37 protein-coding genes are annotated in these 44,772 nt (G+C 41.7%); 17 read left to right on the top strand and 20 right to left on the bottom strand.

The genetic code is table 11. From position 1 onward, the window contains the following. Nucleotides 1-4,606, bottom strand: a 4,606-nt coding sequence (locus tag IH598_09590) for a BspA family leucine-rich repeat surface protein (protein MBE0638760.1), incomplete at its 3' end; no start/stop codon positions are given. Between the two features lie 31 nt (nt 4,607-4,637). Continuing rightward, a complete protein-coding gene (locus IH598_09595) occupies nt 4,638-5,030 on the bottom strand; it encodes a hypothetical protein (protein ID MBE0638761.1) in 393 nt (130 codons plus the stop codon). A gap of 592 nt (nt 5,031-5,622) precedes the next feature. Here IH598_09595 and IH598_09600 point away from each other — a divergent pair. Then, nucleotides 5,623-6,216, top strand: coding sequence for a Uma2 family endonuclease (locus IH598_09600; GenBank protein MBE0638762.1), 594 nt, complete (start codon nt 5,623-5,625; stop codon nt 6,214-6,216). A 378-nt stretch (nt 6,217-6,594) separates the two neighbouring features. On the opposite strand, the gene IH598_09605 is transcribed toward IH598_09600, so the two are convergent. Beyond that, entirely contained in the window at nt 6,595-8,379 is a 1,785-nt protein-coding gene (locus IH598_09605) for an arginine--tRNA ligase (GenBank protein ID MBE0638763.1), read from the bottom strand. 292 nt (nt 8,380-8,671) lie between these two features. On the opposite strand from IH598_09605, the gene IH598_09610 reads away from it, so the two are divergent. From IH598_09610 to IH598_09620, 3 genes are all read left to right on the top strand, one after another. Then, nucleotides 8,672-10,012, top strand: coding sequence for a GTPase (locus IH598_09610; GenBank protein MBE0638764.1), 1,341 nt, complete (start codon nt 8,672-8,674; stop codon nt 10,010-10,012). 175 nt (nt 10,013-10,187) lie between these two features. After that, the gene (locus IH598_09615; GenBank protein MBE0638765.1) at nt 10,188-10,421 is read left to right on the top strand and encodes a hypothetical protein; all 234 of its coding nucleotides are present in this window, start codon (nt 10,188-10,190) and stop codon (nt 10,419-10,421) included. Nucleotides 10,422-10,425: 4 nt separating this feature from the next. Beyond that, entirely contained in the window at nt 10,426-10,635 is a 210-nt protein-coding gene (locus IH598_09620; GenBank protein MBE0638766.1) for a DUF2283 domain-containing protein, read from the top strand. A 96-nt stretch (nt 10,636-10,731) separates the two neighbouring features. Here IH598_09620 and IH598_09625 read toward each other — a convergent pair whose 3' ends face one another. Continuing rightward, nucleotides 10,732-10,944 (bottom strand): hypothetical protein, encoded by a 213-nt coding sequence (locus IH598_09625; protein ID MBE0638767.1) that lies wholly within the window; start codon nt 10,942-10,944, stop codon nt 10,732-10,734. Between the two features lie 436 nt (nt 10,945-11,380). Between IH598_09625 and IH598_09630 the strand changes: the two genes are divergently transcribed. Then, a complete protein-coding gene (locus tag IH598_09630) occupies nt 11,381-12,373 on the top strand; it encodes a dihydroorotate dehydrogenase-like protein (protein MBE0638768.1) in 993 nt (330 codons plus the stop codon). A gap of 4 nt (nt 12,374-12,377) precedes the next feature. Here the strand turns inward: IH598_09630 and IH598_09635 are convergent, their stop codons facing one another. Next, nucleotides 12,378-12,980, bottom strand: coding sequence for a hypothetical protein (locus IH598_09635; GenBank protein ID MBE0638769.1), 603 nt, complete (start codon nt 12,978-12,980; stop codon nt 12,378-12,380). A gap of 137 nt (nt 12,981-13,117) precedes the next feature. On the opposite strand from IH598_09635, the gene IH598_09640 reads away from it, so the two are divergent. The 3 genes from IH598_09640 to IH598_09650 are packed head-to-tail and all read left to right on the top strand — an operon-like array spanning nt 13,118 to nt 15,471. Next, nucleotides 13,118-14,041 (top strand): 4-hydroxy-3-methylbut-2-enyl diphosphate reductase, encoded by a 924-nt coding sequence (locus IH598_09640; GenBank protein MBE0638770.1) that lies wholly within the window; start codon nt 13,118-13,120, stop codon nt 14,039-14,041. Nucleotides 14,042-14,046: 5 nt separating this feature from the next. Continuing rightward, on the top strand, nt 14,047-15,162 hold the full coding sequence (locus tag IH598_09645) for a DNA replication/repair protein RecF (GenBank protein ID MBE0638771.1): 1,116 nt from the start codon (nt 14,047-14,049) through the stop codon (nt 15,160-15,162). Nucleotides 15,163-15,174: 12 nt separating this feature from the next. Beyond that, nucleotides 15,175-15,471: a DUF721 domain-containing protein gene (locus IH598_09650; protein ID MBE0638772.1), complete on the top strand. Its 297-nt coding sequence runs from the start codon at nt 15,175-15,177 to the stop codon at nt 15,469-15,471. 48 nt (nt 15,472-15,519) lie between these two features. On the opposite strand, the gene IH598_09655 is transcribed toward IH598_09650, so the two are convergent. The 5 genes from IH598_09655 to IH598_09675 all read right to left on the bottom strand — a co-directional run bounded on the left by IH598_09655 (nt 15,520) and on the right by IH598_09675 (nt 22,289). Next, nucleotides 15,520-16,623 carry a 3'-5' exoribonuclease gene (locus IH598_09655; GenBank protein MBE0638773.1) on the bottom strand — a complete coding sequence of 368 codons (1,104 nt, stop codon included), beginning with the start codon at nt 16,621-16,623 and terminating at the stop codon, nt 15,520-15,522. Beyond that, nucleotides 16,616-19,171, bottom strand: coding sequence for an NAD-dependent DNA ligase LigA (gene ligA / locus IH598_09660; protein ID MBE0638774.1), 2,556 nt, complete (start codon nt 19,169-19,171; stop codon nt 16,616-16,618). Before ligA ends, IH598_09655 begins: the two co-directional genes overlap by 8 nt. Nucleotides 19,172-19,399: 228 nt before the next feature. Beyond that, entirely contained in the window at nt 19,400-19,990 is a 591-nt protein-coding gene (locus tag IH598_09665; GenBank protein MBE0638775.1) for an HD domain-containing protein, read from the bottom strand. A gap of 111 nt (nt 19,991-20,101) precedes the next feature. Continuing rightward, on the bottom strand, nt 20,102-20,941 hold the full coding sequence (locus IH598_09670; protein MBE0638776.1) for a universal stress protein: 840 nt from the start codon (nt 20,939-20,941) through the stop codon (nt 20,102-20,104). A 106-nt stretch (nt 20,942-21,047) separates the two neighbouring features. Continuing rightward, the gene (locus IH598_09675; protein MBE0638777.1) at nt 21,048-22,289 is read right to left on the bottom strand and encodes a beta-lactamase family protein; all 1,242 of its coding nucleotides are present in this window, start codon (nt 22,287-22,289) and stop codon (nt 21,048-21,050) included. Nucleotides 22,290-22,405: 116 nt separating this feature from the next. Between IH598_09675 and IH598_09680 the strand changes: the two genes are divergently transcribed. Continuing rightward, entirely contained in the window at nt 22,406-23,098 is a 693-nt protein-coding gene (locus tag IH598_09680; GenBank protein ID MBE0638778.1) for a 4'-phosphopantetheinyl transferase superfamily protein, read from the top strand. A gap of 12 nt (nt 23,099-23,110) precedes the next feature. Here IH598_09680 and IH598_09685 read toward each other — a convergent pair whose 3' ends face one another. Then, on the bottom strand, nt 23,111-23,812 hold the full coding sequence (locus IH598_09685; GenBank protein ID MBE0638779.1) for a cytidylate kinase-like family protein: 702 nt from the start codon (nt 23,810-23,812) through the stop codon (nt 23,111-23,113). Nucleotides 23,813-23,948: 136 nt separating this feature from the next. Here IH598_09685 and IH598_09690 point away from each other — a divergent pair, with 136 nt between their 5' ends. The 3 genes from IH598_09690 to IH598_09700 all read left to right on the top strand — a co-directional run bounded on the left by IH598_09690 (nt 23,949) and on the right by IH598_09700 (nt 26,179). Then, nucleotides 23,949-24,563, top strand: coding sequence for a YigZ family protein (locus IH598_09690; GenBank protein ID MBE0638780.1), 615 nt, complete (start codon nt 23,949-23,951; stop codon nt 24,561-24,563). Between the two features lie 197 nt (nt 24,564-24,760). Beyond that, nucleotides 24,761-25,729 carry a methionyl-tRNA formyltransferase gene (locus tag IH598_09695; protein MBE0638781.1) on the top strand — a complete coding sequence of 323 codons (969 nt, stop codon included), beginning with the start codon at nt 24,761-24,763 and terminating at the stop codon, nt 25,727-25,729. A 180-nt stretch (nt 25,730-25,909) separates the two neighbouring features. After that, nucleotides 25,910-26,179: an HU family DNA-binding protein gene (locus IH598_09700; protein ID MBE0638782.1), complete on the top strand. Its 270-nt coding sequence runs from the start codon at nt 25,910-25,912 to the stop codon at nt 26,177-26,179. A gap of 31 nt (nt 26,180-26,210) precedes the next feature. On the opposite strand, the gene IH598_09705 is transcribed toward IH598_09700, so the two are convergent. From IH598_09705 to IH598_09720, 4 genes are all read right to left on the bottom strand, one after another. Next, nucleotides 26,211-26,828 carry a DNA-3-methyladenine glycosylase gene (locus IH598_09705; protein ID MBE0638783.1) on the bottom strand — a complete coding sequence of 206 codons (618 nt, stop codon included), beginning with the start codon at nt 26,826-26,828 and terminating at the stop codon, nt 26,211-26,213. Continuing rightward, nucleotides 26,828-27,565: a glycosyltransferase family 2 protein gene (locus IH598_09710; protein ID MBE0638784.1), complete on the bottom strand. Its 738-nt coding sequence runs from the start codon at nt 27,563-27,565 to the stop codon at nt 26,828-26,830. The genes IH598_09705 and IH598_09710 overlap by 1 nt, the downstream gene beginning before the upstream one ends. A gap of 75 nt (nt 27,566-27,640) precedes the next feature. Continuing rightward, the gene (locus IH598_09715; GenBank protein MBE0638785.1) at nt 27,641-29,545 is read right to left on the bottom strand and encodes a RecQ family ATP-dependent DNA helicase; all 1,905 of its coding nucleotides are present in this window, start codon (nt 29,543-29,545) and stop codon (nt 27,641-27,643) included. A 99-nt stretch (nt 29,546-29,644) separates the two neighbouring features. After that, entirely contained in the window at nt 29,645-32,710 is a 3,066-nt protein-coding gene (locus IH598_09720) for an agmatine deiminase family protein (GenBank protein MBE0638786.1), read from the bottom strand. A gap of 224 nt (nt 32,711-32,934) precedes the next feature. On the opposite strand from IH598_09720, the gene IH598_09725 reads away from it, so the two are divergent. The 5 genes from IH598_09725 (at nt 32,935) to IH598_09745 (ending at nt 39,792) form a co-directional block, all read left to right on the top strand. Beyond that, entirely contained in the window at nt 32,935-34,395 is a 1,461-nt protein-coding gene (locus IH598_09725) for an aminoacyl-histidine dipeptidase (GenBank protein MBE0638787.1), read from the top strand. Nucleotides 34,396-34,641: 246 nt separating this feature from the next. After that, nucleotides 34,642-35,127 (top strand): DUF5606 domain-containing protein, encoded by a 486-nt coding sequence (locus IH598_09730; protein MBE0638788.1) that lies wholly within the window; start codon nt 34,642-34,644, stop codon nt 35,125-35,127. Next, nucleotides 35,127-36,164 (top strand): quinone-dependent dihydroorotate dehydrogenase, encoded by a 1,038-nt coding sequence (locus IH598_09735; protein MBE0638789.1) that lies wholly within the window; start codon nt 35,127-35,129, stop codon nt 36,162-36,164. Before IH598_09730 ends, IH598_09735 begins: the two co-directional genes overlap by 1 nt. 244 nt (nt 36,165-36,408) lie before the next feature. Further along, nucleotides 36,409-37,563 carry a putative DNA binding domain-containing protein gene (locus IH598_09740; GenBank protein ID MBE0638790.1) on the top strand — a complete coding sequence of 385 codons (1,155 nt, stop codon included), beginning with the start codon at nt 36,409-36,411 and terminating at the stop codon, nt 37,561-37,563. Between the two features lie 72 nt (nt 37,564-37,635). Further along, complete coding sequence (locus tag IH598_09745; protein ID MBE0638791.1) at nt 37,636-39,792, top strand: ATP-dependent helicase; 2,157 nt, start codon at nt 37,636-37,638, stop codon at nt 39,790-39,792. Nucleotides 39,793-39,911: 119 nt separating this feature from the next. On the opposite strand, the gene IH598_09750 is transcribed toward IH598_09745, so the two are convergent. From IH598_09750 to IH598_09770, 5 genes are all read right to left on the bottom strand, one after another. Beyond that, a complete protein-coding gene (locus tag IH598_09750; protein MBE0638792.1) occupies nt 39,912-40,616 on the bottom strand; it encodes an SAM-dependent methyltransferase in 705 nt (234 codons plus the stop codon). An 85-nt stretch (nt 40,617-40,701) separates the two neighbouring features. Next, nucleotides 40,702-41,658 (bottom strand): pyridoxal-phosphate dependent enzyme, encoded by a 957-nt coding sequence (locus IH598_09755; protein MBE0638793.1) that lies wholly within the window; start codon nt 41,656-41,658, stop codon nt 40,702-40,704. A gap of 6 nt (nt 41,659-41,664) precedes the next feature. Further along, complete coding sequence (locus IH598_09760) at nt 41,665-42,120, bottom strand: low molecular weight phosphotyrosine protein phosphatase (protein ID MBE0638794.1); 456 nt, start codon at nt 42,118-42,120, stop codon at nt 41,665-41,667. Nucleotides 42,121-42,163: 43 nt separating this feature from the next. Next, complete coding sequence (gene dnaA, locus IH598_09765; GenBank protein MBE0638795.1) at nt 42,164-43,597, bottom strand: chromosomal replication initiator protein DnaA; 1,434 nt, start codon at nt 43,595-43,597, stop codon at nt 42,164-42,166. Nucleotides 43,598-44,064: 467 nt separating this feature from the next. Next, nucleotides 44,065-44,772 (bottom strand): gliding motility-associated C-terminal domain-containing protein (locus IH598_09770; protein MBE0638796.1); only part of this gene is annotated, 708 nt, incomplete at its 5' end.

Genomic DNA, 44,772 nt, shown 5'->3' on the forward strand with positions numbered 1-44,772 from the left:
TGCGGTGATTGTTTCTATCAGCAATGAAAATGTTACCGCTGCCATCCACAAAAACATCGTAGGGATAAGCAAGTTGATTGGCATTGGAGCCATATCCGTTGCCGCCGGCTACCGTGGTGCCGCTAATTGCTCCCGGCGCCCCTTTCTGGATGCGGTGATTTGCATAATCCGCAATGAAAATGTTCCCGCTGCCATCCACAAAAACGCCTGTAGGGTAAGCAAGTTGATTGGCATTGGAGCCCTCTCCGTTGCCGCCGGCTACCGTGGTGCCGCTTGTTGCTCCCGGCGCCCATTTCTGGATGCGGTGATTGTAATAATCAGCAATGAAAATGTTACCGGCGCCGTCAACATGAACACCATATGGATAATACAATTGATTGGCATTGGAGCCCGCTCCGTTGCCGCCGGCGACTGTGGAGCCTTCCGTTGCAGGCAGGTGAGCCGCACTGTGCACCAGCGTGCTGCCGTTGTAAAAATCAATAGATACGATATCGGGGTCACCAATCACGTCGAGTAAGGCAAAGCCCAGACATGGGGTATCTCCTGTGTTTTCGAGGACAGGAATAATGCAAATAATTGCCTGATCACTATTGGAACAACCATTGCCATCGGTTATGGTGTAGGTGAGTTCCTGTGTTCCTGCTGAGGGGTCGAAGATATATCCATCGGATGGATTGCCGCTGACGCCGGTACCCGTCCATTCACCTCCTATGGGCTCGCCGCCAAGTATGACAGGTTGTGCATTGCTGCTGACCGGCTCATAGGTGCCGGCATCCACCAGGGGCAGATCATAAACAACGATTTCGTTGGTGGCGACAGAGCAACCGGAGGAAGTTGTTACCACAGCAATGTACGTACCTCCCACAACAGGTGTATAGTTTGTAACCATCGTACCGTCCCATTTCTGGATGCGGTGATTATTAACATCAGCAATGAAAATGTTCCCGGTGCGATCAACATGAACACCCTGTGGATAACGCAATTGATTGGCATTGGAGCCCCCTCCGTTGCCGCCGGCTACCGTGGTGCCGCTTGTTGCTCCCGGCGCCCATTTCTGGATGCGGTGATTACTTTGATCCGCAATGAAAATGTTACCGGCGCCGTCAACATGAAAACCATATGGATAATTCAATTGATTGGCATTGGAGCCCGCTTCGTTGCCGCCGGCTACCGTGGCGCCGCTGGTTGCTCCCGGCTCCCATTTCTGGATGCGGTGATTGTCTCTATCAGCAATGAAAATGTTACCGGCGCCATCAACATGAACACCAAATGGATAATTCAATTGATTGGCATTGGAGCCCGGTCCGTTGCCGCCGGCAACCGTGGTGCCGCTGGTTGCTCCCGGCGCCCATTTCTGGATGCGGTGATTGTAATGATCAGCAATGAAAATATAACCGCTGCCATCCACAAAAACGCCTGTTGTATAATCAAGTTGATTGGCATTGGAGCCCGCTCCGTTGCCGCCGGCTACCGTGGTGCCGCTAATTGCTCCCGGCACCCATTTCTGAATGCGGTGATTGTAATGATCAGCAATGAAAATGTTCCCGCTGCCATCCACAAAAACGCCTGTAGGATAATAAAGTTGACTGGCATTGGAGCCCCCTCCGTTGCCGCCGGCGACTGTGGAGCCTTCCGTTGCAGGCAGGCGAACCGCACTGTGCACCAGCGTGCTGCCGTTGTAATAATCAATAGATACGATATCGGGGTCACCAATCACGTCGAGTAAGGCAAAGCCCAGACATGGGGCATCTCCTGTGTTTTCGAGGGTAGCTGTTGGCCCTGCCTCGCATGGTGAATCTCCGTTTATTGACCAGCCTTTGACACCTGTAAGGATGGTTCTTGCAGCATAAGCTGAGCAGTTATATTGTCTGCCGTCTGCTCCAAGGCTGAGACCATTGGGAGTTGATGGATTTGCATACCAGCCTGTGAGTGTAGCAGAATAAATGGAGCAATCCATGCCGCAATTATCCAGCATGTTTGTTAAATTTACAGTACTGTTGAATGTCCAGCTCCCGATGTTCTGGTTGAAAGCACTTGCACCAGAAAACATCGAATTCATAGTAGTGACGGCCGAAGTATTCCAGTTAGTGATATTTGCGGGTCCATTTAATACAGAACAACCACTAAACATACTACTCATACTTGAAACTGAACTCAAGACAGGAAGGTCAGTGGCTGTAATATTTAAATTTGAACAACCATAGAATGCGGTTTCCATACTTGTCCATTCAATCGTACCCCACTGATTCACATCGAGCAGTTTTTGTTTGTCGGTGCCATCATTCATATTAAACCTGTTAAAAGTACCTGCACCCGGTGTGACATTTACTTTGTATGTGCCGGCAGCAGGGAAAGTGATGGTGGTGATTCCATTTCCGGTCAGAGTCCCATTAATGGCCGGATTTGAAGCATCTTCCCAGTAGATGGAATAATTATCGCCAACTCCCGGGAAATCAACTTTATCAGGGTCAGAGCCGGGATTGTCGGTTTTCCAGGTGGTGATGAAATAAGTACTCTCTCCCATCCAGAACTCACTAAAAGAAGTAACTCCAGTGATTTGAGTAGTAGTGGCAGTTTTTGTTCCCATCGTCGGATTTGTCCATGTTCCGCCATCATTTTTACCAACGATGAAATTAGCTGTATTGGCACCCCCTGTAAGATCACCCGCAACGAAATTAAAGGTGGCATTGTAGTTGTCAAATACCGTACCCGCGTTGGTAATGGTCCATTTCCTGTTGAGGTAATTTATCTGGCTGATATTGGATACAACAGGCGGGGCAGAACCGGGCTTAACTGTCGAAGCCAGAATATCTCCTGCTGTTGTAACATTGTTAAAAGCTAAATTAACTGGAGCATATACGGTTGCATCCCCTATTTCAAATGTGTGAGTAGCTGTTCCTGTTGGTATATTTTTCTGCAGATTGCCATTTATCCAACCATTTGTGCGAACGACACTGCCTGTTGATGCGATTATTACCTTATTTGAACCGGTATTAACAAGTCCGCCGGAAAGGTTAATTTCAAGTGGCCTGGTAACGGTGATATCACTGGCCAGTACCACGTTTCCGGTAGTTTTAAACAGTCTTAAGTAATCGAAGGTGGTGGCGCCGGTAATGGTCTGGACACCGGTGCCGTTGAAGTAGACGGCGCGATCATTCGGGTTGAAGGTTCCCGAGCCATTACGCGTCCAGTTGCCCTTAACATGCAGGTCGCCCAAGTTGGCATTCGACAGTGAGAGCACACCGGTGGTATTGATCACTACGTTGCCAAGCACATTAAGCTTTTCTGTCATATCATAGGAATCATAATCCATATAAAGCCCGCCGTCAAGGGTAAGGTTGCCAGCCATTTGCCTTGCTGTACCGGTGCCCCCGTAACCGAGGTTGAGTGATGAGCCACTATTGATAGTTACATTATTTGGATACCCCGCTCCGCCGGTGGAAGTCCATTCGTCGCCCCGGTTATAAGTGGATCCGGTATTGTAAACCAGGGTAGATGAAGGCCCATAGGTTGGCGAACCGGTAAAATAACCTCCGGGATTTATTTGACAAATTCCGTTGATGGTTGTTGTACCATTGATATAATTGTCTCCGATAGCCAGTGAAGCCCCGGGGCTAACAGTTACTGAACCATAATTATAAAATGCCATACCGTTGGCCGTGGTTAATGAGCCTCCGGTATTGACGGTTGTGGTACGACCATTGTTTCTTTCAACAACAACATCAGCAATTACGGCATGTCCCGCTGATACGACGACATTGTCGTTAAGTGTTGGTACCATGCCGCCAACCCAGGTTGAGGAAGCGGACCAGTTGCCTGATGTGGCTGAAGTGACTGTACGATCTATAAGCGTCCATTGAAGTGTAAATGTTCCGGAACCGATGTAGGCATCGACAACGAAATAAACCGTTTGTGTTGAACCGGTGGTGTTTGTCCAGGGATTATGTTGTGTATCGGGATCATCGATGCAGTACAAGGTGGTGCTTCCCGGACAACTGCCGCCGTATCCCATGTAATGATAGGAATCATATTCGTTAGCGGATTGCCAGATATCGACGGTATAACCGTTTGGAACATTGATGTAAAAAATCCTGTCAGGATAACCTGTACGGCAAACACCAATGTCGTTTGCGTATCCTACTGTTGTGCTGCTGTAAGGGCTGGTAAGGGTTGCAAGATTTTGAGGATTGGTGCAATTTTCACCCGGTAAAAAACCCATATATGTACAGGTCGTTGTAACACAATTATTATACTCTAGCCCACAGGAGGAATTTGTATTCCAGTGGCAGTAATGTGTTCCGCCTGTCGTTGCTGTCCATTGCAGTGGACTATTTCCATAGGCAACTACCGGTCCATTGTAAGTTCCCCTCCTGATAGTAACAAATCCCCCGCCACTGATAGCACATTGATAGATTGTCCCTGAAACAACATTCGAAAGGGGGCTATATTCCGAACGGTAACTGCAAGTTGAAAATGTTACCGTACCGGAGGTTGGGGCCGTAGCTGAACCATACTGTGAAGTATTGGTGCATTGCCCCTGAGCCTGTTGGCTGATCCCGCTAACCAGGACAATCAACATTGTTAGAATAGTAAAGAATTTTTTCATACAATTAATGTTTAAATGAATAAATAAAAAATTAAGTTTTTATGACTGACATTTTAAATATGATCAAATCAGGACGGCAGTGATGTTTACAAATAAATACACCCAGAGCAGGGTTGTCGGTAGTATGAAATGCGCTGCCGGGATCGAGCAGGCCGGCATCAACGTTAGCGCCGGTGCCGCTGTGGCCGGCATCGTTCAGCCAGGCGTGCTGCCACTCACCGCTGCCCACACGGTATTTTACAAATACCCAGGCGGCTTCCCAGTTGTTGGGTTCGGAGGAGGTGCGCCAGGAGTTTTCCCATGTGAGGTCAAACTGCACCAGCGAGTAGTTGGAGGCATGGTTTACCCCCGCGGTAGTGTTCTGCCCGGTTACCAGTACGTTGGTAATTTTGATGTTGTTGGCGCTCAGGCCACCCAACAGCAACCCCAGAGAGATGAGGATTGTAAACTTTTTTCGTTTGATAGAATTAGAGTTTAATGATACATAACATTAACTAAAGTATTTATTTTCAGTGAACTATATTAACCATCCATCTTTCTGCCAACTTTTTGGCTCTCCACCGCCCGCCGTTCCCAATCGCCCATCTTCACCCCCGGTCCAACCCTCCCAAACCATCCAGCAACAAGGAGTAGAAAGGATTTTTTCATCGGGGGAAATGGTTTATGGATTTAATTTCATTTTTTCGGGTTGTTGATTTTTTGAGGTTGAGCAAATTTCAGCATAAATTCTATACGAGATCAGAATTAAAATGTTAAAATCGCAATTTATAGAAATTCTAAATAAAAATGGAGTGGTGGAGGAATGGAGGCATGGAGTGGTGGAGGGATGCTTGCCCGACTAGGACGTGTCTTGTCCTGAAATAAGTTTACACAAAAACTAAACACATTTCAGGATTATGAAGATAAAGGTAAAGCGTTTCACAGACGAATTCAAATTAAAGCCCCTAAATCTGAAGCGGCATGATTTTCCAAAGTATTTTTCAAAATCATTATCTTTGTCAAAATTAACATCAGAAATTATGGACACGCTGAATTTAGACCTCAACAAACGATACACCTACGCCGACTATCTTACCTGGATGGACGATGTGAGGAGGGAATTGCACGATGGTTTTATTAAACTGATGACCCCGGCGCCATCTTCGAAGCATCAGGAAATTTCGACAAATCTGGTTAGCATTTACTGGAATTTTTTACGAAAGAAACAGTGCAAAATTTACCATGCTCCTTCAGATGTCCGGTTTCCAAAGAATAGAAAAAGCCAAGACGATAAACAGGTTTACACCGTTCTTCAGCCCGATTTATATATTGTTTGTGATCTTTCCAAGATTGATACACGCGGTTGTCTGGGTGCTCCTGACCTGATAATAGAGATTATTTCGCCGAAAAACCCTAAACTTGATTTGAAGGATAAATTCGATATTTATCAGGAACACGGTGTTCGGGAATATTGGATTGTAAACCCGAACGATGAGAACGTGAGTGTGTTTTTTTTAGATGAAAAGGGGAAATTTCAGCTTGTGGGCATGTATGCCGAAGATGATAAAATCCCGGTGAATATCTTTAATGGCGATTTGAAAGTTGATTTAACGGAGGTTTTTATTCACTAGAAAAATAACCGCCTATCTGTTAAAAGTTAGACGAAAAAAAAGAGGCTGTCTCAAAAGTCTTTCTTTTGGATTTTCAACGCTTTTTGACCCTTGATCCCTAAAGGGAAAGCGTTGAAAATCAGGCTCCCGGAATTTATCCCGACAAAGTCGGGAGGGATGGGGTAATCCTGATTTTCAACATTTCAAGGATTAAGCAGACTTTTGAGTCAGCCTCTGCCCGTTCGGCTAAATCTCAACTATTAATGTTTCATGATTCAAATGCAGGAAAAGTCTCCAGGATAGTCCACACCTCGCTGGTTTTAAAAATCTGGTTGGTCTGATGGCATGCAGGGTGTCGAACCTTCTTGGTGTGAACTACAACCTTAAAAGTTTTACACCTTACATCCTCTCAGGCACCTCAATTCCAAGGAGGCTCATGGCCGATCTGATTACATTGCCAGTAAACCCTGACAACATCAAACGAAAAGCTACGAGTACTGGCTCGCTTTCCCGAAGGATGGGTGTTTCCTGATAATACTGATTAAACTCTTTTGCCAACTCATACACGTAGTTGGCAATGAGTGCCGGGCTATAATTCAGGCCGGCTTCATTCAACACTGCAGGGTAATCGTGCAGGACTTTCAGCAGTGATATTTCCTTTTGCAACAACTTTTCCGGAGGAGAAAACGCTGAATAGTTGATCCCCTTTTCGTCAGCTTTACGGAACAATGAGCGGATTCTGGCGTGTGTATATTGGATAAATGGCCCGGTATTTCCGTTGAAATCAATGGATTCTTCAGGGTTGAAGAGCATGTTTTTTTTTGGGTCAACTTTCAGGATAAAATATTTTAAAGCGCCTAATCCTATCATGCGATGGAGGTTTTCTTTTTCTAATTCCGAAAAATTATCAGTTTTACCCAGCTCTTCTGTTGTCGATTTTGCTGTCTGGTACATTTCTTCCAACAGGTCGTCGGCGTCAACCACTGTCCCTTCGCGAGATTTCATGCGTCCGTGCGGAAGTTCAACCATTCCATATGAAAGATGAAGCATATCATCAGCCCATGCTCTACCCATTCTTTTAAGTACTTTTTTCAACACATCGAAATGGTAATTCTGCTCATTACCCACAACGTAAATCAACTTTTCGGGGTTGAATTCATCTTTGCGCAACTGAGCGGTACCCAAATCCTGCGTCATATACACCGAAGTGCCATCGGCTCTGAGCAACAGTTTTTCATCAAGGCCTTCATCAGTCAGATCGCACCATACCGAACCATCTTTTTTACGAAAAAGTGTGCCATTTTTCAACCCCTCCTCAACCAGTTCACGACCAAGCAAATAGGTTTCCGATTCGTAATAAACCTTATCAAAATCCACACCCAATCTGGCATAGGTCTTATCAAATCCTTCATAAACCCATCCATTCATCATCGCCCAAATCTTCCTGATCTCTGGTTTTTGTTCCTCCCATTGCACCAGCATTTCCTGCGCTTCCATGATCAAAGAAGCCTCTTTTTCGGCAACCTCTTCGTCTATGCCATTTTTGACCAATACTGCAATCTCGGCTTTGTAATGCTTATCAAACATCACGTAATATTTACCTACTAAATGATCGCCTTTTAACCCTGTTGATTGAGGCGTTTCACCATTTCCCCACCTGATCCAGGCCAACATTGATTTACAGATATGAATCCCGCGATCGTTCACCAGATTAACTTTCACCACGTTTTTACCATTTGCATCCAGGATTTTTGCTACTGAGAACCCCAAAAGGTTATTCCGGATATGACCGAGATGCAAAGGTTTATTGGTGTTAGGTGAGGAATATTCAACAACCACCGGCTTTCCGCTCTTTTCAGCGACCAACCCGAAATTCTTCACAGCCGAGTTGTGAATGAAAAAATCCTTCCAGTATGATTCGTTGATCAAAAGGTTCACAAATCCCTTAATCACATTGAAACTACTGACCTCCGTCAAATTCTCCGTAAGGTACTGGCCCAGTTCGTGAGCCGTGATTTCAGGTGATTTTTTTGAAATCTTTATAAAAGGAAAGACCACGATCGTAAAATCGCCTTCAAACTCGCGCCGGGTTTTTTGCAACGAAATTGCTGCAGAATCAACCGGTTGTCCCCAAAGGTTTTGAACGGCTTCAGTGGTTTTTATGATAAGCTGTTGTTCAATCATGGCTATTTTGGTCATTAATTTTTGATGCAAAAATAGAAAAAACGAGGCGCTTCATCGGGCATTATCTTTCATAACTTAATTCATATCCATTTTAAGCAGTATGATCATTCAGATTTTATAGTTTGCAAATCAGTTACTTAACCGAATGATTATAACATTCAAAAGTCAGGATTTTGATTTCGGGGGGAAAGATTTCCTAAAAAATCTCATTGCCAGTCTCATTTTTTTGCTCTAAACCGTTATCTTTGCGCCACTTTACAAAAAGTTAGTTTTAAATAATTTAAGGGAAATAATAATGAAAAAGAATGTAATTATTATTGGTGCTGCGGGAAGAGATTTCCACAATTTCAACACGTATTATCGTGGAAATGCGAATTACAATGTGGTGGCATTTACGGCTGCCCAGATTCCCGATATCGACGGAAGGAAGTATCCGGCTGAGTTAGCCGGTGATTTATACCCGGATGGTATCCCAATTTACGCAGAAGAAGACCTCCCTAAACTCATCAAGGATCTGAAAGTGGACGATTGCGTGTTCTCCTACAGCGATGTCACTTATCAGAAAGTTATGTCGGTAAGTGCTATTGTTAATGCAGCCGGCGCAAATTTTATTTTGCTGGGACCTGGTGATACGATGCTCAAGAGCACAAAACCTGTTGTGGCTGTTGGCGCTATCCGTACAGGTTGCGGAAAAAGTCAGACCTCGCGGCGGATCATCGAACTGTTGATGGCCAAAGGACTGAAAGTAGTTGCTGTGCGTCACCCGATGCCATACGGCGACCTGGTAGCTCAAAAAGTCCAGCGCTTTGCCACGGTGGCTGACCTTGCAAAACACAAATGCACCATTGAGGAAATGGAAGAATATGAACCACACGTGGTTCGCGGTAATGTAATTTATGCAGGAGTGGACTACGAGGCCATTCTGCGTGCTGCCGAGCTCGATCCCGACGGCTGCGACGTCGTGCTCTGGGATGGCGGCAACAACGATTTCCCGTTCTACAAACCTGATCTGAACATCACTGTAGTTGACCCGCACCGTGCCGGTCATGAACTGAAATATTACCCCGGCGAGGTTACTCTCCGCCTGGCCGATGTGGTTGTGATCAACAAAATGGACAGCGCCAGCCCCGAAGGTATCCAGACTGTTCGCGAAAGCATTGCCAAAGTGGCACCGAAAGCAATCGTGGTGGATGGCGCATCGCCAATTAAAGTGGATGATCCCAAAATAATTAAAGGCAAAAAAGTGTTGGTGGTCGAAGATGGCCCGACACTTACCCACGGCGAGATGAAAATCGGCGCCGGAACCGTTGCAGCCCAGAAATTTGGCGCTGCCGAACTGGTTGACCCGCGTCCTTACACTGTAGGGAAATTGTCAGAGACTTTCAGAATATATCCTAACATCGGTACTTTGCTGCCGGCAATGGGATACAGTGCTCAGCAACTGAAAGACCTCGAAACTACCATCAACAATACCGAGTGTGATTCAGTGGTAATCGGAACACCGATTGACCTGAACCGCCTGATCAAGATCAAAAAACCCAACACCAGGGTTTACTACGATCTGCAGGAAATTGGTTTCCCCAACCTCGAAGAAGTAATCAACGATTTCGTTGAAAAACATAACCTGAAGTAAAGAGGTTTTTTCATATAAGGGTAAAAAGGCAGCTCCGATGGGGTTGCCTTTTTTTCATTCTTAGCGAAAGTATCGCTCAAAGCGATGCTATCGCTGGAGTCCATTTTTAAATTTTACCATCGTGCATTCATACGAATGATTTTTCCTAAATTTGCCATGAATTAGAAGAACCCAAGTGAAGTTTACAAATTACTTCCTTCATACAAGGCAACGAGCAGATAGAAAAATCATCAAGCTTGAATGGATTGAGAAAGTTTGTGACAACCCTGACCATCAAAGTAGGCAGGAAGATGGCAGGATCAGGAAATGGGGGTACATACCTGAAATGGGTAAATATTTAAGGGTTGTGCTGCTTGAGGATAATGAAACCGTTCACAATGCGTTTTTCGATAGAGACTTTAAACAATAAAACTATGAAAATCACCTACTTCAAAGATACCGACACGATGCTTGTTAGTTTCAACGACAATGAGATCACCGAAACCCGCGATCTGACAGAAAATGTGTTGATTGAGCTGGACAAAAACGGTAATCTTGTGAGCATGACCATCGAACATGCCCAACTGCAAACTGAAATTGCCAGTTTTTCCTACAACCAGATTGAAGGATTACAAGCGAGGTAGTTGGGGTTGCCTTTTTTAAGCTTTGCGATAGTATCGTTGGATCATGAAATTTAAACTTTGATCACCTTTCGCTCAAAGTTTTCCGTGGCAATAACATTATAACTCAACCAAAAGTTGATTTGCAGTTTTCAGGGTCTTTTTGCCTTCTTCATGGAGGGTCACGTCATTGAATGCATCCACAATATCCTGAATTTCTCTGCTTTTGCGTTTATCCTCAATCTTTTTGACAATCTGCACATATTTTAGTCCGTCAATCAGTTCAAGAAAAAAGGGGGCTTTGTTATCCTGTATGTCGAGAATTAGTTTCATTCTGTTGATAACTTTAATGTATGATCAGCGATTTTTTTTGCAAATATGCACTATTGAAAAATGCCTGACTAAGATTTACTTCGTGCAGTTCACATAAAGATATCTCCCTGATTGATGTAGCATTGTTTAAAATCATGCAGGGATAGGAATAACCTTGAATGATGCTTATTCTTTTTCTGATTCAGGTTTACAAAAAACCCGGCATTCCTCAATCTCTTTTTTCAGGTTTTCAATCAACCGGTTTCTCTTCGTATTTGTATTCTTTTCTGATCTTTCTGACCATTCGCAGCGGTTGCCGATTTCGCTGCCTATTTTGAAGGGTTTTTCGTAGAATTATAAAAATCATTTCTCTCATTTGATCTTCATTCAAAACTAATTTCTACTTTTGTTTGCTCAAAATGTAATAAACAGTGTAATTCATCAACATCTTCTGATCATGGCAAATTTAAGTACCAATTACATGGGGTTCAAACTGAAAAACCCAATCATAGCAGGAAGTTCCGGGTTGAACAAAACAGTGGAAAACCTTCAAAAGCTCGAGAAACATGGCGCTGCAGCTGTTGTCCTGAAATCCCTTTTTGAAGAACAAATCATGCACGAGGTAAACAAGGTAATGAATAACAAGGACAATCGTGAGAATTATTCATACCCGGAAGCAGAGGATTACATCAGCAATTACACTAAAGAAAAAGACTTGAACGACTACCTGCGATTGATTGAGCAGGGTAAAAAAACCATTACCATTCCATTGATTGCCAGTATCAACTGTATTTCAGCCTCCGAATGGACAACTTTTGCCAAAAAGATTGAAAATGCCGGCGCCGACGCGCTTGAACTGAATGTTTTCATACTCCCCTCCGACACCAAGCGAGATTCCGCTCAAAACGAACAACTCTATTTTGATGTGGTCACAGAGGTGATGCGCCAGGTTTCCATACCGGTTGCTTTAAAGGTGAGTCACTATTTTTCAAGTCTTGCCAAAACAACCCTAAAATTATCGTGGACAGGTATTGCCGGTATGGTTTTATTCAACCGCTTTTTCTCACCTGAAATTGATATAGACCAATTCAGAGTGACCTCCTCGCATGTATTCAGCACCAAAGATGAGATTTATACGCCGCTAAGGTGGATTGCTATGCTTAGCGACAGGTTGCATTGCGACATTGCCGGATCAACCGGAGTGCATGATGGAGAGGGTGCAGTGAAGATGCTGCTTGCAGGCGCCAGGGCGGTTCAGATCGCATCGGTGCTTTACAAAAATGGTTTTGAAGCAATAGGTGAGATCAATGCCTTCATCGAACAATGGATGGATAAGCACAACTTCAAAACCACTGACGAGTTTATTGGCAAAATGAGTGTAAAATTTGCTGAAAACCCTGCCGCTTATGAGCGCGTTCAGTTCATGAAACATTTTGCCGGGATCGAATAATCCTCTAAATCAATACCGGCCTTCGCCTGGGTGATTTGAAAAAATCGCGGAATTCGGGTGGCCCTGTCAGGTATTTCCCTGTGAAATCGTCCATACTGTCAATGGTTTCGTTGGATAGAAGATCAGAAACTTCATCCATCGAACCGCTGCCAAGCATAAATGGCAATTCATCAGTACGCATGAAGCCACCCTTGAACCGGCCAATAATCTGGTATTCCTCCAACTCTGAAACAGGCTTACCTGTAATAGCGCAGGTCGACAACTGATCGTAAACATCCAACTCAGTTTTAATTTGCTTGTGTGAAAAATGATCAAAGCTACCTTGCAACTCTTCAGCGAAATAACGCTGAAGGTTTTCTTTTGACTGAGCTGAATAGCTGTTGGTGAAAGTCAATGCACATGAAAAACAAATGGCGTATTCGAACATTGCCTCCATTTTTCCCGAAACGGGATTTCTCCGGAAAACCTTTTCGATCATGTATTCTGAGTCGGTCTGTATAATATCCTTTTCACACACCTGGCATTTGGTAAAGGGCATGTTGCTGATGGATTCGTAAAATAGCCTCGGGATAATCAGTTTATTGGAAGAATTGCCGTCGTCCTGCATGGTTAAATGAATTACTGTTTAAATAGAAAGTTGTATTTGCAGTTAAAAGCTACAAGTAAATATTGAAGTCTAAACGAAAAATCGTTTTAATCATGCGAAAATAAACCATTATTTTGCAACGCAAATTTAATTGACCAATGAAGATTGAGATTGATCCGGGTGCAGGATTTTGTTTTGGAGTTCAGCGAGCCATCCAACTGGCTGAAATGGAGCTTGATAACGGGCAGGAGTTATTCAGCCTGGGACAGATTGTCCACAACGAAAGTGAGGAAAAACGATTGAACGATTTGGGGATGAAGACTATTACTTACAAGGATTTCGGAGAACTCCATGAAAAAACTGTGTTGATCAGGGCGCACGGCGAACCACCGTCAACCTACGATACAGCCAATAAAAACCGGCTAACGCTGATCGAAGCTACGTGTCCGATCGTTACTAAACTTCAGCAAAAAATCAGGAAAGTTTGGATAGAAAGTAGAAAGGAAGACTTGCAGATCGTAATTGTTGGAAAAAAAGCTCATCCAGAAGTAATCGGATTGGCCGGACAAACAAATTTTCAGGCTATTATTATTGAAAGTCTATCCGACATCGAAAAAGTGGATCATGGAAAATCGGTTTATATTTTTGCACAGACCACTGTAGATGCGGATTTTTTTGAGGAGGTGGTGAAGAGAATTTACGTCCATCAATCCAGGCGGAAAGACGAAACTGACCCTGCTCAATTCGCCCTGATGGGTGGAGGGAACCCCAGAGGCAGGGAGGTTACAGTTCAGAAGAGCATCTGCAACCACGTAAAAAACCGGAAAGAGCAAATGATTCAGTTTGCCCGTGAACATGATTTGGTTATTTTTGTGGGTGGAAAAAAATCGTCCAATGGTCAATATTTGTATGGATTATGCCGGTTGGAGAATCTAAATTCTGTTTTTATCGAAAATGAAGCTGTGCTCAAACCTGAATGGTTTGCCGGTTGCAAATCGGTGGGCATTACGGGCGCCACCTCTACCCCACCCTGGCTGCTCGAAAAAGTGAAACAACACATCAAAACAATGATCAAAGCGTAAATTGAATGTATCTCAAAAGCCTCAAAATACACGATTTCAAGAATTATCCCTCAGCAGAGTTGGAATTTTCACCTAAAATCAATTGCCTGATCGGCGACAATGCCGCTGGAAAGACCAACATACTTGATGCAATATTTTACCTTTCGTTTTGTAAAAGCTATTTCAACGCTATCGATACGCAGAACATCCGGCACAACCAGGAATACTTTTCCATTTTGGGTGAATATGTGATTAATGAAGAAAAAAACGACACCATCCAGTGCGTACAAAAGCGCAATCAGAAGAAGAGTTTTAAACTGAACAAGAAGGAATACTTACGGCTGGCCGATCACATCGGGCGCTACCCGCTGGTGATGATCTCACCATACGACCGCGACCTGATCAACGAGGGCAGCGAGGTACGTCGGCGGTTTATTGACAGCGTCATCAGCCAGTTCGACCCCATTTATCTCGACAACCTGATCAACTACAACAAAGCCCTGGCCCAGCGAAATTCATTGCTCAAATCTTTTGCCGATAAAAACTTCTTCGACCGATCACTGCTTGAAATCTGGGATCATCAGCTTTGTGAGATCGGTAACCAGATTTTTCCGGTAAGGAAAACCTTCCTTGAAGCCTATCAGCCCATATTCGATCATTATTTCAGCATGGTTTCCGGTGGAAAAGAGAAGGCGACCATTGTATATGATTCACAGCTACTCGAAAAAAGTGCTGAAGAATTACTGTCCATATCCCTCGATCGTGATAAATCACTGCGTTTCACCAGCGCCGGTGTTCACAAAGACGACCTGATATTCAACATCGAAGGGTATCCGGTGAAAAAGTTTGGTTCGCAGGGACAACAGAAGTCGTTTATCATCGCCCTGCGACTTGCGCAATACATGTACATCAAAGAGCTGAAAGGCTTCAAACCACTGATTCTTCTTGACGATATCTTCGACAAATTGGACCACAAACGTGTGGAGCAAATCATTCAATTAATGGTGGAAAATAATTTTGGACAGGTTTTCATCACTGATACTCAGCAGGAACGCATCGAGCATCTGCTTACCAAAATTTCGAACAATTATAAAATTTACCAGATCAAAAGTGGGACAGCCACTCCATTATCTTCACTTTAACCAATAACGAATATGTCATTCCGGGTATCAAACGAGCAAACACTTGGCGAGGTGCTCAAACAGCTGATCGCATCTTACCGTTTCGAAGGCAAACTGAAAGAAGCCAGTCTGATCAGTTCGTGGGAAAGCGTTGTCGGTGAAATGATTGCCAAACACACTGTACAACTCAGGATAAGCAAGAAAGTACTATATGTTGAAGTGGACTCAGCAGCCCTGCGCAACGAACTTACCTACGCCCGTGAAAAAATTAAAAAAGCACTCAACCGCAAAGTGAAAGATAATGTGATTGATGAAGTGGTGTTCAGGTAAGAAACCGGCGTTTGATTCAAAAAAAATAGTTTGACTTAGTGTTAATAATCATTGCTTTATCATCTCCAAAAACTCCTCCTCGCTGATGATCTTCACTCCGAGCGATTCGGCTTTTTCCCGTTTGGCAGGACCCATATTTTCGCCGGCAACTAAAAAATCGGTGTTACCACTGACTGAACTGACATTTTTCCCGCCATGCTGCTCAATCACCCGCTTGATCTCGTCGCGGGAAAAGTGCTGAAAGACGCCGCTGACTAAAATTTTCAATCCCTGCAACTGGTTACCTAAACAACATCCCGTGTGGAATTCAGATGTATCCGCTAAATCATTTTGAAGAAGCAGCTCAAGTTCACTTTCACTAATTATCCTAATGCCAATAGATTTGGCATTTTCGTATTTGCGAGGTCCAAATTCTAATCCAGCAACTAAATATGTAGTTGATTTATTGACATTTGATTGAATTTTGCAGCCCAACGAGCAGAGTAATTTAGCAAGTTCATTCCTTGTATAATTCTTGAAAACTCCTGAAATTACCGCATTCTTTTTGAAAAAAGGTGTTTGTTTAATAACTCGATCATAGTTAGGGATGCAATTTTCTTTACTAATCCTATCATGAAAAACTTGCTCTCTGTGAATTTGATCTTGCTTTTTCTCAAGTTTTTTGAAATCGGGGGCTTCGTTATTTGCAATTTTCAAATAAAGATTGGCACATCCCAAAGCATCTGAAAGAGCATCATGATGTTTGAGATCAATTCCATAAATCGAACATGCCTCATTTAACTTTAGTCCTGTTAATCTATAGGTGCAATCATCAAGAAATTTGGGGATTTCTATTTGATAGTAATTCAATGTTTGCTCCAATGCAGAACGATCAAAAGAAATATTGTGAGCTACTACCAATTGATCCTCGAAGAAATTACGAATTGAATCCCAGATATCGGAAAAGCTTGGTGAATTTTCTGTTAAATCAGGAGTGATTCCATGAACTTTAATATTCCAGTGGCTGTATTCATTATTAGGAGGCTGCACGAGGAATTTTTCTCTAAAAACCAATTTACCGTACTTTATTACCACCACTCCTATTGAACAGATCGAATGCATTCTGCTGTTCGCTGTTTCAACATCAAATGCAGTAAAGCATAGATTATTCATTTTTTATGAGGTTTAGAAATTCAGTCTCATTGATAATTTTAACACCAAGTTTTTGTGCTTTAATTAGTTTTGAGCCAGGGCTTTCTCCTAAAATTAGAAAATCAGTTTTCGATGAAACAGAGCTGACAAATCTTCCTCCATTTTCCTCTATCATTTTTTTTGCTTCTTCTCTTGATAAGGTAGGAAGCGTTCCTGTGACGATAAACGATTTACCGTTAAAAACTGAATCTGCGATTTGATTAGACCTCAAAGTTTCTTCGATTTCAAACTTCAGACCATGCTTTTTCAATTTTCCTATTTCATCTCTGTTCAATGGATTTTTAAAATAATCAATTACGCTATTGGCAATGCTCAATCCAATGTCCGGCACACTCAACAAATCGTCGAAAGAAGTATTCATAAGCCTATCAATGGAACCAAACTCATGAGCCAATTTTTTCGCTACTGTTTCACCCACATACCTGATTCCTAAAGCATAAAGCACATAATGAAATGCGCGTTCTTTTGAGTTCTCAATGCTCAATAAGAGATTATCTCTACTCTTTTCCTGAATTGATGTTATTGACAGTGTATTAAGCTTTGAAATCCAATCAATTACTTTTTTATCCTTAAAAAAATTGTTTACTTTTTCAGAAATATCCAATTCTATTCCAATCTTCATCAATTCCTCAACTGATGCTTTTGAAATCAAATAAATGTAATCGAAGTTTTTTATCAATATTTTGATATCAGTTTCAGTGACACCGGGAATATTTAGTAATCTTATTATTGTTTCGAGTGAAATGCCATCCTCTCTTTCAAAATCGCTACCAAATGATTTAAGATATTCTTGATTGAAGGGATTTTTCAAATATTCGTAAATCTTTTCTCGAATTCTTTCAACACTAATACTTTTGTTTCCTTGAAAGTCAATTATTTCTTCCAAGTCAGTGTATGTGGCCTTTGAATAATTTGCTAATGATTTGAAATGCTTAACTATCGCATTTGAATTTTTCAATGATAGTCCGTTATATCCAATCCTGAATGCGAAGATCACTTTTTCTAATGGAACTTTTGGTAGCTCATAGGTATCAGGGATTATGACTTTCTCTAATCCTATGAGTTCTTTTTTGTAACGATTTAGCTCATATAGATCACTAAACTTCTTTAGGTAATCCTTGTCAAATAACAAAACTATGGTTCCTTCTCCCAAACCTTCAATATCCATCGCTTTACGGCTGATAAAGTGTTCGAGTTTGCCTTTGATCTGAGGCGGGCAGCCGGTGTCGTTGGGGCAGTAGTAGGCAGCTTCGCCTTCGGCGCGGATTAATGGAGTTTCGCACTCGGGACAGTTTTTAATAAAAACGGTTTCGATGGCATTGGCCGGGCGCAGATTTAAATCAACTCCAGTGATCTTCGGGATGATTTCACCGCCTTTTTCTACAAAAACGGTATCGCCAATCCTGACATCGAGTTTTTTGATGATGTCGGCATTGTGCAATGACGCCCGTTTAACAGTTGTTCCGGCCAGCAACACCGGCTCAAGGTTGGCAACAGGAGTAACGGCGCCTGTGCGTCCCACCTGGTAATCAATGGAAAGGAGCCGGGTGGAGGCGCTTTCGGCAGCATATTTATAAGCAATGGCCCAGCGGGGCGACTTTGCCGTGAAACCAAGCTCCTGCTGCTGTGTGTAACTGTTTACCTTGATCACCACGCCATCAATGTCGAAGTTGAGTTGGCGGCGCTCGTGTTCCCAATTGTTGATGAACTCGAAAATTTCGTCAATAGTGCGGCACTTAGCCATGAATTTAGGGATTTTGAAGCCCCACCTGCGACACTCCTGGATGTTGTCGTAATGGTTGTTATGGGGTAAGTTTTCACCGTTCAGGTGATAGAGAAAGCAATCGAGGTTGCGTTTGGAAACTTCGGCTGAATCCTGCATTTTAAGACTACCCGATGCAGCATTGCGCGGGTTGGCAAAAGGTTGGTCGCCGTTTTCAATTTTAGCTTCATTCAACTTATCAAACGCATCTCTGGTCATCATCACCTCGCCGCGGATTTCGAATTTTTCTGGAAATCCCGCTCCATGCAATTTCAATGGTACGCTCCTGATGGTTTTGATGTTAGCTGTTACATCATCTCCCTGTTCTCCATCGCCGCGTGTAACTCCCATCGCCAGTTTACCATTTTCATAACGTAGCCCGATGGCAACGCCGTCATATTTCAATTCGCAAACAAATTCAACATCTCCAGAAATCACCTTTTTCACGCGATTGATAAAATCCACCACTTCCTGCTTTGAGTAGGTGTTGCCAAGCGACATCATCGGGTATTCGTGCTTCACCTGACGAAACTCTTTCGTGATCTCCCCCCCTACCCGCTTTGTTGGAGAATCCGGTGAAGAAAATTGAGGAAATACCGCTTCAAGATCTCCCAATTCTTTCATTTTCATATCAAAATCATAATCCGAAATCACCGGTTCCGAAAGGACGTAGTAACGATAATTGTGTTCGTTCAATTCTTTCGAAAGCTCTTCAATGCGATTTTTTGCCTGGTCAGGTTTCAACATGATCAATAACTTTTAAACAACCAAAAATAGAGAAAAAAAATTGCATGGGACTCATAGCGAAAAGCATGGAACAGAGAGTACCGGATAAATGGCAGGTAATTTACGCTGAAATTTAAAAGGAGAGGGAAAAAAGCAGCCCCAAGGATAAAAAACCTACCTGCAAAGAACACAATAAAAACAGATTGGATTTATGAGCAAAGAAAAGAGTCAGAAATACCCTGAAGCGAACTATGCAGATCCATTCAGCAACTCCAATATCTCAAGCAGATTCTGCTGCTTTAGGGATTCCCGGGTTGTAATGGCCGATTTGGTAAAGTAGTGATGATTTTTCAAAAAGGAGACTTGCAGTTGGTACCATTGCTTAAGAGATGTTATTTTGAATTGATGGATATCCCATTCATGTTTTAAGCGATGAGAAATCATAAAAAAATCACTTCGTCCAAGGTAGTCAAGGTCGGCATCACAAATGATTTGCTCCAGCTTCTTGGTTGCGCTTTGCGGGAGTTTTGTAGTCATTATCATGTTGCTGATGATTTCGATTTCATTCTGATTGTAACCATACCCTGGTAATAATCCAGCGGCTAAGGCACAAGAAGCTTCTTCATGACCAACATATGTTTTCAACATTCCTGAATCGTGAAATAAGCAGGCTGTTTTCACCAGTGCCTGGTCATAGGGATTTATGTTTTCAGCAGCCATAAGCCTTTCAGCCGAATGCAGCACATCAAGTGTGTGATTAAGATCATGGTAGAAAAGATCTGGTTTAAGCTCCCTGCTTAACATACCAATCATAAATGTTTTGACTCCCTCGTAATCCATGAATTAGTGCTGGTTTTGAGTTATCATTATCAATGTGTCCATATTTTGTCAGCGTAACAAAAGAGCCGGAATTTTATCCGGCTCAATAATTTTTTAATTAGCAAAACGGCTTTAGTAAGAAACAATTTTCTGCCAGTTAAGTTTTCGGGGATTGATACACATGGCAGGTATTTGTGAACCATTAAAGATAATCTGCTCGTCCCAGGATCCCAGGATAAAACGTTTAAAACTTTGGTCCGGGTCGGTCATAATCATGATCAGATCAGCATTGATAGTTGTTGCAAAGTCAATCACCTGTTTGGCAAAATTTGTATTCTTTTCGGCTATCCTGATGGCAAATTTCACATCGTTCGTGCTGAAATATTCAGTAATTTGTTTTACAGCCTCATTAATTTCATCACCTGCCATCTGGTAGATATGAATTTGGGAATTGAATTGCTTGGCAATGTGAACTGCCCATTTGGTTTTTTCCCATGGCCCTGCATCACTTGTAATCGGGAGCACAATATGGCGGTAGCCATTATCGAAAGATCGCTTTTGAACAACAATAACAGGTGCAGGTGAACTGGTTACCACCTTCAAAGCGTAACTACCCGTGAGGTGCTGAATACCAATTTTTCCATGTGTTCCAAGGTAAAGAAGATTAGCACCTATCTCCTTGGCCACATCACTGATGGTAGTAAAGATTGTGCCTTCTCGGGCAATGCATTCAGCCTCGATCCCGAAATTAGCTTTAATGTCAGCAACAATTTCGTTTAGTTTTTCTTTGATAGCATTCTCATCAAGGCTATCCTTTTTTAGTTGACTTTTCGTAGTGCTATCGATCACATGCAGCACAACTACTTTGTAACTTAGGAATTTTGCGGCTTCTGAAGCCTGGTTAATGGCATTGTCGCCCACTGGTGTAAAATCTGTGGGAACCAACACGATATTGTTCATGTTTTCAGTCATGATAAATTAAGTTTTTTATGTGAATGAACACTCGTTTGCAGTGGTACAAAAATAGATTTTTTTTTGCAGGTGAATTGTTAATGAAATGATTTTTCCAAAAAAAACATTACAAGCCTCTACCTGAGCTAAGCGAAGCAATAGGATCATCCTTTTGGTTAACCTTGAAAGGTTCTTCAATAACTTCATCTTTAATTGTGTTATAAAGCTGCTTCACAATTGATGCTGCAGGTGCATTTACGTTGTTCAGAAGAATAATAGTCACCGAATCTTCAATATATCGTGTGAGACTTGTAGTGAATCCATTCCAAAGGCCGTTATGATAAATTACCTGTTTATCGTCAACAACCATGAATCTCCAGCCCATTCCATAGTCATGAAAGCGGTTTCTTGGCGTTATAACTTTTGTAAAAGCTATTTTGGTAAGGGAATCGCTGATCAATAGATTATTGCTCCAGGCCTGTTCCCATTTAAGCAAATCATCCATTGTACTATAAACACTTTTATCGCCTCCTATTTCATCCAAAGGATCGTGATCAAACTTACTGTAACGCCTGCCGCGCCGCACAAATCCGAAAGCGACGTTTGAAGAAGTATCTATGGTAGTTTTATTCCAGACAAAAGAATGATCCATTCCAACAGGGTCAAAAATATGTTGCTTTACAAACTGATGAAAAGGCATATTAGAAACCCGTTCTACCAGCATCGCAAGCATAGCATATCCTGTATTGCTGTAATGGTGTCGGCGACCTGGTGTAAATCCAAGTCCTGAATTATGTTCCTTCAGTAATGTCAATACATCATCGTAAGTTAGTGATTTTTCTTTATCCCAGTAATTATCAACAAAATACATATAGTTCTGAAGCCCAGATGTGTGCTGCAAAAGGTGTTTAATTGTAATTTCTTCAAACGGAAATTCAGGGATGTAATTCTGAACCGGTTCTTCTATATGCAGTTTCCCGCGTTCATGCAACATTAATACTGACATTGCGGTAAAAGCTTTGCTGACCGAAGCCAGTTGGAAAACTGTTTCGAAATTCATTGGCTTTTTTGTGAATATATTGGAATACCCTCGTGAAATCTTTACGATAGGATATCCTTTAAATGCAATCAGCACATTACCGTTAAATCGATGGTTATCAAGGACTCTCTGAACAAGCGTTTCGATGTGCTCCATACGCTCTGCTGACATGGGAGGAGGAATAACAACCTCTTCCGGCAATTCGAGGTTAAATTCCCTTGAAATGATGTCAGTGGTATTGCACCTAATGAATATTAATAAGAAAATCAGCAGTATTCTGAAAAATCGCATGGCAGGTATCAGATTCAATTGAAGCGTCAAAAATAGCATAATTTGAAATTTTGGAAGATAAATGTAGTCATGAACAGAAAGTTTTGAAGGAGAAATATCACACGATGATTTTTTTTCATAGCTTCGCAAATCGCTTTTGGATAAATTATTTGCTGATGGTAAGACTTTTTGGGATCAAAATATTGGATGGAAATGAATTTCTGGCTGTTGAGGATGAACTCGAGAGGCTAAAACCTGGCCATTTTTCACAATTCAGAAAAAAATACAGAAATCTTACAGCCTTACAGCACAGTTTTTTTAGCGATCTCCTTATCAGGATGTTACTATCAAAACGATATCTGATCCGGGATTCTGATGTTGTACTGGGGTACAATGATCATAATAAGCCATTTCTTAAGAACCGGCAGAATCTTCATTTTAATGTTTCACATTCAGGTAGCTGGATAGTGGCAGCTTTTTCGGAGAAGATTGTGGGTATCGATATCGAAAGGGTTAAAAAAGCTAATTTGGAAGTTGCACATCGGTATTTTTCTGAAGAAGAAGTCTTCTTTCTCGACCAGATCGAGGAGTCAGCAAAGGATGAATGGTTTTTTAAATTTTGGACTATCAAGGAAAGCTATCTGAAAGCTGTTGGTACGGGACTTACAAGGCCATTGAGTTCATTCGCGGTAGTATTCAATGGCCGTGAAGTAAAACTGATGGATGGAGGTTTGGAAGTAGATGTAATTCTTAGCCAGATGGATTTTGATCGCGACTACAAACTGGCAATATGCTCATTTGGAGAATGGATTGAAGACAACGTGGAAATTATCAGCCTTACTGAAATTCTTGATTTTTACAAAGGATAAAGTAACCTTCTGCTATATCAGTTTTTTCTGTTGCATCAGGTGGATAATATCCAATACCAATTGACCTGTCGAAAACTTTTCCACATTGTAGGTAATATCATAGCACAATTCCTGCGAGCAGCCAGCATAGAGCATTTTGATCAGTTTATCGCGATTATTGTCAATTTCTTTGATCCTGGCAAGAGCAACCGCTTTTGACAGGTCGTGTTTTTCCATAAATCGTTCAGCCCGCCATTGAACCGGCGCAACCAATTTCACATGCAGCGCTTTCTCAATGTCACGGGTGATTTGTGCTCCTCCACGACCAAGAATGATTGAATACCCTTCGGTAGCAAAATCGCGGATTACATTTTTAATGGCGTTTTTAATTTTCCATTCACTGTGGTATTCTTTAGAAGTGACTGATTGCATGAAATCCTCCCACATGGTTCGCTGTTCAGAATCAAAAATAAACTTTATATTTTCGCTCTGGGTCTTTAATTCCTGCGCTGCTGCTTCAAGGATTTTCTTGCTGATTACTTCCCAACTCGATTTGCAACCGATGGGTAGATAGTATTCATTCAGACGAAGTGCAAGCTGACGGGCAAGTGCTGTTCCTTCGCAGCCGCATTCGCGCGAAATAGTGAGAACCGGCCCTGGTGCTTTTGTTCGAACCGGCGGGATCAACTGCTGCTGATAGCGTTTTTGAAAGTACTCCATGATATGATTTTCCATGGGATTCAGTTTTTAATTTCAGGGTGAAAGATACACATTTTTCACAATTCCAAAAAAAAAATTGAAGAGGATGCTTTTTCAAGCGCAAAAAGTGACAAACATTCTCAATAGCTTCTATTTTTGCAAAAATTTAATCATGCTTTTTGAGGATACATACAAAACTATCGTCAGCAGATCAGAAGGTGTCTTTAAGGATAAGGGGAGCAGATTCATTTCTTTTGCCATTCCTGTTCAGACTGAGGAGCAGGTAAAAGCTGAAATTGAAACCTTAAAAAGGGAATATTTCGATGCCCGGCATCACTGCTATGCCTATATTTTGGGGTTTAATAAAGATGCTTTTCGGATGAATGATGATGGTGAACCTTCTGGTACTGCAGGGAAACCCATTCACGGGCAACTCCTCGTTCATGATTTGACCAATACGCTTATTGTGGTTATCAGGTATTTCGGCGGCATTAAACTCGGTGTCAGGGGGCTCATCAATGCCTACAAGTTTGCTGCTCAGGAAGCCCTCATCAACAACACCATCGAAACACGAATTGTCAGTGAAGTTTACCAGGTTAAGTTTGCATACGAGGATATGAATGATATAATGCGTATCATGAAAGAAGAGGATCTCGACCAAATCAATCACAATTTTCACCTGACCTGCACCCTCGATTTTGCCGTAAGAAAAAGTAGAGCTGACAATGTGATTAAAAGGTTCAAAGATTTGAGAAAGGTGGAAGTGAATTATCTTACAACTATTTAAAATCAACACTTTTGAAAGTAGAGGCTGGCTCGAAGGAGCTTAAATAGCTGGCAATTTTTGTCAGGTTTAATTGTCCTTTTTGCAATGAGAATAGAGCCAATATAAAAAAAGGAGGATAGAGGTCAACTTAAAATCAGGCAAACCGGAAAACCACGAAAACTTTACTTTCGCCAAATTATTTAACGCATCGCCATTTAATGAAAAAAGACCTTCGCATTGTATTTATGGGTTCACCAAAGTTTGCCGTTGCATCACTTGAAGCAATTCTGTCAGCTGATTATAATGTAGTTGGTGTAATCACGGCACCGGATAAAGTTGCAGGTCGGGGTAAGCAGATCAGGAAAACCGATGTAAAAGAATTTGCTGAGAAAAAAGGGTTAAACCTATTACAACCGGAAAACCTTAAAGACCCTCTGTTTTTGAAGAACTTTAAAGCATTGAACCCAAACCTCGGTATAGTGGTTGCATTCAGGATGTTGCCCGAAGTGGTGTGGGCTTATCCTGAATATGGCACGTTTAATCTTCATGCTTCTCTGCTTCCTCAATATCGCGGTGCAGCACCTATTAATCATGCCATTATTAAAGGTGAAACGGAAACAGGTGTTACAACTTTCTTTTTAACGCATGAGATCGATACCGGCAATGTAATCTATCGTGAAAAACTGCCGATTGGTGAACTTGAAACTTTCGGCCAACTTCATGACAGGATGATGGTTGCAGGTGCTGCTTTAGTTCTAAAAACTGTTGAAGCCATCCAAAACGATTCTATCAGATTAACTCCACAGTGCAATTTATTCATGCCCGGTGAGCTATTAAACACTGCACCAAAGATATTTAAGGAAGATTGCCGTATTGACTGGACCCTCAAAGCAAAGGAGATTCATAATCTGGTGAGGGGACTTAGCCCGGTTCCATCCGCTTTTACTCATTTAATCAGCCCTTCCGGCGAACAGTTCCAAATGAAAATTATCAAAACTACATTCAGGGAGATTGAGCACCAGCAAAAGGCCGGAAGTATAAAATGCGACAACAAGAAGGAGTTCGGGATTTTTACGAAGGATGGAATTGTCCTGATCGATGAACTACAATTAGCAGGAAAAAAAAGCCTTTCGGTCAATGCTTTTTTAAATGGATTTAAACTCACCCCGGAGTGGAAAGTTAGATGAGTAAAAAGCATCATTCGGCTTGAAAGCCGCTTGAATTATAGATTTTTAACTAAAATTATGAACAAAAAGCCTTTTTTTTCCACATTTTAACCATTTTTATTGCTGAAATGCTTGCTATTATTCAGATTTAGCTTATATTTGCCGTGATAATTTAATTTATTAATCAAAATTTCATTGACCATGAACAAAGCTGAACTAATTGATGCAATGGCTGCCGAAGCCGGTTTGACCAAAGTAGATTCAAAAAAAGCATTAGATGCTTTCGTAAAAGCTACCACCCATGCGCTTAACTCAGGCGACAAAGTTACCCTTGTTGGTTTTGGATCTTTTGGCGTTTCAACACGCGCTGCAAGAACAGGAAGAAACCCACAAACAGGAAAAGAATTGAAAATTGCCGCCAAGAAAGTGGTAAAATTCAAAGCTGGTAGCGAACTGGCCGGGTCTGTTTAAGCCTTTAACGCAAATTAAAAAAAGCTCCGTTTTACGGGGCTTTTTGTTTTTCAAGGCAAAAGCGGTAAGGCAGCGATGCATCCTCTCCTGCATAATCCACACCTATGCGCTGTCCGGCGGTTATTTGTCCCGGAAACAACTCTCCCCTGTCTTCAATCCAAATGTGTAATCCGGAAGATGCAGAACCTTCGCCGGTCAATGGAAAACCGGAGTGAGAATAATGTATTCCAAGCAACTTGCATACATTTCCTGGGCCAATCCCTTGCCTGACATTAAGTTTTGAGCTTTTTAAGCGTCCAATCATCCGATCCATACCATCCAATGGAATTATTGCCCGAATCAGCACAGCATGTGGAACACCCCTGACATTTGTAACCACATTAAAAAGGGAGTGTATTCCATAACACAAGTAAACATAAGCAATACCTCCTTCTCTGTACATCACTTCATTTCGCCTGGTGATCTTACCTCCATAGGCATGGGAGGCCCTGTCCGTTAACCCTGCATAAGCTTCGGTTTCAACAATAATTCCAGAAGTTTGGCAATCATCGAAATTCGTAACAAGCACCTTTCCAAGAAGCCGGCGAGCCACTTCAACAACATCATCCTGCAGGTAAAATGATTTACTGATGTGCTTTCCGCTAATCATTAGTACAACTTTGATTTACGGATTCCTGTTTTGTGAAGAAAATGGATCAGGGAGGTTTGCAGCACACCAAGACCGTATTTTACACTTCGTCTGAAATTTATAGATGATGCCTCTTCAAAATATTTTGTCGGACATGTGATTTCAGCAATTTCAAATCCCGCCATAAAAATTTGTGAGATCATCTGATTATCGAATACAAAATCATCAGAATTTGACATGAATTTTATTTTTCTCAGCACTTCACCCGAAAAAGCCCTATAGCCAGTGTGATACTCCGAAAGTTTTTGCCAGAATATCCAATTTTGGAACAATGTCAAAATCCTGTTGGCAACATATTTATAAAAGGGCATTCCTCCCATCAGGGCTCCTTTGCCCAAGATCCGCGAACCAAAAACCACCTTGTACAAATCGTTGGCAATTAGATAGGCCATAGAATGAATAAGCTTTGGAGTGTATTGATAATCAGGGTGAAGCATGACTACGATATCAGCATTAAGTTCCAATGCTTTTTGGTAGCAGGATTTCTGATTGGCGCCATAGCCTCTGTTTTCAGCATGAACAAGTATATGTTTTATCCCGAGTTGCCTGGCAACTTCTACACTGTTGTCGTGACTTTTATCATCAACAAAAACCACCTCATCCACAATGTCGAAAGGTATTTCATTATAGGTTGCTTCAAGTGTCCTGGCGGCGTTGTAAGCCGGTAGGACTACAACAACCTTCATATTGTTAATCATAAATCTGGAAAATGAATTAATTAAGTGATTCTGGATTGATGAATCAGAGTGCAAAAGTAAAAACATTATCTGGTCTCAGGAAATCCAGAACAGCTTTTTATCTTTTGTGTAATTAACTTTTCCATTGTCAAGTAGCCACTCTATGACCCGGATTACCTTTTCGTGGCTCGTTTTTTCGACTGATAAAATTACTTTATCCAATTCCATCGGTTGAGCTTTTAGCAACGGTTTTATTTTCTCAATTACTGCATTGAATTCCAATTCATTTAAATCAACTTTGTTACGCTCGATACACACATCGCATTGGCCGCATCTTTTTACGTTGTTTTCACCGAAGTAAGTTAACAAAGTAACACTTCGGCATCGATTATGGGTTGTAAGGTAGCTGTGAAGCGATTTCAGCCTGTCGTATGCGACCCGTTTGCGAAGCGTATAATTTTCTTTTGAAATGTAAAGCTCTTTTGCGTCCAGGCGCTCTTCGGTGAAAATGATCTGAGGTTTGGTTTTTGACGGGATAAATACAAGCACCCCCATTTTGTTGAGCTTATCCAGTTTTGAGGTAACGATGTCCAAAGGAAGACCAGACCGTTTTGCCAGTTCATTCAGGTTAAATTTCACAAATTGTGTAAACAAACCGGTGTATGACCTCAGGATAATTTTGAGGAATACATCAAGATCGGGGTTCTCGACACGAAATTTATAAAGTTTCTCTCCGTGCAGTTTCACATGCAATTTTGGTGGATTGTGCACACCTTCATTTAGAATTAGATACCCTTCCTTTTCAAGGAATTTCAGTGCACTGTATGCTGTTACCGGGTTGAAATTATATTGGCGGCACAAATCGGAAATATCGAAGTCGTAGCTCATATTTTTACCGCTGCCAACTGCCAACCTGTAATAATTTCCCAATGCGTGATAAACGTTCCTGATGTTGTCTATATCCGGAAAGGACAGCTCGAACTGGTGTTCTGCATCCAACAGGTCAGCATCCTGATACATCATAACAGCCCATGATTTTTTGCCATCCCTTCCTGCACGCCCGGCCTCCTGGAAATAGGCCTCAATACTGTCGGGCATATCCACATGTACCACAAGTCGTACATCGGGTTTATCAATACCCATTCCAAAGGCATTGGTTGCAACAATAACACGCGGGTTTCCGGCCATCCATGCTTTTTGTTTTCTTTCGCGCTCTTCATTTTCCATTCCTGCATGGTAGTAGTCAGCGCGAATGCCAAACTTATTCAGATGCCTGGCAATATCATAGGTGCGTCTTCGGGTTCCGGCATAAACAATTGCACTACCCAGGACTTTCTTCAGCATTTCGACCAGCTTGCCGTTTTTATTCTCCTCATGCACGACAATATAAGCCAGGTTCTTTCGCTCAAAACTCTGCCTGATGATATGTTTTTCAATAAACTGGAGCCGATTTTGAATATCATCAACAACTGCAGGTGTTGCAGAAGCTGTTACTGCCAAAACTGGTGTGGACTGAAGTATCGGCCGGATTTCCGCAATTTGAAGATAAGGAGGCCTGAAATCATAACCCCATTGAGAAATGCAATGCGCCTCGTCCACCGCAAGCAGGTTTACCTTCATATAGCGCAATGATTCCCTAAAGTTGGGGGTGGCAAGCCGCTCGGGGGAGATGTAAAGGAATTTGGCATCGCCCAGCGTAACATTATTCAATGCCAGTTCAATCTCATTATAATGCATCCCCGAGTAAATGGCAAATGCTTTAATCCCTTGTTGTTTCAGTCGGTCAACCTGGTCTTTCATCAGTGCAATCAATGGTGAAACTACAATGCAAATACCCTCCATCGCCATGGCTGGAACCTGGTAACAAAGCGATTTTCCTCCCCCTGTTGGCATCAAGGCAAGCGTATCCTTCCCCGACATTACCGATCGGATGATCTCCTCCTGCATTGGCCTGAAGGTACTATAACCCCAGTATTTTATCAAAATCTGTTGAATGTCCATTTTTTATGGCTTGCAAGGCGAAGATAGCTATTCTTTTTAAACACAAAAAAAACCCGGCAAGGTTTAAGCCAGGCCGGGGTTTTAAACTTGAATTATTTGTTAGTTTAATTTTAATATCTTGATCATTTCGCTTCTTTTCGGGGTCACAATCAGGATAAACCAAATACCATTTTGAACTTCCTGACCAAAAGTATCCGTCCCGTTCCACTTGATTTGATGCTTTCCGGCAGATAACCATCCTTCGCGAATTGTAACAACTTTTCTTCCCTGCAGGTCCATCACATCAATGCTGGTTTCCTGATTGATGTCGTTGAAGAATTCAATTGTCATATCTTTTATGAATGGGCTGGGATAAACTTTTGTTATAGCACTTTGCTGCGGATTAATGCCGGTAATCAGATCAGTATCACAAACCAGAACCACAAAATCAACACCGGCATCAGAACCTACTGCGATTGAGTCGTACTGAATACCTGTTCGATTCTGATTTACTGGCAAAGGAATCCACACATCGAATGTAACTGTTTCCTGCGGCATCAGTAAATAAGGTAAAGTAACTGAAATATTATTCACGTACCAGTAGAACTCATTACTTCCTTCACTCTGAATTTCATTTAAGCTTAAAGGTACCTGAGATGAGTTTAGGAAGGTCACGGTTTGCGGTTCAAGGAAAGCCAATTCATCGATGAAATAAAGTGTATCCGGAGTGAGTGTTGTATTGTACCCAATTAAATCGGAATCCCAAGCCACAACCACGGTATGCAATCCATATTCAGTGGTGATATTCAGATTATCGTACAGCATATTCAATCGTTGCTGCGGAGGAGGAACAACAACAACCTTGAAATCGAGATTCTGTCCTGCAGGAAGTTGATATGGCAAGGATGGCAATGTGCCTTCAATCATCCATAAAAAATTAGTTCCCCAGTCTGTAATTTCTGTAATGGTAATACTTTCCGGGGACGGATTATTGATGTTCACCATTTTTCCGTTAATCATATCCTCCCATGACAGGAACCAAAGCGTATCTGGTGTTACCACCACATCCTGCATGGCAATTACTTCAAATTCCACAGGGATTTCGATTTCAGGATCGTCCGGGTCGTTGGAAGAAACGATTAGTTGCCCGTTATACAAACCTGCAGTGAGTTCTGTGGCGTTCATCACAACCGTGACATCGATGCATTGGGCAGGTTGTACAACACCTGATAAAGGACCGGCAGAAAGCCATTCGGTCTCACTTTCAACCACAGTAAAGTCAATTGAAATGTTGGTTGCCCTGTGTCCGCCATCACCATAAGTATCTTCGATCCAGACTTTCCAGGTTCCACTTACCTCCTGACCATTAAAGGCAGTCATGTCAATTGAGTATGTTCCATTGGGATTCCCGGAAGCAATCAAGGTTTGTGTTCCCGATGGAGATTCCAGATAAAAACTGCCTTCTTCCGGCCAGTTGTCGGTAGTCCAGGTGTAATTGATTTCAATTCCGGCAATTTCACCCGACATATTAACTGCGATATCCGTCCAGCCTAATTCGGTGTAAGTATTGTAATCGTAAGCACTTGCAGTTGGGCTATCAGGTAAATTAACCGAAAAATTTCCGTAAACCGCCGTATTTGGTTCGATAGTAAAATACAATTCCAAATTTCCGTAATTGCAGATTGTTAGTATTTCAGAAGTAGTTGAGCCGGCCATAGCAGATCCCGAAAGTTCTGTGGGATTGACTGATATCTGCGCAAATGCCTGCGAACCGATAAAGAATGTATGAGGGTCCGGTTCTCCAATAAAAGGATGTTTTATTCGCTGATCAGCCTGGTCGGCGGCAAAAAGGTAATAATCAATCTGGCTGCCCGGTGGTGCTGACGGAATATTACCAACCCAGGTCTGACCTGCAGAATTGGTCATGTTGGCGGATTGCCACGCAGCTCCGTTGACACGGTAAAAAATCAATACAGAATCAGCTTTCAAGGGTTGCCCGCTAAAGGTTTTAATCATAGCTTCAACCGGATAACTGGCCTGAACAGGTTGCTCTGCCAATAATGGGAGGTGACGAACATAAACCTTATCCAGGTCAGCGATACCTTTGGCGCGGCAATGCAGGGCATCCGTAGATTCCCAACTTCCGGTAAAACCAAGAATTTCATACCCGGGCATGGCCTCCTGGTAGGTGGCAATGGCTTCGTCATCCCACGACGAATTCATGATAGGGACAAAAACCCTGTCGTTCAGAATCAAAGAATTGGTGTAAGGCTGATTGTTGGGTGTGTAAACCCTGAAAACCTCCAATGGTGTGCCATAGGAAGAGGTTTGTGCGGCAAAATAAGCGGCAGTTGCTTCTATCTCATCGTATTGCGGATGAGTTGTGGGAACAGATCTGATCAGAATTTTATCCGGCGCCAGAAACTTTCCCCAGCAGTCAATGTGATCGATATACGTATTATTTGGGTCAGGTAGCACATGATAGGTATGGATTCCATAGTAATCCTGCATAATCTGGTTAATCTGTGCATGTGTCAGGTTGGTATTTTCGGTATAAACAATATCTGTTGAGGCAGAAACTCCCATCCCATCGGTCATATAATTGCCTCCGGTATGCAAAAGGTCAGTCTTGAAATAGTTGATCCCCAGGTGCTGAGAAACTTTCAATGGAATTGCATTGTCTGCAGGCCGTGGGCGGTTGTATTCAAAGTCAACAATTCCAATTTCATCATTTCCGTCAAAAACGAACCATGGGCCGTAATCCCTTGTCCAATAACTGTTAGTAGGAGCAATAATAAAAGTGCAATTGGCAAGATTCACCCCTTGATTCTGGTATTGATTGGTGACTGTATTTTGCTCGTTTTGACTGGCAACAATGGTTGTAACCCCGCATTTCTGGGACATAGCCGCAATCAACGCATAGGAAATTCCAAACTGATAGCGGATGAGCACCGACTGCATTTTTTCAAACTCTCCAAAATTGGTCACAGGTCCGGGGGGTGGGTCGGTTGCAAGGGCGCCTTTTCCAATCAGGTGGCTCAGTTTAGCTTCTTCAGGAGTCATCCAGTGTTTCAGCGTTACAGGTTTTTCCTTGTTTGTACTTAGTTGTTGAGCAAAAATGTCAGCAAATGGCAGTGAAAACGCCATCAAAAATATGAATGCTGTGCAGTAGGTAAATTGTTTCATGCAGAAAATCAGTTTAGAATATCTAATTAGGTAAAACGTTATTCCGGGCAAAATTAGATAAATGTTTTGGTCTGAAGACTCCATTATTTCAAAAGGTTTACCGCTGTTAATAATTCATAAATCAAAATTGCCCCTGTCACTGGAAAAGAATGGTCGGGCAAATATTCGTACTTTTGCAGCTCAAATAATTAATATACTGATTTTTAATATTTAAACAAAAACACATGAACACAAATCTTAGCGGTTTGAAACCGGAAGCCATTTGGAAAAATTTTGAACTGCTCACTAGAATCCCCCGGCCATCAAAAAAAGAGGGCAGAATTATTCAATTTATGAAGGAGTTTGGTGAAAAACTCAGGTTGGAAACCATCGTTGACGAGGTGGGTAACGTCATTATCCGCAAACCGGCTACTCCAGGTATGGAAGATCGTAAGGGGATCATCCTTCAGGGGCACCTCGATATGGTTCCTCAGGCTAACAGCGACAAGCAGTTTAATTTTGAAACCGATCCTATCGAAGCTTATGTTGATGGTGAGTGGGTAACGGCAAACGGAACCACACTCGGCGCCGATAACGGTATGGGAGTAGCTGCAGCAATGGCAGTACTCGAAGCAGGGGACCTCGTACATGGTCCTGTTGAAGCGCTTTTTACCGTAGATGAAGAAACCGGAATGACGGGGGCTTTTAATTTAAAACCAGGGCTTTTAAAAGGTGACATCCTTCTCAACATGGACTCCGAAGACGAAGGTGAACTGTACATCGGCTGCGCTGGTGGCGTGAATGCAAACGTGACCTATGAGTACGAAGAGATGGCTGCCAACGAAAATAGTGTTGGTTTCCGTGTAATGCTTTCCGGTATGAAAGGTGGACACTCTGGCATCGACATCCCACTTTACCGCGCTAATGCTAACAAACTATTGTTCCGCTTTCTCAAAAAAGCATCAGTTGAACTTTGCGTAAGAATAGCAGAAGTTGAAGCAGGAAGCCTCAGAAATGCAATACCCCGGGAAGCATGGGCAATTTTGGCCGTTGACAAAGATAAAGTTGAAGCACTGAAAACTTTGCTTGCTGATTTTGAGAAAACAGTAAAAAATGAATACAAAACAGCCGACCCTGATTTGAAAGTGACCTTCGAAATTGTTGACCTGCCAAAGAAGGTGATGAACGAGATGGCTCAACAGGACCTCATCCATGCTGTTTATGCCTGTCCGAACGGAGTCATAAGAATGAGCAACGATATGGAAGGGTTGGTGGAAACCTCAACCAATATGGCAATCGTTACTGTGAAAAACGGTGTTGCCATAGTGAAAAACCTGCTCCGAAGTTCAGTGGATTCCGCAAAACATGACCTTGGCGAAACTGTTAAGAGTGTTTTTGAATTGGCTGGTGCAAAAGTGGAACTTACCGGTGACTACCCGGGGTGGAAACCCAATCCTGATTCTCCGATTCTCAAAGAAATGCTCGAAATCTATAATAACAAATTCGGTAAAGTGCCCGAAATCAAAGCCATTCATGCCGGCCTCGAATGTGGACTGCTTGGTGGCGTCTATCCGCAATGGGATATGATTTCATTTGGACCCACGATCCGTCATCCACACTCACCAGACGAAAAAGTTCATATCGGTTCTGTTGAGAAATTCTGGGATTTCCTGGTTGAAACCCTGAAACACGTACCGAAGAAATAATCTGAGAAAATAATTCAGCCCAAAACCCGACGGGAATGACACTCTGCGTCGGGTTTTACTGTTTTTAAGCGATTGATTCGAACAATAGTAAGATGAATCAACAACTGATTTTTTAGTCATGAAAATTTATTATCTATTGTTTTTTAACGAGTTATAAGATTTAATTTTGCGAAATTATGCTTACTGCTTTTCCCATGCTTCGCAAACTACAGTTTTACTATTTTTGCCAAAAATTAATTAATCATGATGGATTTAACCAAAATTTTATCAATAGCCGGTAAACCAGGATTGCACATGAATGTTGGACAAACTAAAAGCGGTTTGATCGTCGAATCCTTAGCAGATGGAAAACGATTTCCTGCTTTTGCCCATGAAAAGATGAGTTCACTGGCCGAAATCAGCATTTTCACCACGGATGAGGACGTACCGTTGATTGATGTCCTGAAAAACATCTATGAAAAATACGATGGAAAGCCCGCAATCAGCCCAACCTCAAGTGGAGAACAACTGAAAAACTTCATGAAAGAAGTGCTTCCCAACTATGATGCGGACAGGGTTTATACTTCGGATATTAAAAAACTGGTAAGCTGGTACAACCAACTTGCCGAGAAAGAGATGCTCGATTTTGCCGGGGAACCGGCTGAGGAGGTCAAAGCTGAGCACAGCACAGAAACAACTTCTGAATCGGAAACTGAGGAAACCGACAGCCCATCCAAAGCAGACATCGCCTGATGTACAAAATCCTGGTCAGACCATTACTTTTCCTTTTTTCGCCCGAAACCATCCATCACTTGGTAGTCAAGGGTTTAAGACTTTTTTTTAAAATACCGGGAAAAAGTTGGTTTGTTAAAAAAACAGCACTTGTTGATGACCCTTCTTTAGTGCGCGAGGTATTTGGGTTGAAGTTTAAAAACCCTGTGGGAATTGCTGCCGGATTTGACAAGCAGGCTGAGATGTTCAACGAATTGGCCAACTTTGGATTTGGTTTTGTCGAAATCGGGACTATAACACCTAAACCCCAGTCAGGAAATCCCAAACCACGACTTTTCCGGCTTCCGAAAGATAAAGCACTGATCAACCGTATGGGATTCAACAATATCGGAGTGGACGAAGCCATCAGGAACCTGAGCAATCGAAAAACAGACATCATTATTGGTGGCAACATAGGTAAAAATACAGCCACGCCCAACGAAAAAGCTGCGGAGGACTATTTGATCTGCTTCGAAAAACTCTTCGATTATGTGGACTATTTTGTGGTAAATGTGAGTTGTCCCAACATCACCGATCTTCATGAATTGCAGGATCAGAAAAGTCTGATGAATATTCTTGACCGTCTGCAAATTATCAACCGCAGGATGCCAAATCCTAAACCCATCTTGCTTAAAGTTTCGCCTGACCTTAACGAAAAACAACTGGACGAAGTGATTCAGATTGTCAGGGATTCAGGTATTGATGGAGTTGTAGCCACCAACACCACGATCACCCGCGAGAACCTCACTACTCACGCCGAAAAAGTTCGGCAAATTGCCAATGGCGGCCTGAGTGGAAAGCCAATCAGAGAACGTTCTACAGAAGTAATTCGCTATTTAGCTGAAAAATCGGGCAAAGCCTTCCCAATCATAGGTGTTGGAGGCATTTTCACACCTGAAGACGCCCTCGAAAAACTCAACGCTGGCGCCGACCTCGTTCAGGTTTACACCGGGTTTGTTTACGAAGGTCCCTACATCGCCAGAAGAATTAATAAGAGACTATTTATAGATAAGATTTAGGGTGTAATACACTTCTGTCAAACATTTTGCAGTCTAACATTCACTTAAGAGTTAGCCATACACTCTGAATCATTGGCCTTTCAATGGATTACAAGTTAGAAATTTTCCATATTTTGATTTCTTCACCAGCTTCAATCTTTCGAAAAGTTGTTTACTTTTGTTGCTGGAAATGAAATTTGCATGATGGAAATCATTGGATTTGCAATCAAACAGAGGTAGGAGAACAGAATAATTTAAGTGATTTATGGACGCATCTCAAATAATGAACCTGATTAGCTTAGGAGAAACCAGTACAGTGCAATTTAAAGCAAATGTACACAGTGAGCTAAGCATAGCTCATGAAATGATTGCATTTGCAAATACAAAAGGTGGAAAAATCCTTATTGGCGTTGATGATAAAACCTGGAAAATTATTGGGCTTAATGAAGATGATTTGCGGCGATTAACAAATCTTTTAGTGACAGCAGCTGATCAGCATGTTAAAGAACCTCTCTTCATTGGTACTGATACTGTGGATATTGAAGGCAAGAAAATCATGATTGTAACCATTCCGGAGGGTATTTCCAAACCCTACAAGAGTATTGATGGAGTGATTTTCATGAAAAATGGCGCGAATAAAAGAAAAGTGACAAGCAATGAAGAGATTTCAAGATTACTTCAAAGCAGTGGCTACCTTTATGCTGAGGAAAGATTAGTATCCATAAGTTCATTGGAAGACGTTAATTGGGACAAATTCAAAAAATTCTACGAAGAGCATTACAAAGAACCATGTGAAAAGGAACATTTGAAAAAATATCTTACCAATTTACGTTTAGGCTCGGAATCGAGACTTAATCTGGCAGGTGCGCTATTGTTTGGTGGTAATCTTCGAAAACTTACTCCACAATTTTTTATCACAGCAATTTGGTTCTGGGGAAACGAAATCACCGATAACAATTATCGCAGCAGTGATAATCTGTATGGTACATTAGATGAGTTGTACCACAGAGGATTCGACTTCCTTTTTTCAAAGTTGAACAAGATTCAGGCAGGGCAGCCTTTCAACAGCATTGGGAAACCTGAAATACCTGAGATCGTCATTACAGAACTTCTGGTGAATGCCCTGATTCATAGGGATTACCTAATTAATGATTCCATTAAGCTTTATGTTTTCGAAAACAGGATTGAGATCATCAGCCCCGGGCGCCTACCTAATAACTTAACAGAAGAACAAATAAAAAGAGGAATACGTCGAACGAGAAACAGTATAATTGCTTCATTTGCCCCGTATCTCATGCAATATCGTGGCGCCGGTAGTGGTATTTTACGGGCATTAGAAGCATATCCGAATTTCGATTTGAAAAATGAAATTGAAAATGAAAGATTTGTGGTTACGATTAGAAGGCCATCTATCCAATGAAACCGAGGCAATATGTCCCAAACAGCAATAATTTTTTCTATTGACATTAGTTCACAATTATCCTAATCGCTAGTGACTACCGCCAAAACAGATTTAAGTAACCTCAACGACAAGCAGCAAGAGGCTGTCGTTAGCGAACACAAGCGGCTTCTGGTTTTGGCAGGCGCCGGTTCAGGCAAAACAAAAACTTTGCTACAAAAGCTAATTTATTTGATTGAAGAAAAAGGTGTTAGCCCAACAAATATACTCGCTATCACATTTACAAAAAATGCCACCAACGAAATGATTGACCGACTGATCATTTCGGCAGACAATACCGATGAATACGAAAACATTCTGGCTGATAAGAACATTAGCAGGCCGGGTAAAGACGCACAACGCTTTGAACATCAGAAAAAGCACAAATGGATTCACAACCTGACTATAAGGACGTTTCATAGTTTTTGTTATACCATTTTGCGAAACTTTGGAGTCAATGAATTTGACAATAAATTCAGGATTATCAGTGATGAAAAACGCGACGAGGATGATGCGCTATATAAGTATGTTGCATCAGAAACAGTCTTTGAGGTAGTGCATAAGCTATTGATTGGGCAATGCATTGACACCGACTACCTGCTCAGGTTAAAACGGTACATTCTCGATTACATCATTGATCAGATTCATAAACAAAAGCCGCCGGGCACATTCAGCCACAAAGACGGCAAATACTATACAACCCTTGATGGCACGAAGGTCAGGTCGAAGTCGGAGCAATCTATTGCCGACTGGCTCTACCGGCACAGCATTAAATACGAGTATGAACCATTGCTAAATATTAAAGACTTTTCTTTTCATCCTGATTTTTATATTCCTGCTGCGAATCTGTACATTGAACATGTAAGCAGTAAAAGCTACTCAACAACCGACAAGGAAGAACAATTTAAAAAGGGAAAATTGTTGCTGGTAAAAACTCATGAAAGCATGACAACAGATTCCGCATTATTTAATCACGCAATGGACAGGATAGTAAAAAACCGCCTTCCTGCTGATTACCATCGGAATATAACCCTTTCGTACCAGGAAGAGTTTCAGGGTTACCAAAAGGATGTAAGTGATTTTATTACTCAAATCATTCGTATTACCGATTTAATAAAGGTGGAGAATACTCATCCTGATTTGGTTTTGGAAAATGCCAGGAAAGACCAGCACGAAAGGGTAAGACATTTCTATGAATTAGCGATTCCCATCGTTAATAATTATCTTCATTATTGTACTGACAAATCCTACCTCGATTTTAATGACCTGATTTCCCGCAGCATTTCTCTTTTCAACAATTACCCCGATATTTCAGGTAAATACAGAAACCGATATAAATACATTTTGGTTGATGAGTTCCAGGATGTTAACAACCTGCAGGTGGAACTGCTGAAATTACTTCTCACTGGTGAAACACAGTTGTTTTGTGTTGGCGACGACTGGCAAAGCGTTTATGGGTTCAGGGGATCAAACATCAATTATATTATTGAGTTTGAGAAACATTTTGATGATGCAAAAATCATCACCCTCAATCTGAATTATCGGAGCACACACAATATAGTCGAAGCAAGCAATGAAGTGATCCGCCATAACAAGTACAAGGTAGAAAAGGACATCCACGCTTCTAAGAGATCTGAACATAAGATAGTTGTTTTTGCAGGCAACAACGAGGATGAAAATATCCAATTCTGCCTTGATCGGGTCAATGAGCTACTGGCTGTTGGTGTCAATGGTGAAGATATTTTGTTTCTTTACAGGAGAAGTAAAATGTTCTGGCCATACAGAATTGTTTTTAAAAACGAAAATATTAAGGTGCAATCAAAAACAATTCATGCATCTAAAGGACTTGAAGCGAAGGTTGTTTTTATTATAGGTCTAACCGAAGGATATGGTGGGTTTCCAGATATCTGGATGGAAGACAGGATTTTTCAGGTGATCAAAAAAGCCAACCATGATTTATTGATGGAAGAAGAGAGGCGACTATTTTATGTTGCCATCACAAGGGCTAAGGAAAAACTTTTCCTGATTACCGAAAAAGGGATGGAGTCGAGTTTTCTGAGAGAAATCCCAACAGTCTTTACTGTAAGAACTTCCATTCCAATTAAATCGGTAGTTGAAAAAGTTGTTCTATGCCAAAGCTGTTTCAGCCAACTCGAGAAACTTTGGGTCGTTTGTCCGTACTGTGGTAAAAAGATTGTCAATCGCCAGTAAAGTACTGAGATTGCTGAGCATCCGGTAACTGACTGAATTCATTCAACCGATAAAGAGTGCATGGCAAAAAACAGGAAGTTGGATTAGTTCATAAAGTTTTAAAACCAAACCAAAAACTTTCATATATAAATCAAAAACACTGTCGGCTTTTTATTTAAATCCGGCTTTTGCTGCTTCCAATGGGAAATAGTTCGGGTAATCACTGATTCGTTTGTTGTTGTGAGTTCGGTGGCAATGCAAAGTTTCAGTTGAGAGGAAACTCCGGCCAGCAAAGATTCCAGCAATTTGTTGTTCCTGAAAGGAGTTTCGATGAAAATCTGTGTCTGATGGTTATTTAAGACTGCCGACTCCAATTGCCTGAGTTTTTTTTTCAAATCATCCCTATCAATAGGCAGGTAACCGTGAAAAGCAAAGTTTTGCCCGTTAAATCCGGAAGCCATTAACGCCAGCATTAACGAAGAAGGCCCAACCAAAGGAATAACAGGGATGTTTAACGCATGGCAAACTTCCACTACTAATGAGCCTGGATCAGCAATGCATGGTACTCCGGCTTCCGACAATAAACCCAATGGTTTCAATCTGTTTTTCAGATTTAGCATTGCAATCAATTCATCCGCATTGGAATGCTTTCCAATTTCGAAAAATGTTACTTCATTAAAATCTTTGCTAAATCCGGCCTTTCGTAAAAAACGCCTAGCTGATCTGACATTTTCCACCACAAACTCATCAATGAATTCGATGGTGCGAAATACACTCTGGGGTAATACATCCGCAGGTGGTGTATCGCCAAGTGTTACAGGTATGAGATAGAGTGCGGTTTTCATCAGCAGGCTACCATGCTATATATTTTAGAATTCGAATTGAAAAAAAGTACCAGATGATTGCTTCCATTTGCTGAAAATAAGCGTATTACATCCACGGTAACTCATCCAGATCAACATTTCCTCCGGAAAGAATAATTCCTGCATGCTTCCCTTGAACATCAATTTTTTTCTCAATCAGCGCTGCAACAGGCACTGCTGATGATGGCTCGATGATTATTTTCATCCGCTCCCACACCAGTTTCATGGCCTCTATTATTGCAACTTCACTAACAGTTACAATGCTTTCGACATACTGGCTGATTATCGGAAAGGTGAGAGTTCCAAGTGACGTGCGAAGGCCATCTGCAATTGTGTTTGGATTTACAGAAGGAACAAATTTCTTTTGGTAGAAAGATTGAAATGCATCATCAGCCTGCTCAGGTTCGGTGGCAATTACTAGTGCCTTTTTAGCAAAATAGAATGCTGAAAGAGCGGTTCCACTCAATAAGCCACCTCCGCCAACAGGTGACAGGATGATGTCAAGATCTGGAAAATCTTCCAGCAACTCTAAAGTAGCAGTTGCTTGTCCGGCAATGATTCTGAAATCGTTGTATGGATGAATTAATACTGCACCCGTCAATTTAAGTACCTCTTCCAGCGTTGATTCCCTGGAAGCCAGGTTGGGTTCGCAAAAAGTGATTTTACCGCCATAATGTTTAACGGCAGCCACTTTTACTTTCGATGAATTGGAGGGCATAACTATATGTGCATCAATGCCTCTTAATTTTGCTGCCCTGGCTAAGGCTGCCGCATGGTTCCCCGAAGAATGGGTAGCGACGCCCCTACCGGCGGAATCTTCATCCAATGAAAATACAGCGTTATTTGCCCCGCGAGATTTGAAAGCCCCTGCCTTTTGCAAATTCTCACATTTAAAATATAGATGGCAACCAAAAATCTCATCAAGATTTTGAGAGGTCAAAACCGGTGTTCGGTGGACATAAGGGCTGATGCGATGCGCCGCAGCAAGGATATCGGATTTGGATGGGAAAACAAATGTGTCCAATGTGATTTAGCGTTTTTTGGTTTCAATATTATCAGCGATCTTTTCGCAGGCTTCATCTAACATTTTGAACACAAGCTCAAAACCATCATTTCCACTATAATATGGATCAGGAACTTCAAAATGTGATGCCGGCTCCACAACGTTCATAATCAGTTGCACCTTAGACCGGTCTTCATCGTTTCTGGCCAACCTGCTAACATTCCTGAAGTTTTGCCCATCCATCACGTAAATCTTATCATAGTAGTCAAAATCATTAACCACAAATTGTCTTGCCTTGTGATTTGATATATCAATTCCATGCCGGCGAGCCGTGGAAATCATTCGTGAATCGGCTGATTCGCTGATGTGGTAATTGGAGGTTCCTGAAGAATGCACTTCAACTTCTAAGTTTCGCTCAGTAATCTTTTGTCTGAGAATGCCTTCTGCCAGCGGTGAACGGCAAATATTGCCCAGGCACACCATAAGAACTTTGGTTTTCGGCTGATTTTCCATCTTTTATAATGATCTACAATTTGATCATCCTGTCAAGATCGTCAACGTAAATTTTGAAATCTTTATCTGTTTCAACCAGGTTCTTTACAGTGCGGCATGAATGGAGAACTGTGGCATGGTCCTTATTACCGCAATGTAAACCAATTGTAGTCAGGGATGCCTTGGTATGCTCCTTAGCGAAATACATGGCAAGCTGCCTGGCTTGTACAATGTTCCGCTTTCTGGTTTTTGAATTCATTTCTTCGATGGTAAGGCCGAAATACTGCGAAACAATTTTCTGGATGTAATCAATGGAAATTTCCTTATTTGAATTCCTGATAAAACTGTCCACAATCTGGCGGGTAAGGTCTATGTTGATCTCCTTTTTATTGAGAGAGGCCTGCGCCAGGAGCGAAATCATAGCGCCTTCCAACTCGCGGATGTTGGTCGTGATGCTGTAAGCCAGATACTCAATCACATTATCGGGCATTGTGATCCCATCGTTATAAAGTCTCTTTTGCAGAATGGCCATTCTTGTTTCAAAGTCAGGTTGCTGTAAATCAGCAGTCAAACCCCATTTGAAACGGGAAAGCAGCCTGGCTTCGATACCATCGATTTCAACAGGAGGTTTGTCGGAGGTAATTACAAGCTGCTTCGAACGCTGATGCAACTGATTGAAAATATGAAAGAAGACATCCTGTGTCTTTTCTTTTCCAGTAAAAAACTGAATATCGTCAATAATCAGTACGTCAATCAACTGGTAGAAATTTGTAAAATCGTTCTGGTTGTTGTTCCTTACCGATTCGATGTATTGCGAATAGAATTGGTCGGCTGAAACATAAAGCACTGTTTTATCAGGAAAATTATTTTTTACCTCAAGGCCTATGGCGTGCGCGAGGTGGGACTTCCCCAGTCCTACCCTGCTGTAAATGAATAATGGATTAAAAGCAGTTTTCCCCGGGTTTTTTGCAATGGCAAGCCCCGCCGATCGGGCAAGGCGGTTACAGTCGCCCTCAATGAAATTATCGAATGAATAACGCTCAACCAGTTGGGAGTTGATTTTAACTTTTTGAATCCCGGGTATGACGAATGGATCAGGAATGACTTTGGAGCTGCTTTTTAAGTTTAAGGGAATAGAGACATCAGGATTTTTTGTTGCCGACCGGTTAGAGGTAGGCATTACAATTGAATAAGGATCGCTGTGGTTCGTTGAGTTTTCGATCAGAATGCTGTATTCAAGCCTTCCCTGGGAACCGAGTTCTTTCTTTATTGTTCTTTTCAACAAGTCGATGTAATGCTCTTCAAGCCATTCGTAAAAAAACTGGCTGGGAACCTGGATTGTAAGGACATTATCCTTTAATTTTAAAGGCCTGATCGGCTCAAACCATGTTCTGAAACTCTGATAGTTAATATTATCCCTGATGATTTTTAAACAATTGTCCCAAATTTTTTTTGCAAGTTGCTCCATATACTTTCCACTTATTTACCTGTTATTCAATTGGTTAATTTGAAAAATGCTGTTGATTAACTTGAATTTTGAGGACTAAATTCTCCTTAAAATTTTCAACAAAGATCACTTGAAATTCGTTGATAAAAAAAATATTCATCTATTGCTTTTTACAAATTTTTTATTCTGAAAAATTAAACATTCTTTCACGACAAAAACTCAATGTCTTGTTTCTGACCAAAAAATGATGTGATTTAGATAAATTTTAAATAATTTTCCATCTTCAGAATTTCCATTTTCCTGAACAAAAAAATCGAAATAATCTGCCTGACCTAAGCCCAAAATTCAATGACCAAAAAGTTGCTAAAATTAGACTTACTTTTTTGATTGGAACAACTAAGAATTCAAAAAAAATGTGAATAATTTTTTCAGCATAATCAGATAGGATTTAATCTTCTAAAAGAGAGGACTATTAAGATTTTGAAGGGTCATCGCATGATCGAAATTGACCCTTTGAAGATATCCGTACCAAAATACCCGTTTGCCTTTAATACATAAAAGTAAACACCATCCTTGAGGTTACCTCCATCCCAGTCGCCCTGGTAATTATTTTTGGAGTATACTTTTTTACCATAACGGTTAAAAATGGCAATCTCATTGCTCATATAGTACTCAAGTTCTTTTATCTCGAAAAGCTCATTACTCCCGTCTCCATTTGGAGTAAACACGTTTGGAATATCCACTTCTGCCTGGGAAATATCAACCTTAAGCGATACAGAATCAATACATTCGTTGCTTGTTGTGTATTTAAGTTTAATCTCATACTCCCTTACCTGGTTAAAGACTTTTTCAGGGCTTTCCAGTGTTGAAAAGGTGGTGTCGCCAAAGTTCCAGTTCCAGTCGATGATCTGAATGCTATCGATTGAAGTGTTTTCAAAGGAAAAGTTAACAACCGGGTTTTGGATGTAAATCTGATCTTCCGGGTCGCGGATGATATTAACCGTTGGCATATCAAAAACCTTCACTGGCAGCAATGTATCCCTCAAACAGCCATACTGGTCGGTGACTTCTATTTTGTAGTTTGCCTCACATAACCCAAAGGCTATGGAATCGTATTGTCGTGGTTGCGTTGTTGGCCAAAAATACTCGTAAGGTGGCAATCCTCCTGATACCAATACTTGCAATTGGCCCCGACA

This window comes from Bacteroidales bacterium (genome assembly GCA_014860585.1).
Taxonomy (GTDB): domain Bacteria; phylum Bacteroidota; class Bacteroidia; order Bacteroidales; family 4484-276; genus RZYY01.

Excerpts from the sequence above, each read along its gene's own strand:
- IH598_09700 (MBE0638782.1), top strand. The coding sequence starts at position 25,910 with ATGAACAAAGCTGAACTAATTGATGCAATGGCTGCCGAAGCCGGTTTG.
- IH598_09670 (MBE0638776.1), bottom strand. The coding sequence starts at position 20,941 with ATGACTGAAAACATGAACAATATCGTGTTGGTTCCCACAGATTTTACA.
- IH598_09695 (MBE0638781.1), top strand. The coding sequence starts at position 24,761 with ATGAAAAAAGACCTTCGCATTGTATTTATGGGTTCACCAAAGTTTGCC.
- IH598_09750 (MBE0638792.1), bottom strand. The coding sequence starts at position 40,616 with ATGAAAACCGCACTCTATCTCATACCTGTAACACTTGGCGATACACCA.
- IH598_09655 (MBE0638773.1), bottom strand. The coding sequence starts at position 16,623 with ATGAATAATCTATGCTTTACTGCATTTGATGTTGAAACAGCGAACAGC.
- IH598_09740 (MBE0638790.1), top strand. The coding sequence starts at position 36,409 with ATGGACGCATCTCAAATAATGAACCTGATTAGCTTAGGAGAAACCAGT.
- IH598_09605 (MBE0638763.1), bottom strand. The coding sequence starts at position 8,379 with ATGATTGAACAACAGCTTATCATAAAAACCACTGAAGCCGTTCAAAAC.
- IH598_09730 (MBE0638788.1), top strand. The coding sequence starts at position 34,642 with ATGGATTTAACCAAAATTTTATCAATAGCCGGTAAACCAGGATTGCAC.
- IH598_09630 (MBE0638768.1), top strand. The coding sequence starts at position 11,381 with ATGGCAAATTTAAGTACCAATTACATGGGGTTCAAACTGAAAAACCCA.
- dnaA (MBE0638795.1), bottom strand. The coding sequence starts at position 43,597 with ATGGAGCAACTTGCAAAAAAAATTTGGGACAATTGTTTAAAAATCATC.
- IH598_09685 (MBE0638779.1), bottom strand. The coding sequence starts at position 23,812 with ATGGAAAATCATATCATGGAGTACTTTCAAAAACGCTATCAGCAGCAG.
- IH598_09640 (MBE0638770.1), top strand. The coding sequence starts at position 13,118 with ATGAAGATTGAGATTGATCCGGGTGCAGGATTTTGTTTTGGAGTTCAG.
- IH598_09710 (MBE0638784.1), bottom strand. The coding sequence starts at position 27,565 with ATGATTAACAATATGAAGGTTGTTGTAGTCCTACCGGCTTACAACGCC.
- IH598_09690 (MBE0638780.1), top strand. The coding sequence starts at position 23,949 with ATGCTTTTTGAGGATACATACAAAACTATCGTCAGCAGATCAGAAGGT.
- IH598_09650 (MBE0638772.1), top strand. The coding sequence starts at position 15,175 with ATGTCATTCCGGGTATCAAACGAGCAAACACTTGGCGAGGTGCTCAAA.
- IH598_09725 (MBE0638787.1), top strand. The coding sequence starts at position 32,935 with ATGAACACAAATCTTAGCGGTTTGAAACCGGAAGCCATTTGGAAAAAT.
- IH598_09680 (MBE0638778.1), top strand. The coding sequence starts at position 22,406 with ATGGTAAGACTTTTTGGGATCAAAATATTGGATGGAAATGAATTTCTG.
- IH598_09675 (MBE0638777.1), bottom strand. The coding sequence starts at position 22,289 with ATGCTATTTTTGACGCTTCAATTGAATCTGATACCTGCCATGCGATTT.
- IH598_09720 (MBE0638786.1), bottom strand. The coding sequence starts at position 32,710 with ATGAAACAATTTACCTACTGCACAGCATTCATATTTTTGATGGCGTTT.
- IH598_09705 (MBE0638783.1), bottom strand. The coding sequence starts at position 26,828 with ATGATTAGCGGAAAGCACATCAGTAAATCATTTTACCTGCAGGATGAT.
- IH598_09625 (MBE0638767.1), bottom strand. The coding sequence starts at position 10,944 with ATGAAACTAATTCTCGACATACAGGATAACAAAGCCCCCTTTTTTCTT.
- IH598_09735 (MBE0638789.1), top strand. The coding sequence starts at position 35,127 with ATGTACAAAATCCTGGTCAGACCATTACTTTTCCTTTTTTCGCCCGAA.
- IH598_09760 (MBE0638794.1), bottom strand. The coding sequence starts at position 42,120 with ATGGTGTGCCTGGGCAATATTTGCCGTTCACCGCTGGCAGAAGGCATT.
- IH598_09635 (MBE0638769.1), bottom strand. The coding sequence starts at position 12,980 with ATGCAGGACGACGGCAATTCTTCCAATAAACTGATTATCCCGAGGCTA.
- IH598_09715 (MBE0638785.1), bottom strand. The coding sequence starts at position 29,545 with ATGGACATTCAACAGATTTTGATAAAATACTGGGGTTATAGTACCTTC.
- IH598_09665 (MBE0638775.1), bottom strand. The coding sequence starts at position 19,990 with ATGGATTACGAGGGAGTCAAAACATTTATGATTGGTATGTTAAGCAGG.
- ligA (MBE0638774.1), bottom strand. The coding sequence starts at position 19,171 with ATGTTGAAACCTGACCAGGCAAAAAATCGCATTGAAGAGCTTTCGAAA.
- IH598_09645 (MBE0638771.1), top strand. The coding sequence starts at position 14,047 with ATGTATCTCAAAAGCCTCAAAATACACGATTTCAAGAATTATCCCTCA.
- IH598_09620 (MBE0638766.1), top strand. The coding sequence starts at position 10,426 with ATGAAAATCACCTACTTCAAAGATACCGACACGATGCTTGTTAGTTTC.